The organism is Gammaproteobacteria bacterium (assembly GCA_029882975.1).
Classification (GTDB): Bacteria; Pseudomonadota; Gammaproteobacteria; order SZUA-152; family SZUA-152; genus JAJDNG01.
Window position 1 is genome coordinate 57,672 of sequence record JAOUJW010000005.1, and the last position, 57,671, is coordinate 115,342.

Consider the following 57,671-nt stretch of genomic DNA (forward strand, 5'->3'; position numbering starts at 1 on the left):
ACCTCAACCGTATCGTTGAATCCTTCTGCTTCTATATCCGTGGCCACAACGGTACTGAATGCACTGTTGTCCTTTTTCACTAATAAATTCTTAAAGGTCCAGACCCCGGGTTCCAAAGGCTGGCTGGGGGTATAAACGTTCTGTTTCATTAGAATGGGATAACCGGTTTCGGGTACGAAGGAATGGAAACCCACCACCTGCCCACTGGGGCCTTCCAGTGTTAGTATTACTTCATTTACCGAAGCAATCGCTTTGGTAAGTGTTACTTCAGCCTCAATGGGCACAAAGGTATCATAAGCGCTGACTATGGGAGTCAAAATCGTAAAGTTAATCAGGGCTGTGTCCGGTACTACATTTACCGTGACAGTGTACTCTTGTGAGACGCTGTTGCCATCGCTGACTTGATAGAAGAAGCTGTCGGAGCCTATGAAGTTTGTGTCAGGTACATATTCAAAAGAGGTACCACTCATAACCGAGATGGTACCGTTCACAGCGCCATGCGCTGTGGCACCGATGGGTTCTTTGTCGGCGTCAGAGGCCTTAAAGTTGCCTAAATAGGAAGTGTTTTCAACTACTGTGATCTCCATATGTTCACCCAGTGTGGGATCAGGGTTGGGCACAATATGGACATAAACAGTCACTGTATCCGATTCAGAATAGCCGTCATCAACTTTAAAAGTAAAACTATCTTCACCAAATTCATTTGCTCTCGGTGTAAAAGTAAATTCTCCGGTTGCGTTGTTGGTAAATATCACGCTGCCTTTTTGAGGACTATCTACCACTATGAACTTTAATGGGTCTGATTCGATATCGTATGCTTCAAAGTAGCTGGAATACGGGGTGTCTTCCAATGTAACGATACTGCCACCGTATGCGAATGGTGTATTGTTGTGAATACCAAACATCCCGTTGTTACGTATTTCAAATCGGGTTACAAAACCGAGTGCAGCCAGTTGTTGTGTATTCCAAATTGCCGTATTTCCGCTGCTGTCTGTAATGCTCAATTGCAGGTACTCACAAAAACCCGGCAAGGTGCTCTGCGGAAATGTCGCGCTGTTTAGCCTGGTGCTTACTGTTAAGGGAAGATCCAACGTTCTTAAGGGTACTTCTATGATACTCCCGGACGGCAATTGTAGAGTTAAGTTGACCTCAGCAATACCGAAATCATCCGTAGCAGAAACAAACAAAGTAGCTTGTTCATTACCGGGGGTCACATCAACAACCGGTGTTAAAGTGTCTAATTGCAAAAGTTGTGGAGGGGTAGTGTCCAGTGGGGCACCGATTACAGTAATGTCAGTGGGAAAACCTTGAGATTGGAGATCCAGGGTATTCCATACCTGTTCATTTTTGGCATGGTCGGCCAGTTTTAGTTCCGATACTGTCCATATTCCGGTTTCGCTGTGGACTGGGAAAATATTGGTGCTCAAAGTGATATCCAGGTTGGGCAATTGGTCAGCGCGAGTTTCCTGTGCCCAGCGATAGTTCTTACCGCTGGGACTGCGTATTGTGACAGACAAGAGTTGCAAGCCGGAGACATTGTCACTGACGTTTAGCTGAACTTGAGCCACCGCATCACCGGGTGTCACATCTACATTAGGAGTCAGGATGGCGAATGCGTTTAGCGTGGGAGCAACAACATCTGCGTTTACATTCGTTACTGTTATCGATGCCGGGTAATTCAATGCCAACAAATCTTCTCTGCTCAGGGATAACGGATTACCCAGGACATCGATGATTTTAATTTCTGCGACTGTCCAAACACCGTCGTCTGCATAGCGACTGAAAACCTCGCTATCGAATTGGGTATACAGGACTAGAGGTTGCGAAGCCGCACTATAGTCAGCTTTTACCGTTTGCCCATTGGGACTGCGCAGGCTCACTTGTACAGTTTTTACACCGACGGCGTTATCGATGACAGACAAGGCAAAACGTGCCTTGGCGGTGCCACCGGAGGCGTCGATAGTCGGTGTGAGGATACTAAAGGCAAATAGTGCCGGGGGTACACTATCCAATAACGGCGTTAGGCAATTGGGAACGCCGTTCAAGGTGGATAAACTGGGTTTGGAATTTGCATCCTTAAGATTCGTCATTAACCACAGTTCGTGAATATCCACATAGGCATCGCTGTCGTCATCATCAGCATAGGATACGCCGTAGCTGTTCGCGTCAGCACCAAAGGGTGTGGATAAGGGGTCAACCGCAGATGTACCAAAATCGGCTTCGATAAAATCGGCATATCCGTCACCATCGGTATCCCGGCGCATATTGCCCGGGCCTGCACAGGACACGGAAGCAGGGATAATGTTAATTTGTACGGTAGCGACAGCGGAGTCCTTGTCGCCATCGTTAACCTTATAGGTAAAATAGTCATTACCTTTGGTATTGAATCTTGGTGTATAACTGTAGTGACCGGAGTTGTCCGGGTTGAACGTTACAGCACCCAAGCGAGGTGGAGATACCAGATGGTAAGTCAACGGTTGATTTTCAACATCTTCTGCCGGCGCCACACCACCGTAGGTAACGTTTTCGAAAACAACGATTGCATCGTCCTGAGCAAGTGGAGCCGAATTTGCAGGAAGTACGGTAATTTGCACAGTAGCCGCATTGGACTGCAATAGACCATCGCTTGCGGTGAAGCCAAAACTATCGGTTCCCAATTCACCATTGGGTGTGTAAGTAAACACGCCGGTGTCGCTGTCAATTACCAACGTACCCTTAGTCGGCTGGGCAGCAGCCAAATAGGCTAAAACGTCCAAGTCTACATCGACGGCATCTAACTGCCCGGATAAAACCTCATCAGTATTGACACTGTGGCTGGATCCGGTTGCCACAGGCGGATCGTTTACCGGTGTAATATTAATGTTGACCGGTGCGGTGTTGGATTCAACCAAACCATCATATACCACAAAGAAAAACTGATCTGTTCCATTTTTGTTTGCATGGGGAGTGTATACGAAGGATCCCGTTTGGGTGTTGGTAATGAGCACATCTCCTTTTTCCGGAACGGTGGCTAGTCTGAATTCCAATTCATCATCATCGGGGTCGCTTCCACCTAATACGCCGCTAACAGCGTTATCTTCCAAGGTATTCAATGTACCAACATAAAATGCCAGTGGGTAGTCGTTGGTTCCAGTGATGGTTACTGTCACGGTGCCCGCTACGGAGTCTTCATAGCCATCGTGGGAAACAACGGTAAAACGATCCTGGCCGAAAGCGTTGTTGTTTGGTGTATAGGAAAAAGCACCGGTATCAGGATTGGTTATGACCGCTGTGCCCAAAGATCCGTTGCCCAAAATACGAAAAGTTAAGGAGTGACCGTCTGCATCGGTTCCAATCAACTCACCGCTTACCGGCGTGTCTTCGTTTGTACTCAAGTTCAAATTGCTTACTTCCGGCACACTGTTTTTCCAGCCTATGGTAAGTACCACTTTGCCCGTATTGGAGTTACCAAAACCGTCATTGGCTCGGTATGTAAAACTGTCTATATAGCCCGTTTCCACATTGTCATCGACACTTCCATTTGATTCAATGAGTACATCAACACAGGCTGTGCTGGTGTTGGCGCTTTGACCGATCGAACCTACCACACAAACTTGGTGTAATCCCGCGGTTGTTCCCGTATAGCTTGCCGAGGTTATATCATTACTGTCCCCAACGGCTCCACCTTGCCATTGGTAACCGCTGAACTGAGAGGCGTGGATGCTATTGCTGGTAGTTAAATGGATTACTTCACCGAGAGATGCCGTATAGCGATCGGCACACAGTTTGATGACAGGTACTTCCATACCACCGTTCTGATTATTGACCGGAGATGATGGTTTATAGCGACACCCTTTGATTCCGCCGGGAATATACGTATATTGTCCCGTTGTGCTGTCCATGGTAATACCGCCGCTTTTTGTGCTACTCAACAACTCATAAGTGATACTATCTCCGTCGTTATCCATACCTACTACATTGGCGGTCATGATTTCATTAAGAAGATTGGCTTCCACGTGATCGCTGACTGCGGGAAGCTGATTTTCTACTGTTACGGTGAGTTGATCCGTGCTACTGACTCCATTGGCACTGACCACTAGTTGTACGGAATATTGACCAATGGTGCCGGAGTTAAAATAGCTCACCGATGCCTCAGGATAAAGGAGGGTTGCGTTAGTGCTGCTCCACAAATATTGCAATAGACTACTGTCGGTGATGTAGCTGCGACTTCCATCCAGCATTGTGGAAGTATTACGAAAAGTCACCAAATCCTCACCGGCAATGGCTACCGGAACACCGGGTACGCGAACTTGAATATCGATTTCGGTGCTGTGGCTTAGGCTGCCTTTTTGTGCGGATAACTGAATGCGATAATCTCCCGCGGTGTTCGTGTTGAAAACGGTCTCTGCACCATTGCTGTCTTGAATTGTAGCGTTGGCACCTGAGGGTGTAGACAATATGGTCCATTCAAGCTGGTCGACAGCGGAACCGTCGGTGGAGATGCTGCCACTCAGTAATTGGGTACTTGCCCATCCGGCGTCCAGTACGATAACCGCGGGCTGTGCTTCTGCTATGGAGACGGGCAGGACATCAAATACTTCGACACTAATCCTGTCCATGACTTCGTCATTGACGGTCAATGTTAAGGCATAGCTGCCGGAAACTGCCGGTGCGGTCCAAATCGTTGTCTCAGCACTTGTATTGTCAAACTGACCCGGCCCACTCCAACGGTATCTATTGGCTCCTATGCTTGTGGAACCGGATACTCTGAGTTGATTGTTCGTGCCAATACGTTTTTCGCTGCTCCGTGCGATAGCAATGACCTGCTCCTTAACGGCTAAACGCACACAATCAGTGCTGCTGTTACTACTATTTTCTATTTCACCGGTTGCGCAAACCAGATAAGAGCCGATTTCCGGTTTAGAAAATGTGGCTGCACTGTTAATGCTGCTGGTACCCAGCCACGTATACGCAAAGAACTGTGCAGGGTTGACACTGTTTATGGTGGATAGTTGCGCCAATTCTTGTGGAAATAACATGTATTTATCGGCTTCCAGAACCAAAACCGGTTCGGTGTTCTCAACAATGGAACTGATATGGTTGAAGACACGGTCTCTGACTTCCGTAAATGTGTCGGGTTGGGTCAGAGCCTGTTGAGTGTTTTTGCGAATGTAGGTAACCGCCGTGTTACTACCCTGATATTGTATGGCCAGTTTTGCCAGTTCTACTAAGGTTTGTTCATCCGCGAGACTCAAGTCATCAAGTTGATCCACCAGGATGTCGATTGTTTGTTGGGTTACAGTTTCTACAGAGTAGTTGTCGCTGTGACTGGTACCAAGTGCACGGTTTAAGGCCGGTGCATCTACTCCGGCAACGGCACCGGCCAACAAAGGAGTAATTAAATCGGTTCGGGTTTTAGGTATGTGATGATAGTTTTCCAGCGCAACCACACCGGCTTCGGAGACGGCATTTATATCTACGCCGGGATTGATTTGTCGTGCATTTAGCGAATCCAACCTGCGTTTGGATTTGAGTAGAACAAAGGTATCGGCAGCTCCCGGCGTAGCTGCGGAAACCACTCGATAGCTGTTGGCAAGCAATAGTAAATTACCCGAGGGCAGGGTATCTAGACGGAGTTCATATTCACCGTTATCATCAACCAGCACGCCTTTACAGTGATCGCCGGCTCGGGTTTGACCGGGATCCGGGCAATTCGTTGCAGCGTTGCTGGGTGTCAGAAGTTGGCCTGACTGATCATAGACGTAAACAAATGTTTGTGCGAGTAAGGGTGAGCAGCTTAGTGAGGAAAGTAAAAATAATAGGTGAAGGGTATATTTTGTAATAGCGTGTTTTTTGTAGGAGCCGAGATTTAACAATATCACAACAATTTTCCTCATGCCCTGCCTTTGATTACTGTTTCATTGGAGTTGCTATTTTCACTTGAATCACCGCTACAGGCGGTAATGTGAACGGTCGAAATCAACAGGCAGGCGATGGCCATGGTCTTAATCCAATTTCTCATCACTTTTCTCTTTCAGATAATTCACTCCTAACTGTGTCGTCCGTCACATTGTAAACGTTATGCAATACCGGGTTGACGAATGGGATATTACAAAAAAGCCACAATCTGAAAATTCTCAAAAGGTTTGACGCAGTCTTGACATAGTGTATCTAGTACACTAATATGAAGTGAGCTGAAGGGGTTCTTCGGCACAACCAACACCCGTTCGGATAGACCGGACGCGGTTTTACCGGCAAGAGGGTTGCTGCCATGAAAGATGTTAAAGCGTTTGATTTTCTAGTATTTATTGGTCGATTTCAGCCATTTCACCGAGGTCATTTAGCGGTCATTCAAGAAGGTCTTAAACAATCGGAGCACCTTATCGTTTTGGTAGGTTCAGCCCACCAACCACGCAATTTTCGCAATCCCTGGACCGTTTCCGAGCGCGAAAATATGATTCGCAGTGCATTAAGCGATACAGAGTCCCAACGCGTTCATATCGTGCCCCTTATGGATGTGATGTATAACGATGAGTCTTGGGTTCGGAACGTACAGGCTACTGTTAACGGATTAGTCACTGCTCATCACGGTCAACCGCACAGACCGGCGAAAGTTGGGCTTATTGGTCACAGCAAAGACCACACAGCTTATTACCTGAATCTGTTTCCGCAATGGGGGGCGGTGCAGGTGGACAACTATCGTCAGATTAACGCCACAGCAATACGGAATGGTTTGTTCCAAACACAGCGAGAAGAGGAATTTTTTCAGAGTGCCGATGACCTATTACCTGCCGCAGTGGTGCAGGAATTGCGTAATTTCGTTGCAGCGCCTTTGTATCAGGAAATTCGGGATGAGCATGTTTTTGTGAATAATTATAAGTCTGCTTGGAACAATGCTCCGTATCCGCCCACTTTCGTTACCGTGGATGCAGTGGTTGTACAATCCGGCCATGTATTGTTGGTGGAAAGAAAGGCCAGACCCGGTAAAGGACAGTTGGCATTACCCGGTGGTTTTGTAAACCAGACTGAAACTCTCGTCGCCGCTTGTTTGCGAGAATTGAAGGAAGAAACACGTTTAAAAATACCAACACCGGTTTTGAAAGGACATATCAAAACCCAAAAGGTTTTCGATGACCCTAACCGATCAACACGTGGACGTACCTTTACCCATGCATTTTATATCGAGTTAGAGCCTAATAAAGATTTGCCCAAAGTAAAAGGAGGTGATGATTCCAAACACGCCATGTGGATACCCCTGGCCGATCTTGATCCCGGCAGAATGTATGAGGATCATTATTTTATTATACAGGAGTTGACAGGGGTGTAGGAAAAGTAAGGTTGATAACGAAAACGGGACAGACCCGATTTCGATACTGTGACAGGAGGGTTTCCGTCATGAATACAAATATTATTTTGAACACCGACTCATATAAGGCCTCACACTATGTGCAGTACCCGCCGGGTACCGAATACATATCCAGTTATATTGAATCGCGTGGTGGCATATATTCAGAAACCGTATTCTTTGGTTTGCAGATGTTTATCAAAGAAACGCTTACTCGGCCCATTACATTGGCCGATATAGACGAAGCTGAAGCGATTTTTACCAACCACGGTTTACCTTTTAATAGGGAAGGTTGGGAGTATATTTTAACCGAATACAATGGATACCTGCCTATCGAGATCCAAGCGGTTCCGGAAGGTACTGTGGTACCTGTGCAAAACGTGTTGGTTCAAGTGGTCAATACGGACCCTAGGTGTGCCTGGTTAAGCAGCTATATTGAAACTGCCTTATTGCGTGCGGTGTGGTATCCCACCACTGTTGCAAGTACCAGTCGGCAGGTTAAGCAAGTGATTAAGTCCTATTTGGAAAAAACTGCCGATAACCTGGATGGTTTGCCGTTCAAACTCCATGATTTTGGCGCGCGCGGTGCCAGTTCAAACGAATCGGCGGCTATAGGCGCTGCCGCACATTTGGTGAATTTTCTGGGTACAGACACGGTGTCCGGCGTACTTGCAGCTAAACGCTATTATAACGAACCTATGGCGGGTTACTCCATACCCGCCGCGGAACACAGCACCATGACAGCTTGGGGCAGGGATGGCGAAACTCTGGCTTATGCCAATATGCTGCGGCAATTTAGTGGAGAAAACCGTATGCTGGCGGTGGTGAGTGATTCCTACGATTTGTGGAACGCCATTGACAGCATTTGGGGTGATACATTGAAAGACTCTGTGATCAATTCCGGTGGGACTTTGGTAATTCGTCCGGACAGTGGTGACCCGACGGAGGTGGTGACACAAACAATAGAAAGGTTGATGAATAAATTTGGTTACGCTGTTAACCAAAAAGGGTACCGAGTGTTACCGCCATATCTTAGGGTCATCCAAGGTGACGGTGTCTCCTTGGGTAGTATTGAGACAATACTGGCAGCGATGAAACAGCGTAAACAAAGTGCTGACAACATTGCTTTTGGGATGGGAGGGGGCTTGTTACAAAAAGTGGATCGAGACTCTCTGCGGTTTGCGATGAAAGCGTCCTCGATTCGAATCAATGGTAAGTGGCGGGACGTGCACAAAGACCCGGTAACCGATCGCGGCAAGCGTTCTAAACGTGGACGATTGGCGCTTGTACGTGATAAAGAAACCTATCTGACCATACCCGAGGTGAGTCTAAATGGTCGGGATAATTGTCTGGTCACAGTGTTTCGCAATGGGGATCTGTGCAGGCAATGGTCCTTGGCAGAAATCCGGAATAGAGCGGTTTAAAACTCGTAGCGGTATTTCTAAAAAGTGAGAAACAAGAAACCCGTTGTTCGTCTTCGAAAACGCACTTTTCGAATATGTATTACGGGTTTCTTTTTACCAAAGCTTGTTAGGTAAATAGCGAACAGAGAAGTATAATTACTTGTTATCTGTGTCCCCATTGTTTTGGCGCGCTTTTTCCTTCAGTGCCTGGCCTCCTTTTTCGAGTTTTTTGGCACCGGCCTCAATGGCCTCGCCGCTTTTTTCCATCAGTTTATCTCCGGTTTGTTTTATTTTATGCTGCAGTGAGTTGTCGGCAAAAGGATTGCTGAATATGGACTGGTCTTTTCCGATGTTGGTTCCAATCCATAAGCCTGTTGCAGTTCCTACCGCTAAACCGATGAAGAGCGTTTTGACTGGGTGCATTCGTTTTCCTGCTTTTGAAAATCTATCATGATACCAAAACCTAGTTTTACCCTGTGTAGAAAAGGTTTTTCTGTTTGGAGCGAGTCTACGATAAAATCGTAAGGGAGTCTAGAAGTACGCTAATTCCTTCTATTATAAACGCTGCTGTTTAATAATTGATCGCATGCTGAAAGCAAACTTAGCGTTGCATAAAGTATTCAGCAAAATGTTTATGCTGCAAATCAGTTTGCGTACCCGAGTCACTATGATCTAATATGCATATATCTCCAGGGTTTCACCGCAAAAGGGTTGGCCGTGTCAAAGAAAGAATCTCTCCAGCGCAGTACCATTGATTGGGATCAGTACCGGTTCGACAACTATTACGATGAACTCCTTAGCTCGCCGGGACATCCCAGAATGGCCGCCCGGAAAATAATACGCTATTTGGGGAAAATCAGTGAGAAGCAGTTGGTTCAGCGTCAAACGGCTGCGGAACTGGCCATTCAGGAAATGGGGATCAGTTTTACCGTTTACAGTGAAGGGGAAAACATAGACCGGGCCTGGCCTATGGATGTCATACCACGAGTCATTGCACTGAAAGAGTGGCAGCGCCTGGAGAAGGGTTTGGTGCAACGCCTGACCGCACTCAATATGTTCATTAACGATGTCTACAATAAACAGAGTATCGTTAAGGATAAAGTGTTTCCCATCGAATTGATCCAAAGTTCCAAAGATTATTTACAGGTTTGCCATGGCATTAAGCCCCGTTATGGCGTGTGGGCCAATATTTGCGGCTCGGATCTGGTCAGAGATAAAGACGGTACCGTTTATGTGCTGGAAGACAATTTGCGGGTACCTTCTGGTGTTTCCTATATGTTAGAAAATCGGGCGGTAAGTAAACGAATTCTACCGCAAATGTTTCACAAACATAGAATTCTGCCGGTAGACGATTATCCCTCGCAGTTGTTCGAAATGCTTGCGTCTTTGTCACCGCGAAAGTCTCACAGCCCTGAGGTGGTGGTATTGACTCCGGGTATTTACAATTCCGCCTACTTTGAGCATGCCTATCTGGCTCAGGGGATGGGAGCGGAACTGGTGGAAGGCTCTGACTTGGTGGTGGCGGACGATGATTGCGTTTACATGAAAACCATAAAGGGATTGGAGCGAGTAGACGTGATTTACCGACGTATTAATGATGACTTTCTCGACCCTGAGGCTTTTCGAAAAGATTCTTGCCTGGGTACGAAAGGATTGTTTCGGGCCTGGCGCGCCGGAAAGGTGGCGTTGGCCAACGCACCGGGTGCCGGTGTGGCGGACGATAAGGTGGTCTATACCTATGTTCCCAAGATGATTAAGTATTATTTGGACGAAGACCCTATAATCCCCAATGTACCTTCCTACCTCTGTGTTGACGAAAGTGAACGCAAACACGTGCTTGCTAATCTGGAGAAGATGGTGGTCAAACCGGCCAATGAATCCGGTGGGTACGGTATGTTGGTGGGGCCGGCTGCCAGCAAGGCGGAGCAAAACCGCTTTGCTGCTTTAATTAACAAGCATCCACGTAACTATATGGCGCAACCCGCGTTGAGTTTGTCCACGGCACCCACTTTGTGTAATGGTAAAATTGAGCCCCGACATTTGGATCTGCGGCCTTTTATCCTGCAGGGACGCAAGCATTATGTGACCGCCGGCGGTCTTACCCGGGTGGCCTTGCGTCAAGGTTCCCTGGTAGTCAATTCCTCCCAAGGGGGCGGCAGCAAGGATACCTGGGTAGTGGATACGGAGGTTAATTAGAATGTTATCCCGTGTGGCCGAACGTTTGTACTGGTTTGCCCGTTATGTGGAACGTACTGAGAATACGGCACGACTTTTGTTAGTGCGTCATAATCTGATACTGGATTTACCTACTTCAGTACAACCGGGTTGGGATCTGCTGATTGATGTTATGGGGGTGCGGGAGAGTATTGCCGGGGCCCAGGTCAAGTCCATTGAAAAAAACGTCGTATCTTTTGTTTTCGGTGACAGGGAAAACCCCAGTTCCATTATCAGTTCTCTGGCTGCTGCTAGAGAGAATATGCGCATCACCCGGGAGGTCATGCCCAGTGAAACCTGGGAACGCATTAACAGCCTATACTTAAGTGTGGCCCGACGCGGGAAAAAGAATCTACCACGAAACTCGCGACACAAAGTGCTGAATGACATAATACAACGATGCCAGCAAATAACAGGAATGTTGGCCGGTTGCATGAACCATGAGGACGCTTATCATTTTATTCGCATTGGTCGCAACCTGGAGCGTGGCGACATGAGTACAAGAATAATTGATGTGGGGTCGGCCCATCTACTGGGCGCCGATGACGAGGTTTTGCTCTATCGTAATGCCCTATGGGTCAGTGTATTGCAGTCCTTAAGTGCCTATCAAATGTACCGCTTGAACGTCAGACGAAAAGTACGTCCCGACGATGTGCTGGAATTCTTAATGCGCAACCCGGTATTCCCGCGTTCTCTCGGCCATACTTTGCAGGAAATCGAAGACAGCGTGTCGGCACTTCCACTCAACGTGGTACCTATCAAAGTGATCCGTTCAGTCAAACAGAAGCTTAAAAGTACTGAAGTGTCGGAACTAAGGGGAAATGCATTGCATGAATTTATTGATGAGCTTCAGTTACAATTGGGCAAAATTCACCATGCCATTGTCAGCACTTGGTTCCAGCCCCACAGTGTTTCATGAAACGTTTTTTCTGCCAGTGTGGACAGGAAGTATTTTTCGATAGCCGCTACTGTCAGGCTTGTCAGCTTGCTGTAGGGTACGATCCCAATAAAGCCATGATACTCAGCCTGGAACCAGGAGGTGATAATACCTGGGTATCCACTTTGGACCGAACCCAATATCACTTGTGTGACAACGGGCGGCTCCATGGAGTTTGTAATGGTCTGATTGAAGCCGAAAATGCCTCATCGACAAACAAACTTTGTGTGGCCTGCAGTCTCAACCGCACCATTCCTGACTTATCAAAAGAAGGTAATCTGTTTCATTGGAACTCTATTGAACAGGCCAAACGACGACTTATTTACGGGCTGCTGCAACTGGGCCTGCCTCTGAATGCCCCCGTTTCCGCTTACCCTATGGGACTGGCGTTTGATTTTCTTGAAGACCAGCGTAGCAATCCCAATATGCCGGAAGAGTTTGTTATCACCGGTCACAGAAATGGTGTAATTACCCTGAATATTCTGGAAGCCGATGAGGTGCAACGGGCTTGGCAAAAACAACTGAATTTTGAACGTTATCGTACGGTGTTAGGACATTTGCGACATGAAGCTGGGCATTACTATTTCGAGTTGCTGGTGGGGGATCAGCAAAACTTTGCTGCAGTTTTCGGCGACCCTCAGCTGCCTTATGAAAAAGCTCTACAAAACTATTACCAAAACGGTCCCCTAGACGGTTGGCAGCAAAGCTATATCAGTGCCTATGCCGGCGCCCATCCGCTGGAAGACTGGGCTGAATGCTTCGCCCATCTTTTGCACGTTTGCGATACCCTGGAGACAGCCATAGCGCGGGGTGTGCTACCCCCTGTGGAAGAACCCATGGATGTTGATACCTTGTTGTCAAGTTGGGATCGCTTAGCTGTGACGCTCAATGAATTGAATCGGAGTCTGGGGTTGGCGGATGCTTATCCATTCGTGGTTGCACCGACCATTGCTGAAAAATTTCGTTATATACACGGCCGTATTCGGCAAATTGTTTAAACTTCTATCCTTGCAAAGTCGTTCCTCGCAACTCACTTATACTTATTGAGAGTGACGTCGATAGCGTAAATCCAGGGTGCAGGGGTAGTAAGGGTTGGGTAACTCTTCCTGCGGCAACATATTTCCGGCGCTATGACCATGATCCCAGAAGCGGGCAATGCGCCGGGCTTCAGCTTCATTGGCGTTAACCGGCAGGCTTTCATAGTTGCGGCCGCTGGGGTGGGCAACGTGATAAGTGCAGCCACCAATACTTTTACTATTCGCCAGGTCGACAATATCAATCACCAAAGGACCCTGAGCAGGCAGGCGGGGGTGTAAACCGAACGCCGGTTGCCAGGCCTTAAAGCGTATGCCTGCAACAAATTCACCTTCTGTCTCCGTGGGCTGAAGCGGAACACGTCTGCCGTTACAGGCAAGGCAGTAACGCTCTCGATTAAAACCGCTGACCTTTACCTGCAGCCGTTCCACCGAAGAATCCACATAGCGTGCCGTTCCCTGAGTGGTCACCTCTTCACCCAACACATGCCAGGGCTCGATGGCGGCGCGCAATTCCAGTTCCATTCCCTGGCGTTGAATTCGGCCGTACGGGGGAAATCGAAATTCCAGAAAACTACCGAACCATTTCCGCTCAAAGACAAAACCAACCTGGGACAGATCCTCAAGGACACGTTGCAGGTCCAATTCATTATAGTGGGGTAGCATAAAACGGTCATGCAACGCATTACCCCAGCGGGCCGGACGGCCACGATAGGGGGAGTTCCAAAACATGGCCACCAGGGAACGCAGCAGCAACATTTGTAATGCGCTCATTTGCCAATGTGGCGGCATTTCAAAGGCGCGCAACTCCAACAGGCCCAAGCGGCCGGTGGGGCCGACAGGGTTATACAATTTGTCAATGCAAAATTCTGCCCTATGGGTATTACCGGTGATATCCACCAAAATGTTGCGAAACAATCGATCCACCAGCCAGGGTTCAGGTGCTTCGCCGGGTGATAGTTGTTGTAATGCGATTTCCAGTTCGTATAGAGCATCTTCTCTGGCCTCATCGAGCCGGGGAGACTGGGAGGTGGGGCCAATAAACAGACCGGAAAATAAATAGGACAACACAGGATGGTGCTGCCAATACAATACCAGGCTGGCCAATAGATCCGGGCGCCGTAAAAAAGGACTGTCGGTGGGGGTAGATCCACCCAGGGTTATGTGGTTACCTCCACCTGTGCCTGTATGACGCCCATCAATCATAAACTTGTCCGTCCCCAGACGACACAAGCGTGCCTGTTGGTAAAGTTCGTGGGTATTGCTGACCAATTGGCGCCAACTATTGGCGGGGTGGATGTTCACTTCAATAACGCCGGGGTCCGGGGTGACGGACAGTTTTTGTAGGCGGTGATCGGTCGGGGGTTCGTAGCCTTCAAGGTCTATGGCAAGGGCGCATTCGCGTGCCGTCAGCTCCAGCGCAACAATCAATTCCTGCCAGTGTTCCAGGTGACTCAAAGGTGGCAGGAACACCCATAAGCGCCCCTGTCTTGCCTGCACGCATAAAGCCGTGTGTGGCACTTGCTGGCCTTTTTGATCATCTGTGTCGGTAGTGTCAGAAAGGGATTGTTGTTGTAAACCTTGAACCGCTGTCTGAGGTGGTTCAAATAAAGAGTAGCGTTGTGTAATCTCGCTTAAAGACGACAAAGGGGCGCGCGCCTCGGTGCTATCACGATCCGAGGTCTGGCGTTTCTCCTGTACATGCAACGGGAGTGAATCCAAGGGTAGACGATAACCCATAGGGGAATCACCGGGGTGTAGAATAATTTTACCGCGGCGAAAGGACCAGGGTGCAGCATACCAGTGTTGTTTTACCTCAGACCAAGCCAATGGCAAGGTATAACCTGTGGCCTGATCCAAACCTTGATCTAATAAAGCACTAAAGCGCCGCCGTTCCAGAGGATCTTTTAAATCCATTTTGCGCGGGTCAATATCCGATGGCAACGTGGCTTCGTAATGTAAATAATGCGCGGCATCTTCATAGGCCGGTGCTACTGCCGCTTCGTTTACGCGCAGTCGCCGTGCCAGTGCCTGAATGAATGTTCTGGCCTGTGCCAGCTTGTACCCAGGGGCAGCTTTGGGAGACAGCAGATTTTTATCCTGCCACAGCGCTTCATGGTCTTTACGGAAAAAACAATTATAGGACCAGCGAGGCAGTTCCTCACCCGGATACCATTTGCCCTGACCATGGTGCAATAGGCCTTCCGGTGCAAAACTTTTTGTCAATTCGGTCAGCAATTCACGGGCTAAACCTTCTTTGTGTTGTCCCAGCGCGCGGGTGTTCCACTGCTCGCTGTCACGATCGTCTATAGACACAAAGGTCGGTTCGCCGCCTTGAGTCAGACGTACATCCTGTTTAAGCAGTTGTTCGTCGACCTGATCCCCCAGATTGAGTACCTCGTGCCATTGCTCATCTGAGAAGGGTTTGCTTACCCGTGGTGCTTCGTAAATTCGGGTGACACTATTTTCAAAATGAAATTCGGTCTCACAGGGGTCCGCCAAACCTGTGACAGGTGCGGCCGAGCTTGGTTCCGGCGTACAAGCCAGAGGAATATGTCCTTCGCCGGCAAACAAGCCTGACGTTGGGTCCAGCCCCAGCCAGCCGGCACCGGGCACAAAGACTTCGGTCCAAGCATGCAGGTCACTGAAGTCTTTGTCAGTACCCGAAGGACCATCGAGAGATTTCACATCAGGCTTTAACTGTACGAGATAACCTGAAACAAAGCGTGCTGCCAGGCCCAAGTGGCGTAAGATTTGAACCAACAACCAGGCACTGTCACGGCAGGATCCTGACTTTAGTTCCAGGGTTTGCTCGCAGCTTTGAATACCAGGGTCTAAACGCACGGTATAGTTAACCTGCTGTTGCAGTTTCTGGTTCAAATTAACCAAAAACTCCACAATGGCGGCCGGTTCACGTTTAATACCCGAAAGGTATTGACTTAGGAGCGGGCCCTTTTCCCTAATTTGTAAATAGGGCGCTAATTCTTCAGCCAGATCGTTGGTATAGTCAAAGGGCCATTGTGCGGCGTATTCCTCTACAAAAAAATCAAACGGATTAATCACGGTCATTTCCGTGATAAGTTCCACATCGATCATCAGGTGGCGGATTTTCTCCGGGAACACACAGCGGGCAACAAAGTTACCGAAAGGGTCCTGTTGCCAGTTAAGAAAATGCTTCTCTGGAAAAATTTTCAGGCTGTAACTTTGGATAGGTGAACGGCAATGAGCGGCGGGCCGCAGACGAATTAAATGCGGTGATAGCTGTACCGGTTTACTGTAGTCATATATCGTTTTATGGCGAACCGCTACCAGGATGGTCATACAGTGGCGTTACACCGAGCGATAGCTAAAAAAGGTTTAATGTTCATCATTGCGTACCAACTGATGGACTTGGGCCCCTGTGGTACGTTTTTCCCATTCCACCCGCGGTAATTCGGAAAAAGAGAGTTTTAGTGCTTCGTTCCACTTTTGCCGTATCTCCAGCAGGTACTCGTCATTCTCTTCAAGGCGCAGATAGTGATTGCTCTCAAAGGTATCCTTTTCGTAGACCAGCACTTCAATGGGAGGCCCTACAGTGGCGTTGGATTTGATGGTGGAATCCATGGAAACCAAAGCACAACGAACGGCATCTTCCAACTCAGTTTCGCGGGTGAGAATGCGGTCCAATATGGGACGGCCGTATTTGCTTTCGCCAATCTGCAAAAACGGGGTTTCGTCCGAATCGGTAATAAAATTCCCGGCGGAATAAATCATGAAAATGGCTGGTGGTGCTCCCTTGATTTGACCACCTAGAATCAAAGACGCTGACGTATCTACTCCAGCCGCGGCGGTGGAAGCCTGAGCGGTTGCTTGTTCTTCTCGGCTGACCTTGGCCACATATTTCGCCACGTCCACCATGCGGACGCAGGTACTCAAATTCACGGGCTCTGAATCTTCTAAGTCAGATTCTAAACGAGAAATTATGGACTGTGTTGTTGCCAGGTTGCCTGAGGTCAAAACCACAAACATGCGTTCCCGGTTGGGGGTGAATACATGCATTTTACTGTAGGATGACAGCATATCGGGCCCTGCATTGGTTCGAGAGTCCGAACAGAAAACCAGACCGTTGTCAGCGGCGATGGCTACACAATAAGTCATACGATTAATCCTTGATAAAACAATATGTTACTGATGTTGGCCAGTTTGGCCATAGCCCAGTAATAGTGCATCCAAATGGTGTGGCGGTCAATGGATTTGTATCCAGGCATTTTATAAATGATAGTACGGCTATTGAACTTGTGTTCGGATATTTTCTGTATGAATTTTTAAACTTGTTGTTTTCACTTTTTGGTAATTATTACAAACTTACTCCATACTCAGTTTAACGCTCCTTGGAGCATATAACTACATAGGGATTGAGGATATTTTATGAAACCTGAGCAAGCCCGCGATTGGCAGGAATTACTCCTGTCGACCTATGAACAATTGTTGAGTCAACTGATTGTGTACACGCCAAAGCTGCTGGGTGCATTTCTACTTTTATTCATTGGCGGTCTAATAGCTTATTTACTGTCGAAACTGGCTCGAACCGGTGTCAAATTACTGGAAAGTTTGCTGATTCGTCTGTTTCCCTCTTTTATTGTCCGCTCGGACATTAAATACCGTCAGTCCTACGTTGAAGCAATATCCAAAATTGTATTTTGGTTTGTACTGCTGTTCTTTATTGCGGCCAGCGCCAATAGCCTGGGCTTGGACATGGTGTCCAAATGGGTACAACAGTTACTGCTTTACCTTCCTCGATTAGTAGTAGGCTTGTTGATCATGATCGGCGGATACCTTATCAGCAATGCGATTAAGCTGATGGTTGCGTCCGCCGCCGAATCGGCGGGTATGAAGCAGGCCTTGTGGATCGGTAGAAGTGCTCAATTTGTGGTGTTTTTCACTGCCATTGTTATCGGCGTTGAACAATTGGGTATTAATATCCAATTCTTCACAGAGCTTTTCATAATCGTTTCAGCCATCCTGCTCAGTGGATTTTCATTGGCGTTTGCCTTTGGCGCAAAATATTTAGTCGCTAACATTATTGGAGCGCAGCAAGCCAACAAGCTGTTTCAATTAGGTGACGAAATTAAGATTGCCAATATAGAAGGGGTGCTTGTGGAAATCAAAGGTACCATGTTGGTAATTGAATCGCAGAATGAGCGCATTATGATCCCGGCGAGTCTAATTATGCAACGCATAGGTCGTGTTAAATCGGGTTCTGCTAATTAGAATCTATCTCAAAATTTCTTTTATGCGTAGTTATTACCTTATTTAAATGTTCATTTACTATATGTAAACTCCGCTTTTCCAAGACTAAGACCAGGATCAGTATGTTTCGAATTAGAAAGATTTTTGACTCCACCCCTGTTGCCAATCAAGATGCAATTAAGCAGGTGAGAGCCATTATGACGCATCAGTTTCCACTCACCCGCAAAGAAGAGCTGCTAAAACTGTCCAAACAGCTTGACGATCCGCTTCAATACCGTTATCGCTCCATTCTCTTCGTGGCTGAGAATGCACACGGTAAAGTTAAAGGTTTCGCCATGCTGTTGCATATGTCAGATTTGCACATTGGTTATCTGGAGTTGATTAGCGCCGCTCCCGGTACTACAGGAGGTGGTGTTGGCGGCATACTTTACGAGCGAGTTCAATTGGAATCTGTTCAACTAGGTTTAAAAGGTTTATTTTTTGAATGCAGTATTGATGACCCCGGCGTTGTATCTGATAGTACGATTTTAAAGCAGAATCAGCAACGGCTTCGGTTTTATGAGCGTTACAACGTGTTTCCTATAATAAATAACATTTACAACGGGCCAGTATATGAAGGTGACGAGGATCTTTATTTCTTAATGTACGATGCTCTGGGTCGTGACCAACCGTTAAGATGTATTTTTCTGCGAAAAATTGTACGCGCGATATTGGATAGAAAATACGGTGCTTTACTTGACCCTCAGCACATTGACGCGGTGGCTAAGTCCTTTAGCGATGATCCTATACAATTTCGCGCGCCGCGGTATATTAAGAAGACCAAGACGGTAGAAAAAAAAGCTGCGCCCAAACAACATCCACCTATCTCCCTGGTGGTAAATTCCGGTCATGATATTCACCATGTGACTGACAAAGGTTACGTTGAAGCACCCGTCCGTATTCCGGTCATACTTAAAGAACTTTCCAAAACTCAATTATTCAACCAAATAAAACCTAATTCTTTTCCATTAAAGTTCATAAAACAGGTGCATGATCGCCAATACGTGGATTACTTCCAGCGAACGTGTAAGCGCTTACCTGAAGGTAAATCATTTTATCCTATCATTTTCCCGCTACGAAACTCGTTTCGTCCGCCTAAAGATCCAGAGCTACAGATCGGGTATTACTGCATGGACACCTTTACGCCTTTTAACAAAAACGCCTACCTGGCGGCGCGAGGCGCCGTGGATTGCGCCATGACTGGTGCTACGGTAATTCTCAATGGAGGTCAGATTGCTTATGCACTAGTGCGTCCCCCAGGACATCATGCCGAACGCCGTGCTTTTGGCGGGTTCTGTTACTTTAATTCCAGTGCCATTGCTGCCAACTATCTCAGTCACTACGGCCGGGTAGCTGTACTGGATGTAGACTTTCATCATGGCAACGGAACCGAGGATATTTTCTATAAACGAGCTGATGTGTTGACCGTATCCATTCACGGACATCCAGATTTCGCTTATCCGCATTTTTCCGGTTTTGCAGACGAGAAAGGGGAAGGAGATGGTTTGGGATACAATATAAATTATCCCTTGCCGGCGCACATAACCGTTGAACGCTACCATCGTACATTAGAGCAGGCGTTAAAGAATATAAAGAGATTCGGGGCTGAGTACTTGGTGGTGGCCCTCGGTTTGGATACCGCTAAATCAGATCCGACCGGGACTTGGCAACTGCAAGCAAAGGATTACCATGAAAACGGCCGAAAGATTGGCGCTCTGAAATTACCGACACTTATAGTGCAAGAAGGCGGTTATTTAACACGTACGTTGGGGCGAAATGCACGTCATTTTTTTGAAGGTTTGTGGCAGGGGTTTAGATAGTTCCACATAGATAAGGGCTGAACATGGAATATGTCATTGACAAGCAGACTAGCACCAGGGAATGGTATCCAACAAATAGTAAAGTAGTATTAGGCAGAGTAAGGAAAAATAGGAAATTACTATGTCAGAGATAGTTTATCAGTTTGCTTTTAGCTTTCTCAAACAAGAAGCAAAAGCCGCCGCGCGTCTGCTGGAAGAACTTGAACCCAAAGATACAGCCCGGTTTCTTTCTAATGCACCACTGTCCCAGGTGGTTGCTGTTTTAAAAGAAATGCAGCCATCAGCGTGTGCGGAAATCCTGCTGGCCACCGATCTAAGTACCGCCGTCATATGGTTAAGTGAGATGGCGAATAATCAGTTATGTGCCATTTTGCGTCATATGGAAAAGTCCAGATTAGATGAAATTCTGAGTCAACTTCACGTAAAACGACGCACGGCCTGTCAGTTGTTATTGTCGTACAGCAATGAGATGGTGGGTGCTTGGATAGAAATTCATGTTCCTGTGTTTCCCGGTGATATGTCGGTAGAAGATGCGATTAAACGATTAAAACGTAAAAATTATAAAGAAGATCGAATTATTCTCGTTGTTGATGATCAGCATCGTCCAACAGGTTCTTTGTCGGTAACAGAGTTATTGCGCAGCCCTCAAACAGCGACCGTTGAGAGCATTTCTGAAAAGAATGTTGGTGTGATATTAGGGCGTATGGCTTTAACAACCGCTATTAATCATACGCTCTGGATGGAGCATGATATTGCCGCCGTTGTGAATCGGCGCAGAGAATTTATAGGTGTAATCTGGTATAGCCGGATTCGACGGATTCTGTCAGTACAAACGCAGGTGCGGGAACCGGCTGGAGGCATGGCCTTGGATTTCTTTCAAGCTTATGGAGAAAGTATGCAAGGCTTATTTGAAGCGGTCCGGGAAAGTATCGATTAAAGTGTGGTATTCACGAACACAAGCAAGCAATCGTAAACTGGAGAGTCAATGACGACGACAGCCCATCTAAAAGAAACAGCACAACTTCTTACCAATACTTACTTGATTCAGTATCCTGTAAAAGCAGCCAGAGAAATTGCCAAAACACCCATGCAAGACGCGGCAAACTTTCTATCCGGACTGCCTACTCATGTATTGGTTTCCTTGTTTTCCTACATTCCAGCGGGCCTTAGTGAGAAACTCTTGCAAGACTGGCCGCATGACAAAGCAGTAGATTTGTTGGTAAAACTGGACGTACATATGGCAGCAACATTACTGGCTCGGCTTGAATCGGAGTTGCAAAACGCCCTACTGCAGAAGCTGGCAGCCGAACACAAGCTTATATACGATGAATTTATCGATATCCTGGATTATCCGGATGATACGGCAGGTCGAATAATGGATACCAAAATTCAGATATTTGATAACACGCTAACTGTCGAAGAGGTTCTCAATCAGATTAGAATGCGCCATCCTGAAAAAATGGACGCCTTTTTCCTACGCAACAAAAGCAATCAGTTGGTGGGTACAGTGGATATCGGTGCTTTGATCCTAGCTAAACCGAACCAAAAAGTAAATCGGCTTATCAAGCCTATCTCGCACTTTCTATATGCGCTGGACCCGAAAGACGAGGTGATTGAAAAGTTCGAAGGGTTAAAAGTGGCGTTATTACCCGTACTGGATGTCAACGATACTTTGGTTGGCGTCATTCGGGACTCAGACATCTATCAACAGACCAAAGAAGACTTGGCCTCAGAAATGGCAGTAATGGTGGGCGCGAGTAAAGACGAACGTGCGTTATCCAGTAGCTGGTTTGCATTTCGCCAACGCATGCCTTGGTTGCAGATCAACTTACTAACTGCGTTCGCTGCAGCTGCTGTGGTCGGTGCGTTTGAAGGTATGATCGCTAAGTTTACCGCGCTGGCTATCTTATTACCGGTAGCAGCGGGGCAGAGTGGAAACGCGGGGGCGCAAGCACTTGCCGTAACGATGCGCGGACTCACGCTAAAAGAAATAACAACGCGTCATTGGTGGCAAGTATTAAAAAAGGAAGGGATGGTTGGATTCTTGAATGGCGTGGCTATCGCTATTACCTGCTCAATCGGGGTTTGGATTTGGAGTCGATCGATTGGGTTGTCATTAGTAATGGCACTATCAATGATCGCATCGCTTATTATTGCCTGTGCTTCGGGGGCATTGGTGCCGGTTTTATTAAAGAAGTTTGGGCTTGATCCTGCGCAGTCGTCTTCTATTGTACTAACCACTGTGACAGATATCGCCGGATTTGCATCATTTTTAGGTATTGCCACTTTGTTATCAAGCATGTTGCCAACAGGATAATAGAATTGTGTTAAACTAGTGCCAGATTTTCTAAATCTGCATTTTGCACACACGTCAACTCTGCTATCTAACGAGCATCTGATACAAGGTCGAGTAGTAGAATTAACCAGGATAATAGTATGAAAATCGGAATACTTTCCAGAAATCGTAAGCTATATTCCACCCGCCGCCTGGTCGAAGCGGCTCAGGAGCGGAATCATGAAGTGAGAGTCGTAGACGTGCTTAAATGTTTCATGAATATTACAGCAAACGATCCGAATGTCTTCTATCAAAGCAAAGGCGAAAATGTAGAGGAACTGGAGTTTGATGCGGTCATTCCGCGCATTGGTGCCAGCGTTACGACTTACGGATGCGCTGTGCTCAGACAATTCGAAGTGGCTCATGTATATTCCATCAATGAGTCTATCGCCATAACACGATCCAGGGACAAATTGCGCGCCCATCAATTGTTAGCGCGAAAGGGCATAGGTCAGCCGGTAACAAGTTATGCTAACTCCGCAAAAGCGACCAACAGTCTCATCGAATCCGTCGGTGGCGCGCCGTTGATTGTCAAACTCACCCAAAGTACTCAAGGCAATGGAGTCCTGTTGGCAGAAACCAAAAAAGCGGCAGAAGCGCTGATCAATGCGTTCCGCGGTATAGGTACGGATTTCTTAGTTCAGGAGTTCATCAAAGAAGCAGGTGGCTCCGATATACGCTGTTTTGTTGTAGGTGATAAAGTCATTGCTGCGATGCAACGAAAAGCTGCGAAAGGAGAGTATCGTTCCAATTTACACCGGGGCGGCAGCGCTGAAGTGGTAAAATTACAAACGGCAGAAAGGCGACTTGCCATCAATGCGGCTCGCGTCATGGGGCTCGATCTAGCCGGTGTCGATATTTTACGTTCAGCCCACGGTCCGCTGGTTATCGAAGTAAACTCTTCACCTGGGTTGGAAGGGATAGAAAATGCGACAGGCATTGATGTTGCCGGCAAAATAATAGAGTATATCGAGAACGACTCTAAGTCCGGGCCAAACAAACCCAAAGGTAAAGGGTAAACTGACGACGCAGTTTACTCGGTTTCGGAGGGTTCTTTTTCTTTACTTTTGGCACTATTGGACTTTTCTTTGGTTGGTTCGCGCAATAATTGGAAAGCAGGCTTGTCAATAATGGTTGTAGATGAATAGCTGGATATGATAAGCACAAGTGCTAATGTGAAAAAGTGAATTTCAGGATTAACCAGAACAAGCTGTTTTAACCAGTCGATTTGGAATAGTAGAAAACAGAAAAACGCAACCACAGCAGTCCAGGCAGCACGATAAACAGTTACCGTCATACCACGCTCTTCTTGAGTTGCATATATTCGGTCTACTAAAGTAACAAGAATCACGATGGGTAGTAATACCGCATTAGCCGCAGGATTCATATTCAAATAGTCCATGAGAGATATCGCAAAAGCCATACTCATCGCTACCAATGTGAAAATAATGACTAGCCTTGGTATTCGGGTAAAACCTTCTGCGATCAGGCTGCGCCCCCCCAAACCAATAATGCCTACTGTAGTTAAGATGACGGCAACTGTGATCCAGTCAGCATAGTATATCGATAGAGCCAGAAGTGAAGCACTGAAAGTGCCGAATGTTTTGACACCAACGATTTGTCTAAATATTTGTGTGATGAGCGCACACAGTGGAAGAATGAGCAATATGGCTAATAGTTGTTGTGTTGCAACAGCAAGACGGGTCAAGTCTATTACCCGTAGAAATTGAATATTGTCGCCAAACGTACCGGATGAGGATGGCATCAACTCAACATCAATTGTTGTTTCGATAGGCGTCGGATCTTCGAAATAACTTACTGTATCGCGATCAAATGCAAAAGCAATATAATTCGGCGGAAGTTCCAAGGTATAACCGTGTTCCAGGTCATAGGGCTGCCATTGACCATCAGAATACAGTTCTGCCCAGTATAGGAGTTCCGAATCAATGGCTTCTTGTAGCTCAATCCCTGTGACCAAGCGAGCGGGAATCTTACTGGCACGCGCCAAGGCAACAAACGCCATGGTTTTGGCCAAGGCATTGCCCCTTCGCAGTTTTAGTGTAGTTGGCACATCCTGATAGGCTAATTTAGGATCTAAAACGATATGCTTATACACATATCTGTATATTTCTTGCTCAAGTGCGGCTAGGTCCGTAACACGTTCCCTTAATGTAGAAAGAACCTCGGAAAATGCGGTATCGAATAAGTTCATACCGTTTATGTCTCTGAGGTATAATTCTCTTTGCTGTACAGTCAACCCCTTTCTTGGTTGGTGTTTGCTAAACCAACGTTTTTGATTACCGGCATGAATAACGAATTCTATATTTAACTCTTGTTTACCTGTCTTATCTGCAATAGCCCTGATTTCGTTTGTGTAATTCTGAACGATATGCTCAATACTAATATTTGGGTGAGATATGGCTTGACTCATTATTTTAATGAAAGGGGATTCCTTTAGTAGTGCTATATGAAAATAGCTTGGATCTTTAGCGGCATTGAATTCTGTTGAAATGATAATTTTCCAGATCAAATCGCCGGTAGGTACGGCGGTGTCCTGTGTGGAAAAATTGCGAATGACCATAATGCTTAATCCAAATAGGACTAAAATAGTAGCGATTATGAGCGTAAATTTATGACTAAATCGATTTTTTGACGTTTTATTCATGCCATATTAGATGCATAATGTTAGTAGCATGGAGTGAATTGATTAAATAACATACAGCCCATGTGCTCCCATAAATTATACAAGACCGTATCGAAACACATGTATATATTTTTATGCAAAATGATGGCGAAGTCGAAAACATTGGTTTTTGTACTGCTATTGTCATCAGTCACACCAGTCCATGCGAATAGTAAACAAATCAGTGGCTGGATCGAGCACATAGCGATAACCCAGAAGAATTTTATTTTAACTGCAAAAATAGACAGTGGCGCAATACACTCATCCATTCATTCAGAGAGTTATCAGATTTTTAAAAAAAATGGAGTGGAGTGGGTTCGTTTTTCCTTAAATAATAAAAGTGGCGGAACCATGGTTATTGAAGAACCGTTGTACCGTATGACGAATGTGAAATTGAGAGAAAACGAATCCAGTCAAAAACGTCCTGTGGTCAAGTTGGGAATATGCCTAGGTAATATATACAAGGTTGTAGAAGTGAATATCGTGAATCGGGCTAAATTTAATTATCCAGTGCTAATAGGTCGAAGTTTTCTGGCCGGCCAATATTTGGTTGACGTTGAATTGAAGCACCTTACGAAACCATCTTGTCACACAAAATGAATACTGATGAGGAGCCAAGGTTCGTCACGTGAAACTCCAAGACTCACGGACGGAGGAGAGGAAGCAAATGTCGATGTATATGTTTGTAACTTGATTTGGGGTACATAACCAAGGTGTGCGGTTTCCAGAAGGGTCATTGCAATGACTTGCAGTGGTTTAGCTTAGATTGTATTCTGTTTCGCTATGGATGATCACAGTATAACCTTGGATTGGCCCTTTGAATCGGCAAGGTCGCTTGACCCACAGCAGCGCTGGTTTCAATCAGAATCCAATCTTTGTCTGGATTTTCACGGCGATCCCTGCCGAGCCGGGTTGGCGGTGTTTTCGGATGGCAATCATCACATGGCGCTTGAGGAAACCCTACAGACCTTCCTGTCCTACCAACCTGATCTGGAGGATATTTTCTACGCGACGACCCCGCCCGGCGTTTTGGTGGAGCTGATGCAACATGGCAGGTTGCATCTTGGTAATTTAACCTTGTCACGTCAACCGGATGTGTTTATTGGCCCCGACAACATCTTGTCTAAAATGGCGGAGGAAGGGCGAGTGCACTCGCCAAAGCTGTTTATGCGCAGCCGCTGTAATGTGATGCTGGTACGCAAAGGTAACCCGCGCAAGATAAGCGGCATTCATGACTTACTGCGCAGTGATGTGCGGGTGTTTATATCCAACCCGAAAACGGAGAAAGCGAGTTATCAAGTTTATTCTGAGACCGTGCTTAATCTAGCGGTGGAACAGGGTGATTCCCATCAATTTGAAAAGCTGTTCGCCAATGAACTGAATAATATGGTGTATGGCCAACGCATTCATCATCGCGAATTGCCACAGGCGCTTGCCGCTAACAGGGCTGACGTCGCGGTGTTGTACTATCACCTGGCGCTGCGTTACACCCGTATTTTCCCCGATCTATTTGAGATACTGCCCTTGGGTGGAACCTCTGACGCGCCTGCTGCCACGGCGGCTCATCACCTGACGGACTATCATGTAGCAGTGGTGAACCCCGACAATCCCTTTGTGGAAGCTTTAATGGTACATCTATTTTCCGATCAGACCACAGAAATCTATTCACGTCACGGTCTGGATCGTCCCTAATAGCTGTGGCTCAGAAAGGGTCCTGGTACAGAAAGAACCCCGGCGCAGGCCGAGGTTGTGACCATTTTTAACCTACTACTACTTTTTAAAGTTGATGAATAGGGCAGAGGTCCAGACTTTGGCATCATCTCCCTGATGCGCCACCATATAGACGGGCCGGTGACCGTGTGGGCCATTGTTGGGGCTGACTTCAAAGTTGCCGGTGACCTCACGCGGTGGTGCACTGTCACTGATTCGATCCATGGCCAGAAACATGTCAACACCCGGCAGTGGTTTTTTCAGGCTGGCCGCTTCCAATAATTCCTTACCGGTAAATTCCCAAGTAAAAGTTGGGCAGTGGATAAAGGGGTTGCCTTTTAAAGGGTCACCGACTTTCACATAACCGTCGATAGTACCCTCGATTTTAAAGTGAGCAGTCTCAATATTGGTGACGTCCAGTTCAATGGCGTCTACATCGCCGTAGGTATCACTTTTAAATCCCACAGTGGTGGCATTTTCACGCCAACAGGTTTCTTCCAGGTGCTCAAAACCAAGACCAATGAATTCATTGATGATGCCATTGGTGATAGTGATTTTGCCTTTCCAGACCGCCCAACGATAACGGTCTTTGATACGTGCGCCCCCCCAGCGGAAACGGATCATGCGATCTGAGTAACCCAGTTCTTCCTGTAAGTTACGTCGCCAGATTTCGCCGGTATGATCATAGGCTATCAATTTATCCCAACCTCGATCACCAAGAAAACGGTAGTTCACCTGTGCTGCACCCTTGTGTTCAAACTCATCTCCCATTAGATATTCGCCGCAGGTAATCACACCAAAGGTACGTTCACCGGTAGAGGCAAAGGTATGGCGTTGACGCAGGGCGACGCCTATGTCCTTGCGTGTTAAAGCCGGTGAAATCACACCGGATATGCCACCCTTGGTGCCAAACACAGCGGTACCGGGTACACCACCCCCGCAACGACCGCGGTGTTCATCACCGGCCATACTGGCACCGATCTTGTAACCGCGCTCCATGGCCTCCTGGTAGAGCCAACCGAAGTGCCCCCAAGAGGAACCAATCTCTATCAGTTTTTCCAGTTCGGGATGATGCCAGTCAAGAATACAACGCCGTCCACCCACATGTGGTGTTAACAAGTGCCCTTCAGGATTATCAATATAGGCGGCCCAGAGTTCTTCCAATGGCCATGCGCCGGGAATGGCTTCAGTGGTACCGGAGTCTTCGTTCCAGTCAACGGAGCGTACGTGAGTGCCGTCTTTTAGAAAGGGGAATTCAGGTTCATCGTCGTGCAGGAAGATTACGTTGTGATCTCCTCCGGCACAGGAACTGCCGCACCATTCTGTTCCGGGGTAGGCGATAAACTCACCATCTTTGCATATTTGCCGGATGAGTTTCACGGTTTCCTGCCAGCGTTCTGTGGTAATGTTGAAGTCATTATGAGCAAAGGCCAGCACATCAAGTCCCGTAACATCACGGCCATAAGTCAGGTTGTATTCGGTTGAATTAGTACCAATGGTGTCATTGGAGTGCACATGCAGATCAGTATAGAAGATGCGTGGAAAGGCCAGATCCTTGTCGATGGTAACATAAAAGGTTTGATCCTTAACCGCACTATGTTCTGCCATGCTTGCGGTTATTACCAATTCGCCGGCCTTGTCGGTTGGAACATCGTCAAGTAAAGAAACACACCAGCCGGATTGTGGCATCGTGATGTCTTTCTTATAACATTCTTTGCCATTCAGGCTCGCTGTCACATGTACTTTTTCCGGCTGGTTCCAGCAGGTGTTACCCCATTCATCCTCTGCACGCACACGTAGGGGTAACTTCTCACCTTGTTTCACCACACGTGAACCGGCCCATTGCAATAAGGCCGGTGCACCGGGTTTGATGTTAACAACCAGATCGGGTTCTACCGCCGCAAAGCGAGATGTGCCCAGTGGGTCCACATAACAGCGAAATTTGAAGTCCTGCTCGGTAAAGGTCTGTACCCGTGTACCGGGCCCGCCAAAGCGACGGTCACCCATACGAATCACAATTTGATCGCCCGCTTTTAGATAACCATCAAAGGTATCCACAATAATGGCCTTCTGAAAAGGACGCTCATGACCTTTCTGATCAAAACGGACTGACAGTTTCTGTACGGATGCCGGGCTTTGTCCTTCTAAGGTTGGACAGGCGTGATATTCAGCTGAGACATAATTGGCAGCCTTTGGATCAGTAGTCTGGAACAGTTCCCAGTCAGAATAAAAACGGAAGGTGGCCTTAAACCAGGAACCGTCTGCCATGCCAGATTGCCCCAGGGTGTAAACAATCACCACTTCTTGCCATGAACCTGCGACAATTTCTTCTATATTACATGTCACACTGCCCAGAAAGGACATATCCTTGGTTTTTTGGTACAAACCGGGCGGAGCGGTATAGGTGTTGCCCAGTTTCTTCTTTAATTCGGCATCTGTCATTTTTTTCATCGTTACATAACCTCTTTTCTTAAACTCTAATCGTGGCGTCGAAATTCTTTAAAAAACCTGCATTCACTATCCGTTTTTTGCCTGTTCAAGAGCGGCGGCTTTTTCAACTTTTTTCTTGCGTTTGGCGTTAATACTGATCCAGAAGGTCCGGGCAATAACAAAAAAGGTCAGCGCCATCAAAATCATGGCCAATGGGCGTGTAAAAAACATATAGGCATCGTGCTCAGAGAGAATCACGACCTGCTGTAACTTACGTTCCCATTCCGGGGCAAGGATGAATCCAATCAACAATGCGACGTAGGAATAATCGAATTTCCGCATAAAATAGCCGATAAACCCAAAGGCCAGCATTACGCCAACATCAAACATGGATGACTTACCCAGATAGGCCCCCATGATGCAGGTAAAAATGACAATCGGATACAAAATGAGTGCGGGAATATCCACGGCTTTACAAAAAAGACGTAAACCGACACGACCGATAATGAGCAGGAACAGACTGGCCAGCACCAAACTGCCGTAGATGCCATACATCAATTGCGCGTTTTCTTTGAATAATAATGGGCTGGGCTGCATGCCATGGATCATAAAGGCACCCATTAACATTGCTGCCGCAAGGTTACCCGGTATTCCCAATACGAACAAAGGAATCAAACTGGATGCGACAACGGAGCTGTTGGCTGATTCGGATGCGGCAATGCCCTCCAGACGACCTTTTCCAAACTCGTCTTTATGTTTTGAACGTTTCATTGCCTGATCATAGGACATAAACGACGCAACCGGCGCGCCCAGCCCCGGCATTGCACCCACGCCAACACCGATAAAGGTACCGCGTAGCAGCGTTCTGGTGTTGCCTAAAAATTCCTTGAGAGAAATGAATCGATCTTCAAACTTGGTAGAAAAGACATTGGCTGACTGCACAACATCACCTTTACCTGCAAACTTTTCCAGTTGAATTAAAATCTCTGAAAAGGCCAGAAGGCCTATGGCCACTGGAATCAAGGATAGACCACTACCTAACTGATACACATCAAATGTGAGCCTGGGTAATGCGGTAACCGGTTCAGTACCAATTAATCCCAGTAAAATACCAAACGATGCGGCAATCAAGCCGCGACCTATAGAATTGGTCCCAATCCCTGCGATCACGGTGAGCGCAAGTGAAATAAGTGCGAAAATTTCTGCCGGCCCCATGTATAAAGCTACCTTTGCCAATGGAGCCGCTACCAGTATCAAAATAATGGTCGATATAAAGTCGCCGGCTACCGAACTGTAGAGGGCCATGCGTAAGGCTTTTTCACCCTTACCTTGCTGTGTCAGTGGATAGCCATCCCACGAGGTAGCCGCAGCCTCGGGTGTGCCCGGTGTTCGCAGTAATACTGCTGAAATCGCACCACCATAGAACGCACCCTTGTTCAAACCTACCAGAAATCCAATGGCAGTCAGTGGTGTCATGTAATAGGTAATAGGGATAAACAGGGCAATGGCCATGGGGCCGTTAATACCCGGGATGGCCCCAACTAACACACCAATCGCCACCCCAACAAAGACAAACATAAGACTGGCCGGTTGTAAAGAATCCAGCAATCCCGCTAATATCATTTCCATAGGTTGTTAACTTCCACCTGTTGTTTTAATTATTCGAAAAGCTGTGGTCCCGGAATCGGTACACCAAATCCATACCGCATCGTAATGTAGAGTGCCGCCATTAAAATAAATGCAAGCAGAGTGACTTGCAACCAGCGGCGACTTCCAAGTAAATACTGCAATAGTAGCAAATATGCGAACGACGCGATAACGTAGCCAACATACTCAATTGCTACTACAAACAGAATGCTGGGAATCATTACCATACTCAAATAGCGCAGCTTGATTCGACCAATCTGAGTAAAACCTCCGCCATCGCTTAAATCTTCTGGAAATTCACATTCCTCTGTTGGGAGTGGTTTTTTGAAATAATGCGCGGTTAGGATTATAGTGAGGGACAGACATGCCATAAATAGCATAATACTAACGACCACGTTTGGCACTAAAGAAGATGAAGCGCCGTAACCCGGGTACTCTGGTGTTTGATTAGGTATACCCCAGGCAAGCATAAAAACACTAAACCCGATTATAACCAAATAAGCAATCGAGTCTCTTTTTATTCTTGTCACAACTACATTCCTCTACAACAGATACTCTTAAAACCGTTTAACGACAATCGCCAGACAGTTAAACCTTGTCTGGCGATTGCAAAGGGCGTTGAAAAGCACTAATTACTATTTCATTTTCGCTTGATGAGCGAATGTTTTATCCAGATCTTTCACAGTTTTATCGGCGTGGGCTTCACCCCATTTAACAGGACGCATTTTCAAATTGTCGGTAATAAATGTTTGTGTTTCTTTATCATTCGCCAGTTGGTCTGCGGCCGACAGTAGCTTGGATTTGGCTTCCTTGCTGATCCCTTTAGGGGCAACCAGGGCGACAATCATCTCCACTTGCTCATCGTAGCCCTGTTCACGCAATGTAGGTACATCGGGTATTGGTGGTAAGCGTTCACCCAGGGCGGCTGCAATTAATTTTATCGTACCGGCCTCAACATGTTTGTACAAAATAGCGCCGACATAGCCCACGTCCACATGATCCCCGGTGACCGCCTGAATCACTGAAGGACCGCCTTTCGACGGCAGTAATGCTAACTGTACGCCTTCTTTCTTGGCCATACGAACGATTGCATCTTTATCATCCGCCCCATGGAACATAGCGCGCATTTTACCGTTGTTGTTTTTCTTGGCCCAGTCAAAGGCTTCCTTCAGGGTTTTCCACGGCTTATCCGCTTTAGAGATGAAACCACTGGAGTTCAATGCAATCAACGTTAGAAAATCAAAATCCTTTGGCGCATAGCTTAACTTGGCATGATGCGGTGCATAAGTATAAGCCGTCAGAGAAGTTACCCCGACTGAGTACCCATCCGCTTTGGCTCTGCTTAACTCGGTGGCCATAACAGTACCATGAGACCCGGTTACATTTTTCACATTAATCGGCTGGCCCAGTATTTTACTCATTCTTTGTCCCAGTCCACGTGTCAGACGGTCAATCTGCGCACCCGGTTGGGTCATAGTCATGAAAGTAATGGGTCGAGTGGGGTAGTCTTTTGCGCTAATGTTGGTGGTGGCCATTACCATCACCAGGCCAATAATGAGGTACAAAGTTTTTCTCATTTAGTTCTCCATTTAGATTATTTTCCGGTGTTTTAAATTCCGGAACGGGAATTATTCTTCGCTTTACAAACGTAAATCGGGTTAGATTTATTGGTCTCCCTCAATAAAATCTGCACTTTAGAACGTGGATATTAACTGTATTGTTGCAATGTCATAATTTTTCATTTTTATCGTGTTTGTTAGAACAATATGACAAAGTGGAAAATATGTTAAATACCACCCCCTTATTTAATGAATATTTGTTATGCTGTCTGTCGCCCAGGCGACAAACTCATTAAAGTTATCCATAATAAATTAAGTTAATTATAAAAAGCTAAATAACTAAACTGGCGAGATTTAAGAGGGTGTTTAACTTGGGTAGGGTGGAACAGCCTGCGTAGGTGATTGGTCGTAAGGTTGAGTGAGGAACTTTTGCTCAGATGATGACTGACGCTCATGTGGGACTGGAACAACGGCGCAACAATACAATCAATGCCCATGATGCTTCGATACACTATTATCCTTGCTTTTGGCCTGATTATGATCACCGTTTTCCATCGCAGGAACTAATCGGCGACGGTCCCAATCACCTTTGTGCATATTTCTAACCATTTGTTGGTAGCCTAGTGCACCACTGTCGAGAAAGTAATATTCTTTAATACCCAGGTCCTCAAGAGCGTACTGCAGCCAGCGAGTCTGGTGACCTTCATTGTCATAGACCAGCAGGGGCTTGCCTGAGGCCTTGGCCTGAACTAAGAACGCGCGTATTTCCTTCTCTCTATTGATGTCTACCCACTCTTCATGGCCGAAAAATATACCCACACCTTCGCGTTCTACACCTGCACGTACATCAAGAAGCAATGCATCCTTATTGATATATTTTTCAAACGCCATAGGTTTGACTACACGGGATTGGAAGTCGGTTTCTGAAATAAGGTCAGTGGATTTGACCGGTGATTTACCACGTAATGTAGCTAAGTCCGGGTAAGCATTTAGCCAGGCAAGCATGCCACTTTTTAAGGCATAGGTTTTTTTCACTTGGTACCTGGTTTTGGCTTTGTGGGCTGCATTGTAGGAATCCGTACAGCTCGAATCGCCACAGTAAAACACGATCGCTTTGTCTGATTTGGCAGTTAGAGCGCGAATCTTTTTTCCAAATCGCCAGTTAATAACCGGGATATTGATCGCGCCCTTAATATGTAACAACTGATATTCCAATGGTGAGCGTACATCGACAACAACAACTTCATTCAACCGTTTGGCAAGTTGGTTGACAGACAATGTCTGGACATCGCCATAAGCACCTAAATTGGCGAGGGTGGGAGCTGTATACATGAATAGTGCAGCTCCTGCGAGTTTAGCCCACAGTGTGTTCTTCGCCACTTTATACTCCTATTTCTATTGTGATTAGTTGTCCCGTGAACGAAAATGCCAGTTCATTTCCGGTTGGTCCTTTTTGAGCTTTACGCCCGTTTTAAGAAAAACTTAAGAAAAAACGTTAGGATTTATTCCATACGTGGACAAGGCTTATTAAAAAATAGAAGGCATATTCTCAGGCATTTGTGTGAACAAGTGCTAAGGGGAGCGGTGACTAAGCTGGGTCAAAGTGCAGGGCAATAACTATCAATTAACCGCTTCCCCAACCGGCTGCCGACTTTTTTTGGTAGGCCTGGAAATTTCCTGGCGTTCCAGATGCATAATGCAACTGTCAGCGCCATCGAGCATGCATTGAGTCTCAGTGATAGTGATTTTTTCGTGAAAATGATCACCAAGGCCACGTACTATTCCCTTGACCACGTGACATAACTTTCGATGGGATTGGTACTGCAACAACATCAATCCCTCAGCGTCACGATTGGTGATAAGTTTAGGAGGTTTTCGATTTGGATTGTGCCGGTTGATTGCGTGATGAATGCAACCGCCGGCGTTCTCTATTACTTCAAACGACCGCCAGCGGTCGTTATTAATATACATATGATAAAAACTCAACAGGCGTGTCGCCAGGAATGCCCCAAAGTCTTCCAACACGGCACTTAAGGGCAGGCGCAAAGTATTTGCCGCAGTAACGGCCAATGCAACAATTTCACGATCGGGGTATTCAATACTGGGAAAGTAAATTTTGTATTCTTTGTGATTGGCCTTGAGCAGTGCATTCCAAGTCTCCCTGCCTCCATGGCGTTCCTCTACGTACTCCCGCAAAAAATCAAATATCATACCGTACATGGAAAACCTTCCCCCTTTTTTAAAATAATTCTCTCAGGAAAGAAATTATGAATGTAGTATATCATATACATTAAATGAGAAATTAGAAATTGCTTTGATTTATAAACGTTTTATTGACCTGGAACACCATCTCAAGCGAATATCTGCTATTAAACATATAAATGTATGATATTTGTACAGACAAAAGAAAGCCGGGCAGTCGATAGGTTGCCGGGCTCTGTTGGCTCTGAATATCAGTCCTGACCAACCAACATCCGGGTTTCACGAACCTATTGTAAAATAGTCAAGCGCGAATCGCGTGGCAGGAATTACAAACGCGTGTACAGGATCTATATGCGCAGTGAAGCTAAATAAACGCGGTAGAGGAATAATTCTATTACTCTACCGTCAGGACCTTTAACGATGATTTTAATTGGGGGTAGGGGATGGAGCCTAAAATTTAAGTTGGTACTATCGGTACTAAATAGTGTGGGGGATGGCAAAAAGTCGCACAAGACCAACGACGCTGTTAGAGCTGTGTTGTTATAGGATGATGCCCATATTCTGATTGACTAATGTAGACTAAAAGGTACACTCTTTGTTATCGTGGATACCGCTTCCGGACACGACTCGGTAAAATACTGATAGTGTCGGCTGAGTGAATCCGACAAAGCTAAGTTAGGATTTACATAGTTTCGATTTGCATAGTTTCGATTTGCATAGTTTCGATTTGCATAGTTTCGCATTTCGCCGACCCGGTGGAAAATATCAGCATAAGGGCGGGTCGATTGTTGGGTTGAATTCGTCGTAACATAATTCGTCTAAAAAAAGTATTTCACCTATTTTTATTTTTGGGGATTCTAATGATGTTTGATTGCCATGTGTGTTTTGTAATGACGCAATCTGTTGCGTGTGTTCTGGAGCAGGGGGTAATGGAATGCTAAAACATATATTGATTCTTATGGCATCTATTTTAACATTGACGGCGTGTGCCGGCAAAAACGATCCCCAGATCGATCCCGAGCCACAGGGCGAACCCGAACCTATACCGGTTGTTACGACTACGATTAACGGTGCCACCTTTCCGGCTCTTAGAAATGGTTTGATAAGTGCATACGCCTTTGGTTCAGGCGCTCGCGGTGCACCCCTGGCAACAGGTCAGACCAACCAATTGGGTGAATACACATTAACGGATGTTCCCAGCGATCAATTGATGTTGGTGTGTGTCGTTGGCGATTCCGACAGCACTAGTATCCGTTATACAGAGATCGCTTCCGGGCGCATTGTGTCCCTGACTGCCGAAGACGAAGTGTGTGTTGTGGATAATTTAGTGGGCCCGGATCCACATACCATGGTGATCAGCTATTACACCCATCTGTCGTATGCCCGTGCCTTGTATTTGATCGCAACGGGTATGTCGCCTGGTGACGCGGTGGGGCAAGGGAATCTGCGTGTACGTGAGATTCTAAATTTCAACGCAGTGACCACCTTACCTGTCAATATTCGGGATTCGAACAATGCCACAACCGAGGTGAGTGACGCCTATTTGTATAGTATGGCATTGGCGGCCATATCTCAGTACACCGTCGCGATCAGCGAATCGAATCAAGAAGATCCTGTGCATCAAATGTACAACACTTTATCCTATACACAAACGGCGTTTGCGGATGTGCTCTACGATGGTGAACTTAATGGGCAAGGGGAGTCGGGGGTGTTGAATTTTGGGCAGGTGGCCATAAACACCGATACCTACCGCCATTTGATTGCCTCCAATCTGTTTGTTTTTGCTGCTTCGAATTCTAATTACTCAGGACTGGACGGTGTGGATTTGCGCGCTTTCGGTTTGCGATTAAACGACTCGGCCAATGATTTATTTGGGGGCGCGCCGCTCGTTAGCCTGGATACGACAGCGCCGATTATTACCAACGTATCTATTACCAACAATCAAACCGTGTCACAGTCGCTGGTGATTAGTGCCGATGTGACCGATATATTTGTGTTGCAATCGGTCGAGTTTTCTTTGGACGGAGGTGTTTTGCAGACATTTAATCCAGCGGAGCCGCCGTTTTCGTATTCTTTGGATACCACACAATATGCCGAAGGCGACCACAGCATTGTGATTCAGGCGACCAACCAATTCAACGGTGTCAATACACAGAGCTTTACGTTGACGTTTAATAATGAAGACACGGTAGTGACGAACATACAGCCGTCGGAAGGCGCACATGTGCGTGGTTCGTTTTCTCTGACCGCCGCGGCTTCCGATCCACTCGGCGTCAATCAAGTGGACATTTTGATGGATGGTTTGTTTAGATCCACGGTTGCAATTCCGACGACGCCATCGGTTCAGATTGATAGCACGACTTTAACGGATGCAGTGCACACATTCACTTTTCGGGTGACCAACGGTTTGGGGTTTGTGACGGATCATTCCGTGAGCTACACCGTCGACAACACCTTACCCACGGCTCAATTTAACAATGTGGTAGCCGATGCCATTTTGATGGGAACCGAGGAAATTCTGTTTTCGGTTAGTGATGCCAATTTAAGTACTGCCGGATTGAGACTGGATGGCTCGGTGTTGTCAAACTACACCCAATTTACCGAACCCATGCCTGCGTACGCCTTAGATACGACACAGTATGCGGATGCTACCCACACGCTCGCACTGACCGCCACGGACCAGGCGGGCAACAATCAAATTACGTCTCTAGAAGTGGTGATTGATAATAATCCGCCTTCGGTTGCGATCACGTCGCCGGCGAACGCCAGTGTAATGACTTCAAATTTTACCGTGCTTGCGGACATAAGCGATGCCGTGGGTGTGACATCGGTCGAATACCGGCTAGACTCCACTGTGTTGGCCTCCAGTGCCGTAAATCTATCTCAATATGCTGAAGGTGATCACACGCTGACGGTAACGGCGACGGACCAAGCCGGTCACCAGGGTTCCGATAGTGTGGCGGTGGTTTTTGACACCACGGTACCGACTGTAACGATTACCAATCCCACCAACGCTAGTACCCAGATCAGTGATTTTACCCTGAGCGCCGATGTGAGCGATGCTCGTGGAATCGCCGGCGTAGCGTATTATGCGGATGACATCCTGTTGGCCTCACCAGACATTAGCATTGCCAGCTACAGTGACGGCAATCACGTATTTAGGGTGCAAGCCACTGATAATTCCGGATTGCAAAACAGTGATTCTGTCACCGTGTTTATCGATAATACCGAACCGTCGGTTGAAATTACAAACCCGCTGCCGGGGGATAACATTAACGGACCATTTTGTATCGAGGCCAATGTGTCGGATTTATCGGGTATTCAAAATGTAGAGTTTCTGATTGGCGACGCACACTTGGCTTATCCCTCAAATGTTACGGCGCCAATCCAATGTTTCACAAGCACAGATTTTGCCAATGGCCAAAACATATTCGCCGTTAAGGCGTGGGACAATTCCGGTTTGGTTAGTACGAAATCGGTTAGTGTCAACATTGTTGGGAATTAGAACACTTCAATGGACATTAGAGGGAAGAAATGCCGATATTTGTTAGAATCTGCGCGAATATCGCGTTCACAGGAAACACATCCATATATGCGCATAATATATATTATGTTAAATAACAAAAATGTTGCCGGGAATGAGCAATGCTGCCGTAGCTTGTCCGTGTAATTTGAATCCTTAATTAGAAAGATACGCAGAACTATTATTTCGCCAAGTGGTATCTAAATACACCAAATTGCTTTTATTATGAAAATAAGACAGGTACAAATAATTATACCTGTCTTATCGGTCCACCTTAAACCCCGAGTATTATTTGCTGTGGCTCCCATCACAAAAGGGTTGCTTACCTGTTTTTTTACAGCCGCATAAATAGACTGTATCGGATTTTTCCGCAGTAAACGCCGTTGGTTCAAACCCTGTTTCCTTATGTGAGCCGTCACAAAAAGGCTGATTTTTACTTCGCCCGCAGCTGCACCAGTAGTAGGTTTTACCTTCCTCTACATCGACGGCATAAGGTCCGTTTTGTGGGCTTAATGGTTCTGACATTGTTCTCTCCTTTTCAAGTTATCTTCTACACTAAATTCTCTGCATGCCGGTTAAATGGAGTATGACCGTTGCGAAACAAATGATAAATACTTACACTGTGAACTAATTGTTGAAAAACCAGAAACAATAGAGGAGCTAATGGATCGTTTAGAGAATATGAACACCTTTGTTCGGGTGGTGGAGACCGGGAGTATCAGTGGTGCGGCCGAACGCCTGGGCGTGACAAAGTCAGCGGTCAGCCGACGCTTGAAAGAACTCGAGGAGCACCTCGGGGTCGAGCTGTTTCATCGCACTACTCGTCGAATGAACCTTACGGAAACCGGGCGCATGTTTTATCATCAGTCCATTCGTATTCTCGAAGATGTGCTCGAGGCAGAAATTGCCACATCACAAGCGCATGGTACTTTGAAAGGCAGTTTGAAGGTCGCCTTACCGTCCACCTTTGGTCTTATGCACATAGGCCCTGCAATTAAAGAGTTTTTACTCGATCATCCGCAAATTGAATTTGAATTGGATTTTAATGATCGCGAAGTGGATTTAATGCAGGAAGGTTTCGACCTGGCCATTCGTATTGCCGGTCTCCCCGACTCAAGTTTGATCGCGCGTCGGCTTGCTTCAATTCAGATTGTGATGTGCGCGAGCCCGGCCTACCTGGAGCGCATGGGTTCCCCACAAACACCAAATGAATTAGTCGATCACCAATGTCTTGTTTACAGTCTGTTACACGATTTCGAACACTGGCATTTAACGGATAGCAATGGAACGGTAATCAACGTCAAAATACACCCTTACTTAAAGGCAAGTACGGGTGAGTTTCTCAGGGATGCGGCGGTGGACGGCTTGGGTATTGTTATTGTGCCAACGTTTATTGCCTATAAAGAGATTGAACGAGGAACTTTGGTGCCGTTACTCAGAGACTACACACCACCACAGCTTGATGCATTTGCGATATACCCGCAAACACGTTATTTATCGAAACGAGTCAGGACTTTTATAGACTTTCTTGTGAAACGTTTTGAAGGAACGCCCTATTGGGATCAATGTATGCAGCGCGACTAGAAAGGATTGCAAAATGGCCAAAATATTTCTTAAGGCAAATCTGCCAATATAAGCAACAATAGTGAAAATTTGAAATGACTAATAGCTTGCACAATGTAATGTATATTTCGTAAAGTCAGATCCACCTCTCCCCTGTTTTATAAAGATTTGTTAAATCTACTTAGCTATGAAGTAAATAATGCCGATAGGTGTGATGTAGACAGTGAGTTTTCATTTTAAAATGTTACATAAGTGTTAAGTGAAGATTCAAAATGGATGGTTATTGTTGGTAAATTTACCGGGATGTATTTTGGGATAAATAATGAAACACATATTGTCTGCTGACGACGACATTACAAACAGAATGATTATTGAAGAAATACTTGACGAAGAATACGTGGTCACGAGCGTAGAAAACGGTCAGGAATGCCTGAAAAGTATCGAAGAAAAACTACCGGATCTGGTTCTACTGGATGTCTCAATGCCAATTATGGATGGAATTGAGGTATGTAAGAAGTTACGTAGTAACAAAAAAACTGAAAACCTTCCCATCATTATGCTGTCAGGCTTCGCGGCTAATGATAATGTGGCAAAAGGATTTTCTGTTGGTGCAAACGAGTATATTACGAAACCGTTCGAACCTTCTGTGCTACGGCAAACAATATCACGCCTGTTAGCTAATCCCAGCGACTAGAAATGCCAATATAGATTTTTCCTGACAGTAGAAGTTGACACTGCTTTGGGCAGCGATTCCTACCGAAAATTCAATTAAAAGGGAGGCGTCAGTATAGGTACCAAGTACGATGCTATTAGATAATTACTGGATTAACTCGTAAGCACCGTAGTCAATGGAAACACCAGAAGGACGGGCTTGACCTGTAAAGTCTTTTCGTATATCAATGCCGTATAGAGACTGAAAAATTTCATATACATCAATTGCTCGACTGGAAGTCGGGTCTTGTGCCGGGGAGCCTTGCGACAGACGCAAGTTCGGCGGTGTTGCGTCCGGATCTTGGAATAATGGATCAGCATTTAAGCACTCATTAACGCATTGCCCTGTATCAGCTATGAAACTATCAATGTTGTCGTAATACTTGTTCGAATCCCACCGAAACCTCGCAATTCCACTTGGATTGTAAAACAGCAAATTATCTAACTGTGCTGCACCGCTTCGACCGCCGAGAAAAGCACTTACAAAATAGTCGCTATCATCTATACCGGATATAATATTACCGGAAATAGTCGCCGGTCCATCGAAAACCAAGCTGATTCCTCCGCGGGTATTATAAATAGTATTGTCCGCTATAAATCTTTGCATAACTCCACCCCAAAGCGAGATTCCAACACCGGGACGCCAAAAGATATTGGGGTCATAAGCATAGCCGGGTTCCGGGTGAATGTTGTGAATCAAATTACCGACTATGTATGCTCTATTTTGCTCAAATCCGGGAGATGTATCGGATTGGCGAATTCCAAAATTAGAATCGGACAAGTTGTTAAAAATAATCCAGAGGTTATTCGGTCCGTATTGATATCCGATACCATCGCCCATCCCTCCTCCATACTGGCGATGACTGTGAGACATATTTTGAGACATAATCACATCACTGGATTGTTTTGACCAAAATCCCGCTTGACGATTTTCATACGCCAGATTTTTTCCAATGTAAATATGGTGCAAATACTGATAGCTGTTGGGCCAGTTTCCGGCAACCACCTGAACACCATTTCCACTGATATGATAGAACGTGTTATTAAGAATCCAAACATTGAACTCCTCAGTAGAGGCGTTACGTCCGGCTACATTTGGGGCAATACCGTGAAAGTCTTCGTCCAATGCATTTTGCCAAACTCCCAGTTCTCGGAATACATTATTGTATATAAACACATCATGAATCGTTCCTCCCGTATTGGGCGTGATTCCTATGCCTGAGGTGTGGCTTACGTAACGGCGATTTTGGATATAAGAGTCCCGAATAGTGACGTGATGGCTGTTCATGCCAATGATAGCGATCGCACCACCGTCTCCGCCGTTGAAGTCCAGGTGTTCCATAAAAAGATAAGTCGCATCTTCAACGGTAAACTGCCCGGTTATCGTCGGCAAATTGTCCCTATTTTCTCCCTTGAGCCAGCACGGTGCTTGGGCCGTACACTGAAACCTCAGTCGGTATCTATCAACAAAACCGCTGCCACCCAATTCAATATAACTGCCTGCTGTAATTGGGTTGGGTGGAAAACTGGTCCTCGGCAAATTAGGGGTGCCATATGGGTTGTTGCTATCTGTTGCAGCTGCATGGCTCGGGTCAATAAAATAGTAACTCTCTGTTGCCTCGTTGGGCCAACCGGCAGGTCGGGAGGGGCTGGGTTCCTTGATGGGGTCTATACTCCAATCAACAGGGGGTATCCCGATCGGATAGACGTATTCCCCGTTTCCTCCAACTTCTGTAGTACATTCCGGGTTCACCACAGTACCTACATTGTTGCACGAAGAATCTGTTGTCGGAGAATGGTTACTATTACTACTGCAAGAGAGTGCCAATAGGCAGAAAATTGCGCTGGTAATATAAGCTTTCATTTTCTTTATCCTATGGTTCCGAGTGTGATAGCTGCATTGCCGATCAGTGAAGTTATGCAATACCGCTTATGTGGATTTTACCCTCAAAATAATACCATAATCAATGTTCTTAAGTGTTTTCTCAGGGGCATCACTTACGGTCCAAACCCGTACAATTAGCATAGTAACTCACCGTTGCCGGCCAATCAGAAAATATACCTCGAATTCCTACTTTTTTTGTCAGCACGTCCAGAACCGCAAGACTGTCTCCATCTGTACTGATGGCATCGTTAATAGATTGATAAAACCACCCTCCTCCATGGTTCAATGAACCGGATCGTTCCAATACCCAAGGTATGATGTCCAAGCCGGCTTTTTTTGCTTCCAGTGCGTACGTGGACGGAACAATTTGTTTGTTGCCGTCTAATGTTAAAAGCATCCATAAAGGTGGAGCAATAATATGCACTCCAGACGCGGCTATTTCGACCATGCGTGGTTTCCATGTTGTTGCATCGTTACTATTGAATGTCGCTTGCAAAAAACGGCCGTCCAGAAATACCACTTGTTTAGCATAGTCCGGCTCGGCCTTTAGCCAATATTGTATATCTTCGCTGAAGAAGGATTGCAGGTAGACCCTATCAGGACTAACACCGGCCATTTTATATTCGGTGACCAGTTTTTGGGCATAGGCTTCTTTCGTGAAACCATCGAAAGGCATATCCACTTCAGGATGTTTCAGTTCAGGGATCATTTTTACGTCCAAAGATTTGAATAACTCAATGCTTTCTCGATGTGACATCAAAGTAGCTGTACCCGTATATTGAACAGGGGCTTGAGGGTCGCCTTTCAAATACTCACGAACTGTTTTTGCTTGAGGATTGGAATGATCCATCTTTCCTTGTAGAGATTTAAACTCTGCCAGCGTCAGCTCACTGGTGCAACATTTTGCGTCCGCGGGGCTTAACAATTTTCCGGAGGCATCAAAAGCAGCCGGTGTAAATTCTTGCCGGCATTTTTTAGCTAAAGGTGTGGCCAAAATGTTGGTAGTCGTGTGCAAATCACATTGTGAGTGGCGACAAACCAGTTCTTTGTCTCTAGTAAAAGTGACGTCGCACTCTATGATTCCAGCTCCCATTGTTGTCGCTGCCAAATACGATTCACGAGTGTGTTCAGGTATTCCCATCGGGGCACCTCGATGAGAAATGGAGAACTCTGTTTTTTTTAGTACCTCCTCCAGTTGTTCACCACAGTTCTGCATTCTGTTGTGTAGTTCACCGGGTTTCATTTGAGACACCAGGTATTTCGGTCTGGAAATCCACCAATCTGAATCTTGACTCAAATTATTCACGCTGGAACAGGCTATCAAAGTGGTTGTAGCTGCCAAAGAAAGAACCGGCTTATATGCTTTCATGCAGAGTCCTGTAACCTAGCTATCAGACCCTGATATTAAACCCGATTAACTCCCAAGGTCTATACTGCTTTTATTGTCTAGACAATTTTCGGTAAGGGTTGATACCGGGGTTTTGTGGTTGAAATTAAATCTGGATTGAAAAAGTCTGTTAGATGAATTACAGACTGTCCTCTGGAACAGAGAGCAAGGATAGGAGCGCATTGAAGATATAAATTATGCTACGTGATCTTGGTCTCCGAACATTTCGTTGAGAATCGCGAGTAACTGGTTCATTTTGACCGGTTTGCTGAGGTAGTGTTTAAAACCGGCTTTCAAACCTCTTTCTACGTCCGCCGGCATTGCATCAGCGGACAGAGCAATTACGGGAATTTCGCAAGTAGTTTCATCTTCCTGCAATTCTTTAAGGATGTCATAACCGCTCCTGCCGGGAAGGTGTATGTCCAAAATTATAACATCGGGATTTTCCTCTCTGACCCGCTTTAACCCGTCGTCAGCATTGACTGCGGATATTATCCGAATGTTGCTCTTTTTCTTAAAAATAGCTTCTACTACTTTCAAATTGGCTATATTGTCTTCAACATACAAAATAGTTTTTGCACCGGGTAATAATCGAGTTGTAGATTTTTCCTGTTGTTGAGTTTCAAGTATTTGATCATCTGCCGGAAGTTCTACATAAAAAGAGGACCCATGACTGATCTTGGATTCAACGCCAATCGTGCCGTCCATTATTTCCACAAGTTGTTTACTGAGAGCCATTCCTATCCCTGTGCCGTCTATGCCGCTATGTTCCGCGCCCAGGCGATTGAAAGGGGTGAACATCTCCTTGAGTTTATCTTCTGCAATACCAATGCCTGTGTCGGATACGGTTATTCGAACATTATTTTTGGGAGTAATTTTAGCGGCTACTTTAATTGACCCTCCAAGTTTGTTGTATTTGGCTGCATTGGACAAGAGGTTTATAAGGATCTGATTCAAGCGAGTTGAATCCGCTTTCACAAAGATATCCGAATCCACGGCAAGCTTTACTGTGATTTGTTTTTCTCCGATCAGAGGCTGAACAATTGTCAGCGCTTCTTGAACAGACTTAAGCAGAACGACAGATTCTACATTTGCAGTGAGTGTCCCGGCTTCAATTCGGGACAGATCCAGCAATTCCGTAATCAATACCAGCAGATGTTCTCCTGCATTGTAGATTTCTTCAATATAGGAAATATGTTCCTGTTCCAAATCGTCAGCGATCAAAACCTGGGAAAAGCCCAGTATTGCGTTTAGTGGAGTTCTAAGTTCGTGAGACATTCGAGAAAGGAATTCGTTTTTCGCCTGACTGGCTTTTTCAGCAATGTCTCTAGCTTCCTCCAAATCCGCAGTACGCACCTTTACTTCGTGTTCCAGGTGATTTTGATAGCGGGCAAGTTCTTGCTCAGCCTGTTTTTTGTCTGTTATGTCTCTTTGTATGGCGAGCCATACTTCACCATGTATTGGGTGAGTGAATGTGGAAACAGAGGTGGATACCCAGAGTATATTTCCTCTTCTTGTACTGTTTTTTACCTCTCCGGTCCATTGGCCTTTTTGCTTCAGGTCACTTTGCATCAGGCGGGCTTCCTGTTTTAAAACGCTGAATTTGAAAAAATCCATACCCACCATTTCACCTGGCTCATAACCATACATTCTTTCTGCGCCGGCGTTGGTGTATAAAACTCGGTTATCGTCAGAGTTAACCAGAAAGACCGCTTCTGTCATTTGCTCCAACATTCTGGCCTGCAGCCTGATGTCGTCTTCCACGGTGGCCTGATGGCTAATACGCTGGTGATTATAGCGTTCAGGTATATGCGGCTCAATTAAACCGAATTTTTCAATGAGTTTGAAATGGCCCTCTCTGTCACACCGCGATAAAAATGTATTGACGCGGGCATGGTGATGGACAGGATTCATTTGTACCATCCCCTGAGGGGCAGCAACGCGAATGTGTTTCAGGGCTTCAACCAAGTCTTCGGGGTTTAAACTACCAGCCATATTGGCGGCTTTTGCGAACGCTTTCACGCAAACATAGGTGCCCTCACCAAAATTGGTGAGAATACCATTTCCACCAGGCCAGATTCCGTCAACATGAGGTAGTTTTTCCAGGCGTTTAAGATAGTCTTGGTTTTCGGCAGTATCCACCGTCATAAAATAAGTATTAGTGGAATAAAATCCCTCACGAACCTCAGGGCTTAGTATGCTGGCCATCATTTCATCGTAATGCCCCATAACCACTGCTATTTTTTCCTTCAACCCTCGTTGAGTAAAACGGGTTAACAATTCCACCTGGTCAGAACCGGCAAAATAGGGTACAAAAACATCGGGTTGGGTAGCTTCCACATGATCTAAGAGGGACTCAATATCCGCCGGAGAGACACCTATGGGTAAATATTCTTCACCCACGATTTCACCCTTGGCGTGATGCAATGCTAATTTGCCGGCATCAATGGAACCTCTTGGCCACTCGTAGTTATTACCCGCAAAAAACATTTTGGGTCCAAAATGCTCGCGCATATAGGGAATCATTTTATGTATCTGCTGATTGGGTAAGGCGGCAAAATGGAAAAAATATCGGCTTAAAATGCTGCCCTCGTAGAAGGAGAAATTCAGTAGCGGTGTTTTCTGTGGTTCGGCTACCCGGTAGGCCACAGCAATACGAGAATTTGATAACAAATTGCCTATAATTGCGCTGCACTGTTTGTCCACCAGTTTCGTCGCGGCTTTCACAGCGCTTTCCGGCAGGCTGCCGTCATCTTCTACTAACAGTTCCAGGGGTTTACCCAATACACCACCCGCCTCATTTACTTCCTGACAGGCCACCAGCCCCGCATTGTGAATTTCGGATCCGTAGATTTCCACAAGTCCGGTCAATGGGGGCATTAATCCGAGCTTTACTGTTTTACTCATAGTGTATCCTGTGTCTATGTGAGGTCCGTGCACCGAAAAAAGTTTTGTGCTGATTCTTTTAACGGTACATAGTAGCTAGATACTAAGTGGAAAAATGTTAAATATTAATTACATTTTACAAGTTTTACCTGGAATTAACTTTGTGTAGTGTGTCACATTTTCGATATTTATTAGATACAAACAATGCGCACTCTTTTGGTGCGCGGCTCATTATTTAATTAGCTGCCCTGGGAGGAAACTGCTTACTTTCTTTCAGACTGGTTACATAAAAAAGGTAATAACTGATCAATTTGAGGTGATTTGAGTTTTTTCCATCTTGGCGATACATACGCCTGTCCGTCCCACTTCAGGGTCACCAGATGCAGTTCATCGCTACGCGGAGCGTAAATTAAGTTGTGTTTCTGTGCCAATTGCTGTTTGAAAAGAGATGGGTTTATTTCACCATTATGTTCCACTACCACTACTTTATCAGGCGATAGTGTTTTGTAGCGCTCCAAGTATATTTCTGTGGCCAGCTGGGGTATCGCATCGGTAACACTGGTAGCGTCACCCAAATCCGAAAATAAGAGTACAACTTTGTCAGGCAGTTCTAAAATGGTTAAGCCACATTCTTTGTTTTCAATACCTTGTCCTTTAAAACGATAAATCTCGCTCTGTACCTGTGCTGTCATTTTTAACTCACTTTTTGGTATATGGGCGTGTTAACTTCTTGCGCTCTCTTCACGCGTTAGCACTATGCCCTCTGATGCAGCCCACTCGTGCATGTCTCTTTTGGAAATGGCTGCAGCCATCAGATCCGGAAACTTATCCGGGGTGCAGGCAAAGGTGGGTATGCCCATGTTTGAAAACACTGCCGCCATGCTGTGATCGTAAAAGGAAGCACCGTCATCGCTTAATGCTAAAAGGGTAATGACCTGTACACCGGCCAGCACCAGATTGGAGACGCGTTGAACCATTTCCTTGGCATTTCCCCCCTCGTATAAATCGCTGATAAGAATAAAAATAGTATCATCGGGGCGTTGAACCAACCCCTGGCTGTAAGCAATAGCACGATTGATATCCGTACCGCCACCCAGTTGTACCCCGAATAACAAATCCACCGGGTCATCGTGCAGCTCTTCACTTAGGTCAACAACGGCTGTATCAAACACCACCATACTGGTGCTCAGCGCCGGCATAGACGCCATGACTGCAGCAAATATACCGGAATACACAACGGAAGTAGCCATGGAGCCGCTTTGGTCTATACACAGCACCACATCCTTAAGAGATGATCGCTTTCGGCCAAAACCAATCTTAATCTCAGGAACAATGGTTTTATAATCCGGTAAATAATTCTTAATATTAGCACGTATAGTTCGGTGCCAGTCGATCTCCTTTAACCTCGGTCGGCGATTACGAATGGAACGGTTCAAGGCCCCGTTGACTGCAGTTTGCATTGGTTGTTGCAAACGTTGCAAAAGTTCGTCAACCACCTTGGTGACCACTTGGCGCGCAGTATCTTTGGTTTTGGCGGGTATGACATTTTTCAGTGAAATTAAGGTGGCGACCAAGTGCACGTCCGCTTCCACGGCTTCCAGAATTTCCGGCTCCAACAGTAGCTGATCCAAGCCCAATCGCTCAATGGCGTCCTGCTGCATCACTCGAACCACTGACGAGGGAAAAAATTGGCGGATATCACCCAACCAGCGGGCGACACTGGGTGCAGAGGCTCCTAAACCTCCACGCCCACGCTTACCCATACCTCCTCCGTCACTGTCCTCTCCGCCATACACGGCACGAAGACAGCGATCCATAGCCAAATCATCACCCTGCAGGGCATTTGCCATTGCTCCGGACTCACCCTCGCCTAAGATTAGGCGCCAGCGGCGTTCCCGTTCAGCCTGATCCATGGTCAACCTCCAATCCCAGCAGTCGGCTTACCGTGGGGAGTACTTGCCGGGCTCGTTGATGATCGAAATCGCTTTGCGGCAAGGTGCCAGGCAGGGACGCTTTTTGGTGTTTCACCCGTTCTCCAATTTGACGTCTTTCGGGCATATCAAAACTGGAAAAAGTTCGTCGCAATACCGGTAGCATATTGATAAAAGCTTCGCTTGGGAGCTGGGAAATCCATTGATCCAGGATCTCCCAAAGGCTTTGATCGTATATAAGCAGCTGACCACTTCCACGTAAAAATCCATCTGCCCAGGCTGCGGCTTGCCCCGGATCATTTGCGACAGACAAGGCTAATCCGAATTGTCGTGCCGCCTCCGTATCATCAATGGCTCCGGCATTCAGTAATAATTGACAGCAGCGACCGGTAAGAAGGGCGTGGATGTCTTCCCGGTCTAACATCGAGATGAGAGTATGGTGCCAACTCTCGGTAAACTCTATGTTGTCCAATAGTGCTACCGCTGTTTGTACTCCTTGGATCAACTGGTGCAGGTGTTCTGCGGCTTCTTCATTAAGAGAAACACAGGAGTTGGGCAAACCGATGCACACGCGGGTGATCATTCCCGCCACCACGGTTTGTACAGTGTCTAAGGATGTTTTGCGCACATCGCCGTAACGCAGCAAATGGGCCAGGTTAGGTAAAGCAGCCATTAAATGTAATACATCCGCGGCGCGCGCCGCTTCGGCTTGCAGGGTTTGCATCAGGACATCCACAGCTGTATCTAAGTCGGCGAACAGGGCATCCTGGGCAAGTGCTGCCAGTTCTTCCAGAGACTGATCGTTAGCTCTGGCAATTGTGGCACCATTGGCTGCAGCTTTAATGGTGTTCCCCCAACGTCCGGCCTCGATGAGTTTGATTTCAAATTCGGGTTTCCACTGAATGCGCCAACTTTCCTTAAAAGTCCCTTTACCGCGGGCTTCATTCCCCCCTTCACCCCAATGACAACCCAGCAAGCGTAGTTGTCGTAACAGATAACTGCGTTGCAAATCATTGGGTTTGCGCAAATCAAGAATCAGTTCGATATCAGCTGCGCTGGGTTTTAGACGCAGACTTTTTTGTAGTTTTGCCAAATCCTGTTGTAAGGGCGTCAGGGGGGTATCTTCCGGTACTAACCCCAAGCGCTCTCCTATAATGAGTTTTTGCTGTAACAGGCGCATTGGTAAGGCATCACCAAACAACATAACCGTTTGTATAGCTTCATTGAGTTCATCTAATCCTACTATAGGTCTGCCGCGCATGGCTGTAAGGGCATCAGCCAAACGCACCGACTCAATAATGTGAGCTGAGGAAATGTCCAACCCCTCTTCACGGAAAACTCTAGCTGCCAGCGTCAGCCAGTGTAAGGCGATTTTGTTTTCATGGTTCCATAAATGATGGTACCAGCCGGGTGAATGTATGCCGGCACCATAACCGCCGGCGTAGCTGAGTCGGCCATAACTCCAAGGTATCCAGGTCGCATTGGTTTTGATTTTGGGCAGGTTTTTTAATATTTGATTGTCTTGTTTTACCGGAGGAAGTTCCTTTAAGGCTGGAACATGCCAAGCCCCACACACGACAGCGATATTCTGAAAACCTTCTTTTTGAGTGGCGCGAAGTGTCTTACGCATATGCGCTTCGCGTAATTGTTCTATGAATTCGTCATGTTCATCGGTTGTGTTGTTCGTTACCGGCTCTTTGCTAATTTCTTCGCGTAATGCCGTCATCGCTTCAGCAATACCTAAAAACACGTTATCACTGTTGCGACGCTCTTCAACCATGTGTTCCCACCAGCGTTCGCTGTCTTCATAACCGGCTGCCTGGGCCAACAAACGCAATGGATCTCTGCGAAGCTGTTGCATCAATCTGGGATCTTCGAGCTTCGTGTCCTCGTCATTCTCTTCGTTGTCCTCTTCACTGTCCACTTCGCCGATCACCTGAGCCTGAAGTTTGGCCTCCTGCGTCTGATCCAGGGCTAAGCGAAAACTAATGGGTAAGTCCATAAATCGCACAGGTACGTTTTGATCCAAAGCATATTGTAAAGCCTGCCATTCCGGGGAAAATTGGGCAAAGGGATAGTAAACCGCTTGATCCGGTTGTTCCGGTGCATAAACCAGGATGGCCACCGGTGTTTGCATTTGCTCGTGTTTACATAAGGGTATGATGGAATCCGCTTCGGGGGGGCCTTCGATCAGCAGCACATCCGGCTGCATAGCGTCCAGAGCCACTTTTAAGCTGCGCGCAGACCCCGGACCGTGGTGTCGTATACCAAATATTTGTACGGTCATCAGATGATTTCGCGGCAAGCTCGGTACAGATCTTTCCAGTCTTTCCGTTCTTTAATAACGGTTTCCATATATTCTTTCCATACGACGGAATCTTGTACCGGGTCTTTGACAACGGCCCCAACCAGGCTGGATGCCATATCGGTGGCGGTTAAGGAACCGTCGCCAAAGTGAGCCGCCAATGCCAGCCCACTGCCAACGACCGAAATTGCTTCCGCTGTACTTAAGGTGCCGGACGGGCTTTTCACTTTGATCTTGCCATCCCAGGTAACCCCATCACGCAATTCGCGGAACATAATCACCACGCGGCGGATTTCCTCCAGTGCGGGTTTTTCAGCGGGTAACTCCAACGCTCTACCCAGTTTTTCTACACGCTGTTCCACAATTTGCACTTCTTCTTCTATAGACGAAGGCACAGGTAAAATCACGGTATTGAAACGCCGTTTTAAAGCGCTGGATAAATCATTTACGCCCTTGTCGCGGTTATTGGCGGTGGCTATAATATTGAACCCTTTTCTAGCCTGGCGTTCGGTGTTGAGTTCAGGTATCGGTAATGTTTTTTCGGATAAGATTGTAATCAATGTGTCCTGCACATCTGCAGGTACTCGGGTTAATTCTTCCACACGGGCAATCTTACCTTCACTGATGGCGTGCATAATAGGACTGGGCACTAAAGCCGATTCACTGGGACCTTCGGCAATGAGCTTGGCGTAGTTCCAATTGTAACGAAACGCTTCCTCCCCTACCCCGGCGGTGCCCTGAACGATAAAAGTGGACGATCCGCAAATTGCAGCCGCCAGATGTTCCGATACCCAGGATTTCGCCGTACCAGGTAAACCGTACAGCAACAAAGCTCGATCAGTGGCCAACGTTGAAATAGCAATTTCGATTAATCGTGGATTACCGATATACTTTGCGCTGATTTCCATGCCATTGTTCAGTTTTCCACCGAGAATATAGGTTCGTACCGCACCGGGCGATAAGGACCAATTGGGGGGCCGGGCTTGGTCATCTGCCGCAGACAAGGCTTCCATTTCATGGGCAAACTCTTCTTCGGCATGTTGGCGTAAGACGGCAGTGTTTGGGGTCTGGCTCACGGCTCACCTCTTTAGTGTTTAATGCGTTTTTGACGTGGGATTAATAATTTCTTGTAACATGGTGTTTCGAAACAACAAAGTATCCAGTGTTTCCTGTAATGGTTCCTGGTACAAACCCTCATTTTCCAGCGGTTTCCTCAGCTGTGTATGAAAGTACTCCAGGCTGTCCAAATGCAAATACAAAGCGGTAATATTTAATAAGGTACTGATATAATAGTAGCGCTGGTTCAACCCGGAGAACGCGCCGGCCCATGCATCCACCACTGCTTTGGAGAAGGACAAGCTCCACGGATACTTGAGGTGTTCCAGTAAATTCAGTTTTTCCACCAATGCTTTGGCGTTACTGGTGCCGCTAAGCAGCTCGAGTACCACCTGCTCGCGTTGGTCGGGGACGAGAATTTTCCACAACTCGGTGTCCATAGGTTCCTGTTTAAGCCAGACTTGAGCAAACTCAGAATCGTTGTGTCTTAGTACGGCACTATACAGCCCCTGTTGCAGTGGTTGTTCCCACTCGTGCTTTCTAATAATGTCCGCAATTTCTCCGGGATTGAGTTGCCACAAATGACACCAGTGTCCGGGTGGCACCAGGGCCAGACTTTGTTCTAACCACCAGGCTTTTTGGCCTTTTCCCTTCGGTGCGGTTTCAATAATCCCGTCTTTCTGCCATTCGTTGTCCCACTGTTCCGGAAGTTCCACGGCTAAGCTGCCCTTTTTCGTGCGATTAAGTTTGCTTTTACCATTTGGCGTAAACTGCAACCATTGTTTGAGTCGCTTCAGGGTCCGCTGTGAAAATTGCGAATCCGGTAATTGTGCCAGCAAACTCGCAGCTGTAAGACGAACTTCTTTACTTTTGTCCTGCAAGCAGGTCTCCAGAAAGGCTTCGTCCTGTTTATTCAAAGCGATTTCCAGGCAGTTAAGAAGTGCCACACGGTCTTTGGCGGACTCTTGCTTCCAGGTGTCTTGAAGGAGCTGCATTGCTTGTTTATTGTCGATTTTTCGCAGTTGTCGTAAATAGACACGGCGATCCTGGGTATTGCCCAATTCCCAATCAGTTGTTTTGAGTTCTCCATCTTGTTTAGAGGGCATGTCCTGTAACAATTCCTGCCATTGTGGGTGCTGTGCCGCGAGCCACTCCCCCCTTTCTCCTGCCACAGCAAGTATGGGCCTGCGCAGGGGTTTTTTGCGCAATGCTAAATCCAAAAGCCTGGGTAGCAATAAATGGGGTAAACGTAAAGACTGCCGTTCCACGGCATCGAGCCACTCCGGTAACAGGGCTAGATTGTCACGGTCGCGTATAATTTGTTGTAAGTGGTTTTGGGACAGTGTTGTAACAGTCGGTTGAGTATTAGCGGGGCAAGGTACAATAGTTTCGTCGCTTTGATCTGCCTTGATTCCTGCGTGATAATAAACACCTACCAGCGCTGCTGTGGATAGAAATGCGGCTTCGCGGTTACCGTCCTGCGGAATTTGACCAGTGGGGTAAATCTGTCGGATCAAAGGACCAAGGTTTTCATCCTTTAGCAGGACCTGAAGCCCGGTATCGGTTTGTCGTTCGGTACCCAGTAGGGCCACTTTTATGAGCTCTTGCCAGATTTGCATAAGTTTAAGCCATCATTTCCAATTGCAGACCGACAAGGTTATGTGCTTCCTGGTGATTATATACAGTCAGTGGTTTGAAACGTCCTAAATCCCATTCCCCAAATATATCTACGGGAAAACCACCACTAATAGACAATAAGGTCCAACCCAATGAGTTAAGCAGTTGCAATTCCAACACTCGGTTTTGTGTGTCTTGTATATACCAGTGGTCTCCACGTCGATAAGGTACCACCTGAGATAAAGCCATGGGAAAGGCATATAACCAGGGATATTCAGCCAAAGCCCGGGTATATTGTTGTAAGGCGGTGTCGATTGAGATAAATGCAGTCGGGGCATTCGGAGTTTGCTGCTTTAGCGGAGATTGTAATTGATCGGGTTCTTTGAGCACTGCTCTCAAGGGCCAACTGCCCGGATAGTAAATCAGCTCTCCTTCAAAACATTGACCAACACCGGGACGTATAGGCAACACCTGATTAGCTACCGCGAAATCCAACAGCATGGCATAGCGACTGCTGTTTTGACCCAGTAACCAAGTACGCTGAATCTGCAACTGGGATTCCAGTTCAGTGACTTGGCTCATAACCCACCAGCTATCCGAAGTTACCGGGTGGTTCATCAACTCCTCTTTGTTATGAGTATAACCCAGGAGCGAATCCACATCGGCTTTCTCATTGTCGCACAACAGCTCCTTGTTTTTATATGCGTTGATAAGTAAGTGCATCTTTGCCAACTGAAACAATAAAGGTTCTTGCCAATGATCCACTTGATAACGTAGATCGGCCCCCCTTTGAATCCAGCGCGACAATCCCGGCGCCTGGGCATCCACCATACGGGCTGCCATTTTTCGCCAGTGATCACCGGAATCATCTTGCCGGGCCAAACCATGGCGCGCCTGGTCCTGTATCCACTGTGAGAGGTCTTCTAATCCGGTTGCGACTTTTTGTTCCCTGGATTCACTGCGTTTTTGTTTGGCTTTTTCTCGGCGCCTTAAGGTGGCCTCATCAGCGGGGCTCTCTTGTTTTGGGTTTGCTTTTCGAGTTGCACGCTGTTCTCTTTTCTCCAGCCAATCGCTAACCCAGTCCGGTGCTTGAGCCTGTCCCATAGCAGTGGATTCTTCAGCGAACACATAGGCCAGACCCAAGGCGTGTTTACAGGGAAATTTACGGCTGGGGCAGGAACATTTGAAAGCCGGACCGGTCATTTCTATACAGGTCTGATAGGGTTTGGAACCGCTACCTTTGAATTCACCCCACAGGGCCTTTTCGGTTTTCCCCAATGTCTGCCATTTGGAGGCACGCCCCAGTTTCTGCCCGGCTTTTACAGAAGCCGTATCCGGAGCCATGCTGGTGACTTGATCAGATGTCCAAGTGATTGGCATATCAAAATAGTAGTCGTTACTCTTTGTTTTTAAAAGGCATACTATTAATTGCTGGTCTGCTTGTGTGCGGTATGATTGTTATCGGCAACAATCCGGGCAAATTGATGTTTGGATTCAATTTTTTTAATCCCAATGGTTATACCACTACCAAAGTGCGAAATTTGACATAAATTATTTACAAGCTGCTTAATGACTCAGCAAAACTATTGGCTTCCCATTGAGCCCGTTGCAGTTGCTCGTTACTTAGACCCAGTACATCGTCGGTATCACCGGATTCCAATTTTCTTGCGACATCAAGGTAGTGCCAATAGGGTCCCCTTTGGTTTAACAAAGCTTCCCGAATGGGCTCGGGCACCACGAGATCGTGCAAAATCCGTGGCATATCATTTCCCAGCAACGCATCCAAATAGGAAAACGTACCCAATAGAAACAATTCGTTGGAATGTTTAAAATTGTTTTGTTTCCCAAGCAGTTCCATTAAACGTCCTCGATACACAGCAGAGTTCAACAACGTTCTCGACCACTTGTTATTTTGCTCGTTGGAGGTGAACAACAATATGGCTAACCATCTGTAAAGTTGCTCTCTTCCCAATAAATTGATAGCGCCGCTTATAGTGGTGATTTCCTTGCTGCGGCGTAGGCCTGCCGAGTTTACTAGTTTAAGTAGCTTGAATGATAAAGGTACGTCATGGGTTATGCTTTGAGCTAAGTCGCTACTTTCAGTATCCGACATAATTTGATTCATGACGTTAAGAATAGCCAGTTCGTTGCCGGGAATGTCAGTTTGCGACATGATTTTGGGTTTACCAAAAAAATACCCTTGGAACAAATTAAATCCCAGTGCCATCAGCAATTCATATTGTTCCACGTTTTCTACTTTTTCAGCCAACAATGTTTTATTGGCCCTCTTGGCAAATCCAACGTGTTCTACTAAAGATGCATCGTCATGCATTTGCACGTCAATTTTTATTATATCCGCAAATTCCACCAACTTAGCGCTTTCGGTAGTGTAAATGTAATCGTCCAATGCAAATTTGTAATTTTTTTCTCTCAGATGTGTTAAGCTGTCTAACAGCTCACTTCCCGGTGTCACAGTCTCCAATATTTCCAATACCACTTTATCGTGTGGCAAAATCTCCACGAGATCGCTTTTCAATAAATGTTCATCAAAATTAATAAACGCCATTTTGTTTCCCAATACATTTGCGTATCCCATATTGAGAAATACATTTGCCATGACTTGAAGTGTTGCTATCTTAGGATCATCAAATTCCGCCTTGTTTTTATGTATGCTGTTACGAAATACCAGTTCGTACCCTACTATACGACAATTGCGATCAACGATGGGTTGTCTGGCAAGGTATACTTTTAGTGACGCATCGTCTGTTTTTGCTTGTGGAATCATGGTTTTATCCTAGTTTGTATTTGCAAATATAGTTAACGATGGCCTCTGGTATACGCCGTAAGGATATGCTCTCACATACCGCGCCCAGATTAACCGCTTCTTTAGGCATTCCATACACAACACAGGAATCTTTGTCTTGTGCGAGAGTGTGGGCGCCACTATTTTTCATTTCCAACAGTCCTTTTGCTCCATCATCACCCATACCGGTCATAATAATACCCAGGGCGTTTTTTCCTGCACTAGCGGCAGCGGAGCGAAACAATACGTCAACTGATGGTCTGTGGCGATTGACCAAAGGACCATCAATAATTTCGATAAAGTATCGCGTTCCGTTGCGTTTCAACATCATGTGTTTTCCGCCGGGTGCGATAAGTGCCTTGCCGGGTGTCACCACTTCTAAGTTCTCGGCTTCTTTCACTTCTATTTCACATAGACCATTCAATCGAGTAGCAAACGCACGAGTAAATTTTTCCGGCATATGTTGCACAATAACGATTCCGGGTGACATGGATGGCAACGAGCTGAGAATCTCTTCCAGAGCTTGAGTACCGCCAGTGGAGGTTCCGATTGCGACAACGCAATCTGTTTTTACTTTGGTATTTAGTGCCACTGGTGGAATTACGGTATCAACCGAATGCTTAGCAGGTACAGGTCTATCTATAGGTATTACATTAGGTTTTAATTGTTTAATATTGGCTTGTGCTGCAGATTTTATCGCCTGTAAAAATAGGGTTCGTTCTTCACGAAAGTAAGTACTCAAAGATACTTTGGGCTTTGCTATAATATCAACGGCACCGGATGCTAAGGCTTGCATTGTTATGTCTGCCCCTTGTTGTGTCATTGAAGAGCATATGACAACCGGGGTAGGCCTTTCTGACATTATTTTTTTTAAGAAGGTGATGCCGTCCATTCGAGGCATTTCAATATCCAGCAAAATGACGTCGGGCCACGCCTTTTCCATATGTTTCATGGCAAATATAGGATCTGAAGCTTTGGCGATGACATCAATGGAAGGGTCTGCATCCAGTATCTCAGATACTACCTTGCGAACCACAGCAGAATCATCCACAACCAGTACTTTAATGGTCATCAGTATCCCCGTCCATTTTGATATATGGATGGAATCAGTGGCTTTAGTGATTTACTAATCCCATGTAAGGATTCTGAATGTCCTACGACAAAATATCCGCCTTCAATCAGATGTTTCTCAAGTTGATGTATCACTCTCACTCGTGTTTCCTCAGCGAAATATATCAAGACATTACGCAGGAAAATGATGTGGAACTTACCTATGTCCGGTAAAGGTTTGGTTAGGTTAATAGTTCTAAATGTCATATTGGATAATCGGTCTTTATCCATAAGTAGTTGACCCGATTGAGACCGAACACCTTTTAGGCAATACCTTTGCAAGTAGTGCTTTGGGATTCGTTGATTGTTATCCAGCGGATACAACCCT

The 57,671-nt window shown here is 46.3% G+C and carries 39 protein-coding genes (2 of these 39 cut by a window edge); 14 read left to right on the forward strand and 25 right to left on the reverse strand.

Annotated features, from left to right (window positions below; genetic code table 11):
• On the reverse strand, positions 1-5,861 hold the 5' portion of the coding sequence (locus OEY58_05365; protein MDH5324873.1) for an Ig-like domain-containing protein. 2,191 nt of this gene lie to the left of the window's left edge; only the first 5,861 of its 8,052 coding nucleotides appear in the window; it begins with the start codon at positions 5,859-5,861; its stop codon lies beyond the left edge, outside the window.
• A gap of 11 nt (positions 5,862-5,872) precedes the next feature.
• Complete coding sequence (locus tag OEY58_05370) at positions 5,873-6,001, reverse strand: hypothetical protein (protein ID MDH5324874.1); 129 nt, start codon at positions 5,999-6,001, stop codon at positions 5,873-5,875.
• 249 nt (positions 6,002-6,250) lie between these two features.
• Between OEY58_05370 and OEY58_05375 the strand changes: the two genes are divergently transcribed.
• Together OEY58_05375 and OEY58_05380 are read left to right on the forward strand one after the other, a co-directional pair.
• A complete protein-coding gene (locus tag OEY58_05375) occupies positions 6,251-7,306 on the forward strand; it encodes a bifunctional nicotinamide-nucleotide adenylyltransferase/Nudix hydroxylase (GenBank protein MDH5324875.1) in 1,056 nt (351 codons plus the stop codon).
• Positions 7,307-7,374: 68 nt separating this feature from the next.
• Positions 7,375-8,748: a nicotinate phosphoribosyltransferase gene (locus OEY58_05380; GenBank protein ID MDH5324876.1), complete on the forward strand. Its 1,374-nt coding sequence runs from the start codon at positions 7,375-7,377 to the stop codon at positions 8,746-8,748.
• 135 nt (positions 8,749-8,883) lie between these two features.
• Here the strand turns inward: OEY58_05380 and OEY58_05385 are convergent, their stop codons facing one another.
• Entirely contained in the window at positions 8,884-9,150 is a 267-nt protein-coding gene (locus tag OEY58_05385; GenBank protein MDH5324877.1) for a hypothetical protein, read from the reverse strand.
• Between the two features lie 327 nt (positions 9,151-9,477).
• Between OEY58_05385 and OEY58_05390 the strand changes: the two genes are divergently transcribed.
• Genes OEY58_05390 through OEY58_05400 form a run of 3 tightly spaced genes read left to right on the forward strand, consistent with a single transcriptional unit; the run spans position 9,478 to position 12,876 of the window.
• A complete protein-coding gene (locus OEY58_05390) occupies positions 9,478-10,923 on the forward strand; it encodes a circularly permuted type 2 ATP-grasp protein (GenBank protein ID MDH5324878.1) in 1,446 nt (481 codons plus the stop codon).
• 1 nt (position 10,924) lies between these two features.
• Positions 10,925-11,860 carry an alpha-E domain-containing protein gene (locus OEY58_05395; protein ID MDH5324879.1) on the forward strand — a complete coding sequence of 312 codons (936 nt, stop codon included), beginning with the start codon at positions 10,925-10,927 and terminating at the stop codon, positions 11,858-11,860.
• On the forward strand, positions 11,857-12,876 hold the full coding sequence (locus OEY58_05400) for a putative zinc-binding metallopeptidase (protein MDH5324880.1): 1,020 nt from the start codon (positions 11,857-11,859) through the stop codon (positions 12,874-12,876). Before OEY58_05395 ends, OEY58_05400 begins: the two co-directional genes overlap by 4 nt.
• Positions 12,877-12,918: 42 nt before the next feature.
• Here OEY58_05400 and OEY58_05405 read toward each other — a convergent pair whose 3' ends face one another.
• Together OEY58_05405 and OEY58_05410 are read right to left on the reverse strand one after the other, a co-directional pair.
• Entirely contained in the window at positions 12,919-16,233 is a 3,315-nt protein-coding gene (locus tag OEY58_05405; protein MDH5324881.1) for a transglutaminase family protein, read from the reverse strand.
• Between the two features lie 36 nt (positions 16,234-16,269).
• Positions 16,270-17,049: a peptidase gene (locus tag OEY58_05410; protein ID MDH5324882.1), complete on the reverse strand. Its 780-nt coding sequence runs from the start codon at positions 17,047-17,049 to the stop codon at positions 16,270-16,272.
• Between the two features lie 270 nt (positions 17,050-17,319).
• Between OEY58_05410 and OEY58_05415 the strand changes: the two genes are divergently transcribed.
• From OEY58_05415 to rimK, 5 genes are all read left to right on the forward strand, one after another.
• Positions 17,320-18,162, forward strand: a complete 843-nt coding sequence (locus OEY58_05415) for a mechanosensitive ion channel (GenBank protein ID MDH5324883.1) — start codon at positions 17,320-17,322, stop codon at positions 18,160-18,162.
• A gap of 101 nt (positions 18,163-18,263) precedes the next feature.
• Positions 18,264-20,000: a histone deacetylase family protein gene (locus OEY58_05420; protein MDH5324884.1), complete on the forward strand. Its 1,737-nt coding sequence runs from the start codon at positions 18,264-18,266 to the stop codon at positions 19,998-20,000.
• Positions 20,001-20,121: 121 nt separating this feature from the next.
• Complete coding sequence (locus OEY58_05425) at positions 20,122-20,937, forward strand: CBS domain-containing protein (protein MDH5324885.1); 816 nt, start codon at positions 20,122-20,124, stop codon at positions 20,935-20,937.
• A gap of 48 nt (positions 20,938-20,985) precedes the next feature.
• Positions 20,986-22,317 (forward strand): magnesium transporter, encoded by a 1,332-nt coding sequence (locus tag OEY58_05430; protein MDH5324886.1) that lies wholly within the window; start codon positions 20,986-20,988, stop codon positions 22,315-22,317.
• Positions 22,318-22,436: 119 nt separating this feature from the next.
• Entirely contained in the window at positions 22,437-23,354 is a 918-nt protein-coding gene (rimK, locus tag OEY58_05435) for a 30S ribosomal protein S6--L-glutamate ligase (protein MDH5324887.1), read from the forward strand.
• Positions 23,355-23,368: 14 nt separating this feature from the next.
• Here rimK and OEY58_05440 read toward each other — a convergent pair whose 3' ends face one another.
• Positions 23,369-24,916, reverse strand: coding sequence for a transglutaminase-like domain-containing protein (locus OEY58_05440; GenBank protein ID MDH5324888.1), 1,548 nt, complete (start codon positions 24,914-24,916; stop codon positions 23,369-23,371).
• Positions 24,917-25,801: 885 nt separating this feature from the next.
• On the opposite strand from OEY58_05440, the gene OEY58_05445 reads away from it, so the two are divergent.
• Positions 25,802-26,710, forward strand: coding sequence for a substrate-binding domain-containing protein (locus OEY58_05445; GenBank protein MDH5324889.1), 909 nt, complete (start codon positions 25,802-25,804; stop codon positions 26,708-26,710).
• A 78-nt stretch (positions 26,711-26,788) separates the two neighbouring features.
• Here OEY58_05445 and OEY58_05450 read toward each other — a convergent pair whose 3' ends face one another.
• The 6 genes from OEY58_05450 to OEY58_05475 form a co-directional block, all read right to left on the reverse strand.
• Positions 26,789-29,179, reverse strand: coding sequence for a hypothetical protein (locus tag OEY58_05450; protein MDH5324890.1), 2,391 nt, complete (start codon positions 29,177-29,179; stop codon positions 26,789-26,791).
• Between the two features lie 66 nt (positions 29,180-29,245).
• Complete coding sequence (locus OEY58_05455; GenBank protein ID MDH5324891.1) at positions 29,246-30,787, reverse strand: tripartite tricarboxylate transporter permease; 1,542 nt, start codon at positions 30,785-30,787, stop codon at positions 29,246-29,248.
• Between the two features lie 29 nt (positions 30,788-30,816).
• Entirely contained in the window at positions 30,817-31,335 is a 519-nt protein-coding gene (locus OEY58_05460; protein MDH5324892.1) for a tripartite tricarboxylate transporter TctB family protein, read from the reverse strand.
• Positions 31,336-31,440: 105 nt separating this feature from the next.
• Positions 31,441-32,382: a tripartite tricarboxylate transporter substrate binding protein gene (locus tag OEY58_05465; protein MDH5324893.1), complete on the reverse strand. Its 942-nt coding sequence runs from the start codon at positions 32,380-32,382 to the stop codon at positions 31,441-31,443.
• A gap of 468 nt (positions 32,383-32,850) precedes the next feature.
• Positions 32,851-33,744, reverse strand: a complete 894-nt coding sequence (locus OEY58_05470; protein MDH5324894.1) for a rhodanese-like domain-containing protein — start codon at positions 33,742-33,744, stop codon at positions 32,851-32,853.
• Between the two features lie 240 nt (positions 33,745-33,984).
• On the reverse strand, positions 33,985-34,584 hold the full coding sequence (locus tag OEY58_05475) for a heme NO-binding domain-containing protein (GenBank protein MDH5324895.1): 600 nt from the start codon (positions 34,582-34,584) through the stop codon (positions 33,985-33,987).
• Between the two features lie 916 nt (positions 34,585-35,500).
• Between OEY58_05475 and OEY58_05480 the strand changes: the two genes are divergently transcribed.
• The gene (locus OEY58_05480; protein MDH5324896.1) at positions 35,501-38,071 is read left to right on the forward strand and encodes an Ig-like domain-containing protein; all 2,571 of its coding nucleotides are present in this window, start codon (positions 35,501-35,503) and stop codon (positions 38,069-38,071) included.
• Between the two features lie 306 nt (positions 38,072-38,377).
• Here the strand turns inward: OEY58_05480 and OEY58_05485 are convergent, their stop codons facing one another.
• The gene (locus tag OEY58_05485; protein ID MDH5324897.1) at positions 38,378-38,614 is read right to left on the reverse strand and encodes a CDGSH iron-sulfur domain-containing protein; all 237 of its coding nucleotides are present in this window, start codon (positions 38,612-38,614) and stop codon (positions 38,378-38,380) included.
• A gap of 138 nt (positions 38,615-38,752) precedes the next feature.
• Here OEY58_05485 and OEY58_05490 point away from each other — a divergent pair, with 138 nt between their 5' ends.
• Both OEY58_05490 and OEY58_05495 read left to right on the forward strand, forming a co-directional pair.
• Complete coding sequence (locus OEY58_05490; GenBank protein MDH5324898.1) at positions 38,753-39,673, forward strand: LysR family transcriptional regulator; 921 nt, start codon at positions 38,753-38,755, stop codon at positions 39,671-39,673.
• 301 nt (positions 39,674-39,974) lie between these two features.
• A complete protein-coding gene (locus OEY58_05495; protein MDH5324899.1) occupies positions 39,975-40,346 on the forward strand; it encodes a response regulator in 372 nt (123 codons plus the stop codon).
• A gap of 123 nt (positions 40,347-40,469) precedes the next feature.
• On the opposite strand, the gene OEY58_05500 is transcribed toward OEY58_05495, so the two are convergent.
• The 12 genes from OEY58_05500 to OEY58_05555 form a co-directional block, all read right to left on the reverse strand.
• The gene (locus OEY58_05500; protein ID MDH5324900.1) at positions 40,470-42,227 is read right to left on the reverse strand and encodes a hypothetical protein; all 1,758 of its coding nucleotides are present in this window, start codon (positions 42,225-42,227) and stop codon (positions 40,470-40,472) included.
• Positions 42,228-42,357: 130 nt separating this feature from the next.
• The gene (locus OEY58_05505) at positions 42,358-43,617 is read right to left on the reverse strand and encodes a glycerophosphodiester phosphodiesterase family protein (protein ID MDH5324901.1); all 1,260 of its coding nucleotides are present in this window, start codon (positions 43,615-43,617) and stop codon (positions 42,358-42,360) included.
• Positions 43,618-43,830: 213 nt separating this feature from the next.
• Positions 43,831-46,542: a transporter substrate-binding protein gene (locus OEY58_05510; GenBank protein ID MDH5324902.1), complete on the reverse strand. Its 2,712-nt coding sequence runs from the start codon at positions 46,540-46,542 to the stop codon at positions 43,831-43,833.
• Between the two features lie 242 nt (positions 46,543-46,784).
• Complete coding sequence (locus tag OEY58_05515; protein ID MDH5324903.1) at positions 46,785-47,213, reverse strand: hypothetical protein; 429 nt, start codon at positions 47,211-47,213, stop codon at positions 46,785-46,787.
• Between the two features lie 30 nt (positions 47,214-47,243).
• Positions 47,244-48,434 carry a VWA domain-containing protein gene (locus tag OEY58_05520; GenBank protein MDH5324904.1) on the reverse strand — a complete coding sequence of 397 codons (1,191 nt, stop codon included), beginning with the start codon at positions 48,432-48,434 and terminating at the stop codon, positions 47,244-47,246.
• Positions 48,421-50,739, reverse strand: coding sequence for a DUF5682 family protein (locus OEY58_05525; protein MDH5324905.1), 2,319 nt, complete (start codon positions 50,737-50,739; stop codon positions 48,421-48,423). Before OEY58_05525 ends, OEY58_05520 begins: the two co-directional genes overlap by 14 nt.
• A complete protein-coding gene (locus tag OEY58_05530; protein ID MDH5324906.1) occupies positions 50,739-51,770 on the reverse strand; it encodes an AAA family ATPase in 1,032 nt (343 codons plus the stop codon). The genes OEY58_05525 and OEY58_05530 overlap by 1 nt, the downstream gene beginning before the upstream one ends.
• Positions 51,771-51,851: 81 nt before the next feature.
• Complete coding sequence (locus OEY58_05535) at positions 51,852-53,432, reverse strand: DUF5691 domain-containing protein (protein ID MDH5324907.1); 1,581 nt, start codon at positions 53,430-53,432, stop codon at positions 51,852-51,854.
• A gap of 4 nt (positions 53,433-53,436) precedes the next feature.
• Positions 53,437-54,810 carry an SWIM zinc finger family protein gene (locus tag OEY58_05540; protein MDH5324908.1) on the reverse strand — a complete coding sequence of 458 codons (1,374 nt, stop codon included), beginning with the start codon at positions 54,808-54,810 and terminating at the stop codon, positions 53,437-53,439.
• Positions 54,811-54,985: 175 nt separating this feature from the next.
• The gene (locus OEY58_05545) at positions 54,986-56,215 is read right to left on the reverse strand and encodes an EAL domain-containing protein (protein ID MDH5324909.1); all 1,230 of its coding nucleotides are present in this window, start codon (positions 56,213-56,215) and stop codon (positions 54,986-54,988) included.
• A gap of 4 nt (positions 56,216-56,219) precedes the next feature.
• A complete protein-coding gene (locus OEY58_05550; GenBank protein ID MDH5324910.1) occupies positions 56,220-57,308 on the reverse strand; it encodes a chemotaxis response regulator protein-glutamate methylesterase in 1,089 nt (362 codons plus the stop codon).
• Positions 57,305-57,671, reverse strand: the 3' end of a protein-coding gene (locus OEY58_05555) for a protein-glutamate O-methyltransferase CheR (GenBank protein ID MDH5324911.1). Its footprint extends 470 nt past the window's final position; only the last 367 of its 837 coding nucleotides appear in the window; its start codon lies off the right edge, out of view; its stop codon occupies positions 57,305-57,307. The genes OEY58_05550 and OEY58_05555 overlap by 4 nt, the downstream gene beginning before the upstream one ends.

Bases quoted from the DNA above. Each gene is read 5' to 3' on its own strand.
- OEY58_05445 (MDH5324889.1), top strand. From the start codon at position 25,802: ATGGATGATCACAGTATAACCTTGGATTGGCCCTTTGAATCGGCAAGG.
- OEY58_05410 (MDH5324882.1), bottom strand. From the start codon at position 17,049: ATGACTTATTGTGTAGCCATCGCCGCTGACAACGGTCTGGTTTTCTGT.
- OEY58_05370 (MDH5324874.1), bottom strand. From the start codon at position 6,001: ATGAGAAATTGGATTAAGACCATGGCCATCGCCTGCCTGTTGATTTCG.
- OEY58_05510 (MDH5324902.1), bottom strand. From the start codon at position 46,542: ATGAGTAAAACAGTAAAGCTCGGATTAATGCCCCCATTGACCGGACTT.
- rimK (MDH5324887.1), top strand. From the start codon at position 22,437: ATGAAAATCGGAATACTTTCCAGAAATCGTAAGCTATATTCCACCCGC.
- OEY58_05515 (MDH5324903.1), bottom strand. From the start codon at position 47,213: ATGACAGCACAGGTACAGAGCGAGATTTATCGTTTTAAAGGACAAGGT.
- OEY58_05430 (MDH5324886.1), top strand. From the start codon at position 20,986: ATGACGACGACAGCCCATCTAAAAGAAACAGCACAACTTCTTACCAAT.
- OEY58_05545 (MDH5324909.1), bottom strand. From the start codon at position 56,215: ATGATTCCACAAGCAAAAACAGACGATGCGTCACTAAAAGTATACCTT.
- OEY58_05535 (MDH5324907.1), bottom strand. From the start codon at position 53,432: ATGCAAATCTGGCAAGAGCTCATAAAAGTGGCCCTACTGGGTACCGAA.
- OEY58_05465 (MDH5324893.1), bottom strand. From the start codon at position 32,382: ATGAGAAAAACTTTGTACCTCATTATTGGCCTGGTGATGGTAATGGCC.
- OEY58_05495 (MDH5324899.1), top strand. From the start codon at position 39,975: ATGAAACACATATTGTCTGCTGACGACGACATTACAAACAGAATGATT.
- OEY58_05400 (MDH5324880.1), top strand. From the start codon at position 11,857: ATGAAACGTTTTTTCTGCCAGTGTGGACAGGAAGTATTTTTCGATAGC.
- OEY58_05525 (MDH5324905.1), bottom strand. From the start codon at position 50,739: ATGACCGTACAAATATTTGGTATACGACACCACGGTCCGGGGTCTGCG.
- OEY58_05485 (MDH5324897.1), bottom strand. From the start codon at position 38,614: ATGTCAGAACCATTAAGCCCACAAAACGGACCTTATGCCGTCGATGTA.
- OEY58_05440 (MDH5324888.1), bottom strand. From the start codon at position 24,916: ATGGTCATTCGCAATTTTTCCACACAGGACACCGCCGTACCTACCGGC.
- OEY58_05425 (MDH5324885.1), top strand. From the start codon at position 20,122: ATGTCAGAGATAGTTTATCAGTTTGCTTTTAGCTTTCTCAAACAAGAA.
- OEY58_05415 (MDH5324883.1), top strand. From the start codon at position 17,320: ATGAAACCTGAGCAAGCCCGCGATTGGCAGGAATTACTCCTGTCGACC.
- OEY58_05375 (MDH5324875.1), top strand. From the start codon at position 6,251: ATGAAAGATGTTAAAGCGTTTGATTTTCTAGTATTTATTGGTCGATTT.
- OEY58_05395 (MDH5324879.1), top strand. From the start codon at position 10,925: ATGTTATCCCGTGTGGCCGAACGTTTGTACTGGTTTGCCCGTTATGTG.
- OEY58_05405 (MDH5324881.1), bottom strand. From the start codon at position 16,233: ATGACCATCCTGGTAGCGGTTCGCCATAAAACGATATATGACTACAGT.
- OEY58_05380 (MDH5324876.1), top strand. From the start codon at position 7,375: ATGAATACAAATATTATTTTGAACACCGACTCATATAAGGCCTCACAC.
- OEY58_05520 (MDH5324904.1), bottom strand. From the start codon at position 48,434: ATGGATCAGGCTGAACGGGAACGCCGCTGGCGCCTAATCTTAGGCGAG.
- OEY58_05450 (MDH5324890.1), bottom strand. From the start codon at position 29,179: ATGAAAAAAATGACAGATGCCGAATTAAAGAAGAAACTGGGCAACACC.
- OEY58_05385 (MDH5324877.1), bottom strand. From the start codon at position 9,150: ATGCACCCAGTCAAAACGCTCTTCATCGGTTTAGCGGTAGGAACTGCA.
- OEY58_05540 (MDH5324908.1), bottom strand. From the start codon at position 54,810: ATGCCAATCACTTGGACATCTGATCAAGTCACCAGCATGGCTCCGGAT.
- OEY58_05475 (MDH5324895.1), bottom strand. From the start codon at position 34,584: ATGTACGGTATGATATTTGATTTTTTGCGGGAGTACGTAGAGGAACGC.
- OEY58_05490 (MDH5324898.1), top strand. From the start codon at position 38,753: ATGGATCGTTTAGAGAATATGAACACCTTTGTTCGGGTGGTGGAGACC.
- OEY58_05500 (MDH5324900.1), bottom strand. From the start codon at position 42,227: ATGAAAGCTTATATTACCAGCGCAATTTTCTGCCTATTGGCACTCTCT.
- OEY58_05530 (MDH5324906.1), bottom strand. From the start codon at position 51,770: ATGGAAGCCTTGTCTGCGGCAGATGACCAAGCCCGGCCCCCCAATTGG.
- OEY58_05480 (MDH5324896.1), top strand. From the start codon at position 35,501: ATGCTAAAACATATATTGATTCTTATGGCATCTATTTTAACATTGACG.
- OEY58_05505 (MDH5324901.1), bottom strand. From the start codon at position 43,617: ATGAAAGCATATAAGCCGGTTCTTTCTTTGGCAGCTACAACCACTTTG.
- OEY58_05455 (MDH5324891.1), bottom strand. From the start codon at position 30,787: ATGGAAATGATATTAGCGGGATTGCTGGATTCTTTACAACCGGCCAGT.
- OEY58_05420 (MDH5324884.1), top strand. From the start codon at position 18,264: ATGTTTCGAATTAGAAAGATTTTTGACTCCACCCCTGTTGCCAATCAA.